The sequence below is a fragment of the Streptomyces sp. NPDC002795 genome, from assembly GCF_042888725.1.
Taxonomy (GTDB): Bacteria; Actinomycetota; Actinomycetes; order Streptomycetales; family Streptomycetaceae; genus Streptomyces.
Genome location: NZ_JBIAQB010000015.1, coordinates 1 through 57,671, shown reverse-complemented (window position 1 = coordinate 57,671; position 57,671 = coordinate 1). Strand labels below are relative to the sequence as shown.

The window sequence follows — 57,671 nt, the reverse complement described above, 5'->3', positions numbered from 1 at the left end:
GAGAGCCGGGCGCGCACGGCCGGGTCGAGCCCGGCGAAGCGGCCGAAGGACACGTCGAGCCGCCCCGCGAGGAGTTCGGCGGCGGCGCCGGTCAGACCGCTCTCGTAGCGGGCCATCAGCTCGTGGTCCGGGGCGAGTTCGCGGGCCCGTGCGAGCACCCGCTCGTGCGCGAGACCCGGACTGTTGACGTCGACGAGCAGCGGCCGGTCGGTGGCGGCGGGCCCGGTGAAGGCCGTGAGCAGCTCGTCCTGCGCCGCGATCACGCGCCGCGCGTGCGGCAGCAGCCGGGCCCCGTCCGTGGTGAGCGTCACCTGACGGGTGGTGCGGCCGAAGAGATCGACGCCCAACTCCCGTTCCAGACGTCGGATGTCGCGGCTGAGCGCCTGCTGAGCGACGTAGAGCCGGGCGGCGGCGCGGGTGAAGTGCAGCTCGTCGGCGACAGCGAGGAAGGCGCGCAGGAGGCGGGGGTCGACGTTCGACGGGGGCGACATCGCGCGAACTTACAACACAAACGTGTGAATCGGCACCGAGCAGGTGTTGGACCCCACACCTGACCTGCGGCGACGCTCTTCACATGTCCACCGCCACGTCCTACACCCGGCTGTTCACCATCCCCGGCGCCCGCGCCTTCACCCTCGGCAACCTCATCGCCCGCTTCCCGCAAGGGATGTTCAGCATCAGCGCCGTCATCATGATCTCCGGGTCGCGCGGCTCGTACGCGCTCGCGGGCGCCGTCACCGCCACCGGACTGGTCGCCAACGCACTCGTCGGACCGTGGACGGCACGCCTCGTGGACCGCCACGGGCAGGCGCGGATCGCGGTACCGGCCACCGTCATATCGGCGTGCGGTTCGCTCGCCCTGCTCCTGTGCGTGCACTTCGGGACGCCCAACTGGACGTTGTTCGCCGCCTACTTGGCGTCCGCGACGACCCCCAACACCGGCGGCCTGTCCCGGGCCCGCTGGGCGCACCTGCTGAAGGAGACCCCGGACGCCCTGCACACGGCGAACTCCTTCGAGCAGGCGGCGGACGAGCTCTGCTACATGCTCGGCCCCGTCGCGGCCGCCTTCCTGTGCGGCTCGCTCTTCCCTGAGGCGGGCACCCTGGTCAGCGCCGTGCTCATGGTGACCGGCGTGCTGATCTTCACCGCTCAACGCGCGACGGAACCGCCGCCCCACGCGCGTACGAAGGCGACGAAAACGCCACTACGCGCGCGTGGCATGCCGCCCCTGCTGCTCGCCTTCCTCGCCACGGGCGCAATCTTCGGCTCGCTCGAAGTCGTCACGGTCGCCTTCGCCGACGCGCAGGGCCACAAGGTGTGGGCGGGCGGCGTCCTGGCGCTCCAGGCGGCGGGCTCCTGCGCGGCGGGGCTGGTCTACGGGGCATGGCGCCCGGCGAGCCCGGCGGCCCGCCGCCATCCGCTCTGCGTGGCGGCGATGGCGGCCCTGATGACGCTGCCCCTGCTCGCGGCCTGGCTCACGGGCTCCCTGTACGTCCTCGGGGGCGCGCTCCTGGTCGCGGGCATGGCCACGGCGCCGACGATGGTGACGGGCATGACCCTGGTTCAACAGCGCACGCCCGAGGGCCAGTTGAACGAGGGCATGACGCTCGCCGTGACCGGCATCCTCACCGGCATCGCCTGCGGCTCCGCGACGGGCGGCGCCGCGGTGGAGCGCTGGGGCCCCACCGCGGCGTACACGGTGCCGGTCACGGCGGCGGTGTGCGCTCTGCTGCTTGCGCTGTACGCCTACGTACGCGCGGCCCGTTGACGGCTCAGCACGTGGCCGGCTTGCGCCACGAGCACTCCAGGCCACCGTCCCGCTCGGCGGCCGGGACGGCGCGCGTGGACTTCGGCACGACGGCCTTCGCCTCCTTGGACGTCGACTTCGCGAGGGTCACGACGACGGCGTCCTCCAGCGGCTTCACGGAGTCGACGAGGTAGTTATTCTGGACGACGCTGTAGACGAGCAGCCGCCCGTCGGCGTCCTTCACGTAGCCCGAGAGCGCGGACGCGCCCGTCAACGACCCGGTCTTCCCACGGGCGTTGAGAGCCGCGGGCGTGTCGCACATCCGGCTCCGCAGCGTCCCGCCGACGAACCGGTCCGGGTCACAGGCCACGGGCAGCGACGCGTACCAGTCGGCGTACCAGGGCTCGTCCTGTACGGAGAGGAGGAGGTCGGCGAGCTGCCGGGCGGCGAAGTTGTCCTTCCTCGACAGACCCGACCCGTCGACCTGCCGCACCTTGGTGGCGTCGACCCCCGCGCCCTTCAGATAGCCGGCGACGGCGTCGGTGCCGTCACCCCAACTCCCGGGCTTTCCGGTCGCCTTGTATCCCATGGCCTTGGTGAGGGACTCGGCGTGCATGTTGTTGGAGAGCTTCATGAAGGGGACCAGCAAGTCCTTCAGGGGCATGGAGTCGTGCGCGGCGAGCCGCTTCGCGCCCTGCGGCGTGGCCCGCCCCAGCTTGGTCGAACCGCCGACCTTCACCCCGTGCGCGGCGAGCGCGTCCCGGAACACGGCGGCCGCGTATCCGGTGGGCTCCCACACGGTCACCCACTCCTTCGTGGTGTCCCCGCCCACCGGCACGGTGCCGCTCACGGTGATCGTGTTGGCCCCGTGCCGCCGCTCGACGGCGACGGTGTCCTCTCCCCCGGCCCCGACGGTCGACGCCTGAACGTCCACGCGCACGTAGTCGTTCTTCGGCGTGACGCTGACGGCGGGCTTGTCCCCGGACTTGGCGCCGGGCTTCACCTCGACGATGACGGTCCCTGTGTCGTAGTCGGTGTCGGGCGCGACGCTCAGCGCGCTGATCTGGGCGGCGTAGTACGCGGACTCGTCGTCGCCGCCCCAGGTGTCCCCGATCCGGTGGTCGTCGAACCGGGTGTCGTCCGCGACGAGCCGCCCGCTCACCCGCTTCACACCGGCCGCGGCGACGTCGGCGGCGAGCTTGTCGTAGTCGGCGGCGAGCGTGGTCGGGTCCCCGGTGCCGCGCAGATACAGGTCCCCGTCGAGCACCCCGCCGCGCACCCGCCCACCGGCGAGCACGTCCGTGCCGAACCGGTAGTCGGGGCCGAGAGTCCCCATGGCGGCGGCGGAGGTGGCGAGCTTCGTGTTGGAGGCGGGCATCAGCCGCCCGGTCGGATTGTGCTGGTACAGGGTCTCCCCGGTCTTCGCGTCGGCCACGACGACGCTCGCGGCGCCGCCCTCCATCCGCGCGTCCCCGAGAATCGTGTCGATCGCCTCCGGCAGCCCACTGGGGGTGGAATCGGCGCCGGCGGGGCCACCACCCCAACTCAGCGTCGCGGCAACGAAGATGACTACGGCGGGCAGGGCCCATCTCGATCCCTTACGTCTCCTCATGCCACAGGAGCATCCCGGAACCGCAGGGCCCCGCCAAGACCGCACCACACACGACAAAGGCCCGACTGTGTGAACAGTCGGGCCTTATCGCATGGGGTGGTGGAGATGGCGGGAATCGAACCCGCGTCCAACGGTGCAGCAGCAGGGCTTCTCCGTGTGCAGTTCGCTTCGATTTTCTCGGCCCCGGTGATCACGCGAACAAGTCGCCGACGGGCCCAGCCACTGTTTGATTTCCTTTTCCGCCCCGTGGCCGGACGGAAAAGTTTAGTCCCCTAGATTATGCCAGGATCCGGGCCGGGAACACTCCCGGGCTGACACCCTTTAGGGTCCCTCACTCACTGCTTATTAGGCAGCGAGGGCGAAGGACTGGGAATCGCTCTTAGAATTGGCGATTATTGGTTGCGACATATGGTTAACGAGATCATTGTCGCTTCCTCGACACGCTTCCCCTGCTTCGACATCCGCTGTCGAAACCGATCATCCCCATGTTGTTTTTTCAAAGGTGGACCTTGCGGTCCGTGTCCCTGCGGTGAGGAACACTGCCATCGTACGTGACCAACGCCCGACGATGCCAGCGTATTCCCGACGGGCGGGCGTCAGCCCATCCGCTCGTTGTTCCGCTGCCGCCGCTTCGCCGACGCGATCGCCCGGTCCGAGTCCCTCCGGTCCTGCTTCTCGCGCAGCGTCTGCCGCTTGTCGTACTCCTTCTTGCCCTTGGCGAGCGCGATCTCGGCCTTCGCCCGGCCGTCCTTGAAGTAGATCGCCAGGGTCACGATCGTGTGACCCGTCTCCTCGGACTTCGACTCCAGCTTGTCGATCTCCTCACGGTGCAGCAGCAGCTTGCGCTTGCGACGCACCGCGTGGTTCGTCCAGGTGCCCTGGTTGTACTCGGGGATGTGGGCGTTGTGCAGCCACGCCTCACCCCCGTCGATCTGGACGAAGGCGTCGGCCAGCGAGGTGCGGCCCTGCCGCAGCGACTTGACCTCCGTGCCGGTCAGCACGATGCCGGCCTCGTAGGTGTCCATGATCAGGTAGTCGTGGCGCGCCTTCTTGTTCTGCGCCACCATCTTGCGTTTGCCGTCCTTCTTCTCGGACGCCGCCCCCTTGCCCTGCTTGGGCTGGGACTCCTTCGGTACATACATTGCCTTGGCCATAGTGCTGGCCATTTTCGCACTACGAGGGGGCCCCGAGGCCAGTCAATACTGTCTCCGCACGCCGCAGGGTGTCCGCCTCGGTCTCCAGATCGGGCGTGATGCCACGGCCGTCGACCGTGCGGCCCGAGGGGGTGCGGTAGTGCCCGACGGTGAGCTCCGCCACGGAGCCGTCGGGCAGTCGGCTCGGCATCTGGACCGAACCCTTGCCGAAGGTCCTGGAGCCCACGACGACCGCGCGGCCGCGGTCCTGGAGGGCGCCGGTGAGCAGCTCGGCCGCGCTCATCGTCCCGCTGTCGACGAGCACGACCACCGGTCTGGCCGTGTCGCCCCCTCGCTGCGCGTGCAGGGCCCGCTGCGCCCCGCGTACGTCGTACGTCGCCACGAGCCCACCGTCGAGGAACGCGGAGGACGCCCTGACCGCCTCGGTGACCAGGCCGCCGGAGTTGCCCCGCAGGTCGAGCACGACGCCCGCGCGCGCGGGTGCCGCGCCGACCGCGGTGCGCACCTGGTCGCCGACGCCCTTGGTGAAGGCGCTGACCTTCACGAGCGTCGCGCCGTCGGGCAGCCGCGCGGAGGTGACGGAGTCGGTCGACAGGTTGGCGCGGCGCAGCGTCTCGCTCCACGCGCGCGTGCCGCGCTGCAGGCCGACGTGGACGGGGGTGCCCGCGTGCTTGCCCCGCAGGAGCGCGAGGACCTCCGTGACGGGGCGACCGGTGACCGGCTCGCCGTCGACGGCCGCGATCCGGTCGCCCTCGCGGATTCCGGCGAGCTGCGCGGGCGATCCCCGGCGGACCTTGGAGACCTGGACCCGGCCGTCGGCGGTGCGGCGGGCCCGCAGGCCGATGCCGGTGTACTCGCCGTCGAGGGACTGCTCGAATTTCTTGTACTCGCTGTGCGAGTAGACGGAGCCCCAGCGGTCGCCGCTGCGGCTGACGGCGTCCTGGGCGGCCTTCGTGGGCGACTTCCCGTCGACCATGGCCTCGGCCGCCGCGTCGCCCGGATCGGTCGGCCCCACGGTCGGCTTCTCGTGCGCGGCGACGAGCGAGCTGTCCGCGCTCTTCGTGGTCTTCTGCTGCTCCCCCGGCCAGGAGCCGGTCGCGGCGCCCGCCGCGAGGACCGTCACGAAGATCAATGTCAGGGTCGCCCCGCGGCCGATACGGCGGGGTCTGGAGTACAGCTCCGGACCTGACATGTCGGTGAGTCTAGGACAACCAGGGGCGTCGTACGGGCCGTTGACCCGCACGACGCCCCGTGGCGCGAAGGACTCTCGTCACACCTTCAGGTACTTGCGCAACGCGACGAACGCGGCAAGCGCCGGCATCAGCACACTCACGGCGAGGATCAGCGGCAGCTTCGTCAACACCGAGTCCCAGCCGATGAAGTTGATGAGCTGCAGCTTGTCGGAGAGGGCCACTCCGTTGTCGATCACGAAGTACTGGCCGGCCGCGAGGAACACACAGGCGATGCCGCCACCGATGAGCCCGGCGACCGCCGCCTCCATGATGAACGGCGCCTGGATGTAGAACCCGGACGCGCCGACGAGCCGCATGATGCCGGTCTCGCGGCGGCGGCTGAACGCGGACACCCGGACGGTGTTCACGATCAGCAGCAGCGCGACCACGAGCATCACCACCATCACCGCGCCCGCCGCGTAGTTGAGGTAGCCGAGCAGCCGGAAGAGGTTGTCGAGCACGCCCTTCTGGTCCTGCACCGACTGCACACCGGGCCGCCCGTTGAACGCGGTCGCGATGACGTTGTACTTCTCCGGGTTCTTCAGCTTGATCCGGTACGACTCCTGGAGCTGGTCCGGCGTGAGGGAGCTGGCCAGCGGGGAGTCGCCGAACTGCTCCTTGTAGTGCTTGTACGCCTGGTCCTGCGACTCGTGCGACACGGAGTCGACGACCGGCAGCTTCTTGAGGTCCCGCTGGATCTCGTTCTTCTGCTCGGTCGTGACCGGGCCCTTGGCGCAGTTCGGGTCGGAGTCGGCATCCCCCTTGTTGCACAGGAAGATCGACACGTTGACCTTGTCGTACCAGTAGCCCTTCATCTGGTTGACCTGGTCGCTCATGAGCAGCGAGCCGCCGAACAGGGCGAGCGAGAGGGCAACCGAGATGATCACGGCGAAGGTCATCGTGAGGTTACGGCGGAGTCCTACGCCGATCTCCGACAGAACGAATTGGGCACGCATAGCGTCACTAACGCCTTTCGCAGCTTTCTTTCTCGGTACTTCTCGCGGTTCTCAGTGCTGGTAGCCGTACACGCCGCGCGACTGGTCGCGGACGAGGCGGCCGTGCTCCAGCTCGATGACGCGCTTGCGCATCTGGTCCACGATGTTCTGGTCGTGGGTCGCCATGATCACGGTGGTGCCCGTCCGGTTGATCCGGTCGAGCAGCTTCATGATGCCGACCGAGGTCTGCGGGTCGAGGTTGCCGGTCGGCTCGTCCGCGATCAGCAGCTTGGGCCGGTTGACGAAGGCCCGCGCGATGGCCACGCGCTGCTGTTCACCACCGGAGAGCTCGCCGGGCATGCGGTCGTCCTTGCCGCCGAGGCCGACGAGGTCGAGGACCTGCGGCACGGACTTGCGGATCTCACCGCGGGACTTGCCGATGACCTCCTGGGCGAAGGCGACGTTCTCACCGACCGTCTTGTTGGGCAGGAGCCGGAAGTCCTGGAAGACCGTGCCGAGCTGGCGGCGGATCTGCGGGACCTTCCAGTTGGATACGCGGCCGAGGTCCTTGCCCAGGACGTGCACCTGGCCGTGGCTGGCCCGCTCCTCGCGCAGCACGAGGCGCAGGAACGTCGACTTGCCGGAGCCGGACGAGCCGACCAGGAAGACGAACTCACCACGCTCGACCTCAAGGGAGACATCCCTGAGGGCGGGCCGGGTCTGCTTGGGGTAGACCTTGGAGACGTTGTCGAATCGGATCACGGGTGCACCACGGGTAGCCGGAGGTAGGTGTGCGTGACCATACGCGAAGCCGCGCACGGAGCGCAGGCGCCGTCCCTCGTTGAGCGTTTTGTCCCGCTGTGATGGCGGGTAGGGCGCCGGAATTGTCCGCCCAGTACCTGGTCAGGGCGGTACTTCCAGGGGGGCGCGCCGAAATTCCGGGAAGCTGGCACAGTGGTAGGGGGAACGGTTGCGTTTCCCGGAGCGTTGAGCGGAGAGAACCCAGGGGTACCCGGTGGCCGGCTCCGCCGCGCGGGAGGAGGAGAAGCGCATGACCTACGACCGATTGGTGTGCGCGAACTGCGCGTCCCCCGTGAGCGAGGGCCGCTGCTCGGTGTGCCGGGCGAATCGCGAGCGGCTTCAGCAGCAGAACCCGCTGGCGGCACTGAGCCCCATGGCGCTGGTCGCCCTGGTGGCGGTGCTCGTGGCAGCGATGGCGCTCCTCGCGCATCAGACGGTGTAGCCGCCGCACTCGGACATGCGAAAGGGCCCGGAGCCGATCGGCTCCGGGCCCTTTGCGTGTGCGTAGTGCTACGCGGCGGCGCCGCCGCGGTTGTTCGCGAGGCGCGGCAGGAGTCGGAAGCCGACACCGCCCGCGATCATCGTGGCCGCACCGATCACCAGGAACGTGGTGCCGGAGGAACCGGTCTCGGCGAGCTCGCCGCTGGCCTTGGCGTTGCCGGAGCCCGTGCCGGTCTGCTCGGTGGGAGCGGAACCGGTGTCCTGCAGGCTGTCCTTGCCCTGGCCCTGCTCGACGGGGCTGTTGTTGCCGTCGGGGTTGGTGTTGTCGCCACCGCCGGTGGACGAGCCACCAGTGCTGGAGCCGCCACCCGTGGAGTCGTCGCCGCCGGTCGTGGAACCGCCGGTGGAGGACGAACCGCCGGTGGAGGAACCACCGGTGGAGTCGTCGCCGCCGGTGGAGGAACCGCCGGTGGAGGACGAACCGCCGGTGGAGGAACCACCGGTGGAGTCGTCGCCGCCGGTGCCGCCGGTGGAGTCGTCCCCGCCGTTGCCACCGCCGTTGTCGTTGCCCTCGGTGACACCCGCGACGCCGCCGTTGGTGTTGCCCTCGGTCACACCGGCGACGCCGCCGTTGGTGTTCCCTTCGGTCACACCGGCGATGCCGTTGCCCGGGTCGTCGCCCTCGTCGCCGTCGGAGATGTCGTCCGCGCCGTCGTCCTTGGTGGGCCAGCAAATAAGGCCGAGCGGGCCGCAGGTCTCGCCGCTCTGCTCGTCGACGGTGGCGGCGGATGCCGCACCCGCGGCGGTCAGCGAGGCGCCGGCCGCAATTACCGCACCGGCCGCTATCCGCGCAAAGCGGATCCGCGTCTTCTTGGTCATCTGTCTGCTACCCCCAGTAGCCAATCGTCAGTGGAGCAGCGCCAGGGACCGCGTTCAACCGGAGGCAGCAGAGGCCTCGTTCACCCCTCCCCCGTTCACACGCGTCCCACTAATACGCATGCCGCGCGCCAGCCTTTCCACTTTTGGGATCAACGTCAAGGGCGTTGCGCACGCTATGTCCACACTTGGGCGAGTTGACCGCCTTACGAACATGTGACTGTGACGTAAATGGCTGGCCAGTCTTCACAAGTGCGGCACATTTGGAATGGAGTGCGGGGCAAAACGAAAGGCAACTGCCGCTCGTCGAACGGCAGTTGCCCTTTGATTCGTTGAATCCCGGAGTTACTTCTCCTGCTGCTTGCGCCAGCGAATTCCGGCCTCGATGAAGCCGTCGATCTCGCCATCGAGAACGGCCTGCGGATTACCGACCTCGAACTCGGTGCGCAGGTCCTTCACCATCTGGTACGGGTGCAGGACGTACGAACGCATCTGGTTGCCCCAGGAGCTGCCGCCGTCGCCCTTGAGGGCGTCCATCTTGGCGCGCTCCTCCTGGCGCTGGCGCTCAAGGAGCTTGGCCTGCAGAACGTTCATGGCCGTGGCCTTGTTCTGGATCTGCGAGCGCTCGTTCTGGCAGGAGACCACGATGCCGGTGGGGAGGTGGGTCAGGCGGACCGCGGAGTCCGTCGTGTTCACGCCCTGGCCGCCGGGGCCCGAGGAGCGGTACACGTCGATGCGCAGGTCCGACTCGTCGATCTCGACGTGGTCGGTCTGCTCGACGACGGGGAGCACCTCGACGCCCGCGAAGGACGTCTGGCGGCGGCCCTGGTTGTCGAACGGCGAGATGCGCACCAGGCGGTGCGTGCCCTGCTCGACGGAGAGCGTCCCGTAGGCGTACGGGACCTGGACGGCGAAGGTGGTCGACTTGATGCCGGCCTCTTCCGCGTACGACGTCTCGTAGACGTCGGTCTTGTAGCCGTGGCGCTCGGCCCAGCGCAGGTACATGCGCTGCAGCTGCTCGGCGAAGTCCGCGGCGTCGACGCCGCCGGCCTCCGCACGGATGTTGACCAGCGCCTCGCGGGAGTCGTACTCGCCGGACAGGAGGGTGCGGACCTCCATCTCGTCCAGCGCCTTCTTCACGCCCTTGAGCTCGGACTCGGCCTCGGCACGGGTGTCCGGGTCGTCCTCCTCCTCGGCCATCTCGAACAGCACGCCGAGATCGTCGAGACGGCTGCGCAGCGCCTCGGCCTTGCGGACCTCCGCCTGGAGGTGGCTCAGGTTGCTGGTGATCTTCTGCGCCGCCTCCGGGTCGTCCCACAGGGACGGCGCGGCCGCCTGCTCCTCGAGCACGGCGATATCTGCCCTCAGCTTGTCGAGGTCCAGGACGGCCTCGATCGACTCCATGGTCGAGGAGAGGGACTTCAGCTCTTCGGATACATCGACGACTGCCACAGGACCAGCCTAACGGCTGGTGCAAGTGATCCGCCCCGGCCGTCCTCGGGCTCCGTGCTACGGCTGTGCGGGCGCGGAATTGTTGCTGTCCGCGGGCGGCGCCTCGTCGGAGCCTGAGGACCCTGAGGATGCCGCCCATACGCCGCCGCCGACCGCCGCCACCAGGACGAGCCCGGCCACCGAGAGCGTGATCCGTCTGCGGCGCGCGGAGTGCCGGTTGCGGGCCGAGCCGGGCCGGGGCGATCCGTGGGCGCGGGGCGCGCGGGCCGTGCCGCGGGCGCCTCCGGCCAGTTCGTCCGGCGCCGGGACCCTCATCGACGTATGGGTGTCGCGGTTGGAGTCCTTCGGCGCGGAGCCGGGGATCAGGGAGACGGCGCCGCGGCGGGGCCGCTCCGGGGGCTCCTCGGGCGTATCGGCCCGCGGCTCCGGCTCGTCGGAGGCGGGCTCCGTCTCCGGCTCGTCCACGTCGAGCGGGGGCAGGCCCGTGAGCATCGGCTGCACTTCGCGCAGGCGCGCGGCCAGCTCGGAGGCCCGCAGGCGGGAGGCCGGGGCCTTGGCGAGGCACTGGATGAGCAGCTGCCACAGCTCGTCGGGGATGCCGGGGAGCGGGACCACCGTCTCCGTGACGTGCCGGCGCAGGATCGCACCGGGGTGGCCGCCCCCGAACGGCGTGAAACCGGCGAGGAGTTCGTACAGGACCGTCGCGAGCGCGTAGATGTCGACGGCCGCGCGCGCGGGCAGGCCCTCGATGACCTCGGGGGCGAGGTAGTCGGGCGTACCGATGATCTTCGTCGCGCGCGTGCGGCGCGGGGTGTCGATCAGCTTGGCGATGCCGAAGTCGGTGAGCAGCGCGGGGTGGGAGCCGCCGGGGCCGAGCTCGCCCTGCATGTCCAGCAGCACGTTCTCCGGCTTGACGTCGCGGTGCACGATGCCCGCGGCGTGCGCGGCGGCGAGGCCCTCGGCGATGTCCGCGGCGACGGCGACCGCGGCCTCGGGCGGCATCCGGCGCTCACGGTCGAGCCGCGTGCGCAGGTCCGTGCCGCGTACGAGGTCCATGACGAGCGCCAGGTCGTTGCCGTCCACCACCAGGTCGCGCACGCCCACCACGCGCGCGTGGTCGAGGCTCAGCAGGGCGGTGCGCTCCTGGACGAAGCGGCCGACCAGTTCCTGGTCGGCGGCGAGGTCCTCGCGCAGCAGTTTGATGGCGACCGGACCCTCGGGTCCCTCGCCCAGCCACACCGTGCCCGCACTGCCGCGCCCCAGGATCTGGTGTGCGGTGTACCGGCTGCCGATCTTCCGTGCCAAGGCTGCTCCTACAGACGCGTGTTGGCGCCCAAGCTACGCGGCTCGGACGCCAACCTACGCATCAGAAGGGGAATTCACCCGCTGGGTGTCGACAAATCGCCAACGCCACCGACTAGTTGCCGGTTTTGCTCCCGAGATCGCCGATCCAGCCGGACACCGTGGAGAACCAGTCGGAGATCTGGGCCCAGTAGCCCTTGCCGGTGCCGATCCAGTCCTGGAGCGGGGTGAACTCCCAGACCAGCCAGCTCACCACGAAGAGCATCACGATCATGAACAGGCAGCCCTTGAGGCAGCCGAGGCCCGGGATCCGCATCCGGTTGGGGCTGCGGCGGCGCGGCTCGCGCGGCTCAGGGGCCGGGCGCGGGTCCTGGCGGGGCGGCGGCTGCTGCGGCGGCGCGTACTGCTGGGGCTGCTGCTGCGGCTGCCGCGGGGCGTACTGCTGCGGCTGTTGGTGCTGCGGTTGCTGTTGCTGCTGCGGGCGGGCGACCTGGCGCTGCGGGCGGCGGCGCAGCGGGTCCTCGTTCGGGTCGAGGTACTGGACCTGCGTCTGCTCGTTGCGGTCGCGGGCCGCGCGCAGCTGGTCGCCCCAGGCGTCGGGCATCTGCTGCGGCGGGCCCTGCGGCATCGGCGGCAGCACAGCCGTCGGGTCGGCCGCGTCGCCGTTCTGGGCGTTGCCCTGCTGCTGCATCACGCTGGTGGCCGCGTTCGGGTCGTACGCGCCCGCCGCCGCGGCGCCGGCCGCCGCTCCTGCCGCTCCCGCGAGGCCCGCGGCCGCCGCGTTGTTCGGCAGTACCTGCGTGGGGTCCGCGTCAGAGGTGCCGGGGCTGCCCGGGACCTGGGCCGGGGCGGGGTCCGGCATCAGGAGCGCGCCGACGCCCTCGGCGGCGGCGATCTGCGCGCTGTTCGCGTGCACGCCGATGCCCTCGGCGACGGTGCGCAGGCCGCGCGCGAGGTTCTCCGCGCTCGGCCGCTCGTCCGGGTTCTTGCGCAGGCAGCGCTCGATGACCGTCCACAGCGGGTCGGGGACCGTGGAGGGACGGCGCGGTTCGGCGCTGAGGTGCTGGTGCAGGACTTCGAGGGCCGAGCCACCGGAGAACGGCGGCCGGCCCGTGACCAGCTCGTACAGCAGGATGCCCGCGCCGTAGACATCGACGGCGCTGGTCTGCGGGCGGCCCTCGGCGGACTCGGGCGCCACGTAGGCGGGCGTGCCGACGAACTCGTGGGTGCGGGTCAGGCCCGGGGAGTCGGCGAGGCGGGCGATGCCGAAGTCGGTGAGCATCGGGTACATCTCACCGCCGTCCTGCTTCAGTAGGACGTTCGCCGGCTTGAGGTCGCGGTGCACCACACCGTCCGCGTGCGAGGCGGCGAGCGCGTCGGCGATCTGGGCCGTCATGAGCGCGGCGCCGACCGGCGAGAACGGGCCGTTCTCGCGCAGGTAGCGGTGCAGGTCCGGGCCCTCGACGAGGTCCATGACGAGGGCGAGCAGCTCCCCCTCGACGACCAGGTCGCGGGTGCGCACGATGTTCGGGTGGGTGAGCCGCAGCAGGACGGAGCGCTCCCGGAGGAAGCGCATCACCACGTCCGCGTCGTTGGCGAGCTCTTCCTTGAGGACCTTGATCGCGACGGTCTCGCCGGGCTGCCCGGCGACCGCCGCCTCGGCGCCCGCCGTCTCGCGCTGGCGGGCTCGCCAGACGGTGCCCGTGGCGCCGCGTCCGAGCGGCTCCTCGAGCAGGTACTTGCTGCCTACCGGCCGCACGTCATGCGCTCCCTGCATCGGTACTTGCTTGGGTCACCTGGTTCCGGGTGTTCCGACCCACTCTAGTGGCGGATCCCCCGGTACCGACTGTCGATCTTCTGTGGCTTTCGGTTCGCACCGGCACTGTCCTGCCCACCCGTGCACGGCCTCGGGCCTACCCGTGTTCGACGGAAAGACGCACGCTTGGGGCCGTTGGTTGCCGAGGGACGACGTGATCGATCTCAAGCAGGCAACGAGCAGGCACTTTTACGGGCAGAGCCGACCAATCAAGATCACTTACGGGTGGCTGGCGGGCGTGTTGTCAGCGGCAAGTGCAAGGATGCCTCCAGCACTGGCTGACGTGCCCGTGGCGGTGGGGGGAATCTGCGGTGGGGGACCGCGGGGCAGCCCCTCTGTTTCCGGGCGCCCGCGCAGAAGGGACCGCAGGCGGCGATGCAGATCCGGCTTACCGTCGTAGACCCCCTGGGCACGCGCCCCGACATGCTCGCACGTGGTGACGACACACTCGCGCGCGGTGTTGACGTACTGGTCACGGCCCCCGTGGGCACGGCACTCGCCGCGGTCGCCTCCGGTCTGGCCACGGCCGTCGCGGGCGGCGAGGCGGGGTCCACGACCTTGTACGCGGGCACACAGCGGCTCGACGCACACCGCTGCGTCATAGGTGAGCCCCCGCTGATCGACGGCGCGGTGATCGCGCTCGGCGCCCCCGTGGACCCGGGGCCCGAGCCGGACGACGCGGCGGCCCAGCTCCATGTGGTGGCGGGCCCCGACGCGGGCGGCGTCCACCTGCTGCACGGCGGCCAGATCCGCGTCGGCCGCTCCGCCGACGCGGACGTCCCCCTCGACGACCCGGACGTGTCCCGCCTGCACTGCGCGGTGACGCTCGGCGGCGACGGCCGGATCTCGGTGGAGGACCTGGAGTCGACGAACGGGACGTCGGTGGACGGCCGCCCCCTCGGCTCCCGCCCCGTCCGCCTGTCCCCCGGCTCACTGGTGCGCCTCGGCGAATCGGCGCTGCGGGTCTCCGTCGCGGGTGACGCCGCCCGCCCCAGACCGCTGCGGACGGCGCCGGACGGGGAGGGGCACGTACGGGTGCTGTTCGCCGAGAAGCCCGAGGACCCGCCCGCGCAGGACCCCGCCACCGACCCCGACCACGAGACCCGGCACGCGTACGGGGACTCCGCCTGGGGCGCGGCCAGCGATGCCGCTCAAGGGGGCGCGCGGCCGCTGGTGCCCGAGCAGGAAGCGGCAGAAGAAGCGCACGGCCCGCGCGTGGGCACCCCCGCGCGCGGCACCTCGCTGCCGTCCGCCCCACGCAAGCGGGGCGGTCTCTCTCGGCTGCTGCGCCGCGGGAAGCGCGACGAGCGCGACGGCTTCGACATGGAGGACCAGCAGCACGAGATCCACGAGCCGCACGTGCTGCGCACCCCACAGCGCTCCGAACCCGCCACCGACCCGGCCACACCCCCTGAGATCCCCGCGTACGAGGAGGAGCCCAGGCCCGTCGCCGCCGAGACCTGGCCCGACGCCGCCGCGCTGCTGCTCACCGCGCTCGGCCCCGGGCCGCGACTGTGGGAGCGCGGCCCCGGTGACGCGGAGGCGCTCGCGGTGCGGCTGGGCAGCGTCGACCGGCCGGGCCCCGGCGGGGTGGGACTGCTGCCCGCGGTGCCGGTCACCGTGGGCCTCGCCGAGGCCGGAGCCCTGGGGCTCGCGGGGCCGCGCGCGCGGCTCGCGGGTCTGGCGCGCTGCGCCGTCGCCCAGCTCACGACGCTGCACGCGCCGGAGCGCCTGGAACTAGTACTGATCTCGACCGACCGGGCGCGCTCCCTGGAGGAGCGGGTCGCCGACTGGTCCTGGCTCGGCTGGCTGCCCCAGGTGCGGCCCGCCCACGGCCAGGACTGCCGGCTGCTGCTCGCGTACGACCGGGAGCAGGCGGCGGCCCGTACGAACGAGCTGCTGCGCCGCCTCGACGACCACGCGGCGGGGCTCAGGCCCTCGGCGCAGGCCCCGGACGAACCCGCCGCCACGGTCGTCGTGATCGACGGCGACCCCGGGAGCGCGGCGCTGCGGGAGGCCACGGTGCGGCTCGCCGCCGAAGGGGCCGCGGCCGGGATCCACGTCGTATGTCTGGCCGAGGCGCCCGCCGCCTCGCCCGCCTCACCGGCCACCCAGAGCTACGAGGCGGCGTGCGCACAGAGCCCGGCGTTTCGCGCGTGCGGGGCGGTGGCGCTGCTCAGCGGTGATGTGGCGACGACGCTGCGGTTGCACCGGGCGGCGCAGGGACAGCTCGTGGGGCACGGGACGGTCGGCACGGCCGACGCGGTGTCGCTCGCCTGGGCGGAGCGGTTCGCGCGGGCGCTCGCCCCGTTGCGTACGGACGCGGTGGGCGGTTCCGCTGACCGGCCGGGCTCGCGCGTGTCGGCGCCGCTGCCGCAAACCTCCCGCCTGCTGGACGAGTTGGGGCTCGCCCGCGCCACCCCGGCGTCCCTCATGGCCCGTTGGGCGGCGGCCGGAGACGATCCGGACTCGCTCGGCGGGCGGGTGTGGGCGGTGCTCGGGTCCGGGCCGCGCGGCCCGCTGACCGTGGACCTGGCCGCCGAAGGTCCGCATCTGCTGGTCGAGGGGCCCGCGGGCAGTGGCCGTACGGAGCTGCTGCGTTCGGTCGCCGCGTCGCTCGCGGCGGCGGAGCGTCCTGACCGGCTCGGGATGGTGCTGGTCGACGGGACGTCGGGCGGGGAGCGCGCGGAGGGGCTGCGGGTCTGCACGGACCTGCCGCACGTCACGACGCATCTGGCCGCCAACGACCCCGTACGGATGCGGGAGTTCGCCCAGGCGCTGAGCACCGAGCTGAAGCGGCGGGCCGAGCTCATAGGGCGTACGCACTTCTCTGAGTGGCACGCGCAGCGGGCCGCGCCGGGCCGGGTGGTGTCCCAGCGCGGCGCGCCGTCCTCCGAGAACGCCGGGGACGTGGACGTGCCGCCCAGTTCGACGATGCGGCTCCGTCCCGGGGCCACGCGGGAGAAGGCGGAGGCCGGGCCCCCGCTGCCGCGGCTCGTGGTGGTCGTGGACGACCTGGACGCGTTGCTCTCGCCGCCGCTCGGTTCGCCGGGCCGGCCGGCCGCCGGGTCGGTCGTGCGGGCGCTGGAAGCCGTGGTGCGGGACGGGGAGCGGCTCGGGGTGCACCTCGTCGCGGCGTTCGCCTCCGGCGGGGCCGGGGGGTGGGCCGCCCGGCCGCGGGTCGTGCTCGACGCGCCGGGGACCGGCAGCGAGGATCCGGCGCCGGGACGCGGGGTGCTGTACGGGGCGGACGGGCGTGACGTGGAGGTGCAGTCGGGGCGGGTGACCGGGCGCATCCCCCGGACCGCGACGCAGCGGCCGACCGTGGTGGCGCTGGAGTGGGCCCGCATGGGCGACCCGCCGGACCGCCGCCCGGTCCGCGAACTGGGCAACGGGCCCACGGACCTGGCCCTCCTGGCCAGCGCCCTGGAACGCGCGGCGCGCTCCGTATCGGCCACCGAGGTTCCGTCGCTCCTCTGAATGCTCAAGCCCCGCCGGTATTTCGAGCCCCTCCGGCGCTTGAGGAGCGGGGTATGGGGCAGAGCCCCAATCCTTGAGACCGCTCCAGGGCGAGAGGCCGCGGGGCTCCGCCCCGGACCCCGCTGCTCAATCGCCGCAGGGGCTTGAAATGCCGTACGGCACCGCAGGGTTGGCGCATCACGACCCCGTCACGATCACCCGGTTTACAGCACTGGCACCCTTGCCGGTTCTCCCTGGCCGGGCGTAGACCAGTGCGCACGGGACAGCGCTCAGTACGTACGTTCAGCGTTCAGGACGAGAACGGGGCAGTGATGGGCAGCACTCGCAGCACTCTTGGTATACGCACCCCCAGGACCCGCACCTTCCGCACGGCCCTCGTGGGCATCGCCATCGGTTCCCTCGCGCTCACGCTCACCGCCTGTGGAGGCGATGACGACAACGGCAAGGAAGGCGGGGACGGCGGCACGAAGCCCGCGTCCTCGCTCAAGCTGCCGAAGCTGAACGGCAAGTCGCTGGAGATCGCCGCCGTGTGGACCGGCGACGAGCAGAAGAACTTCAAGCAGGTGCTCGCGGAGTTCGAGAAGCGGACGGGCGCGAAGGTCACCTTCGTCCCCGCCCAGGACCCGATCATCAACTTCCTCGGCTCGAAGGTGGCCGGCGGCGCCCCGCCGGACATCGCGATGCTGCCGCAGCCCGGCGCCATCAAGCAGGCCGTCGACAAGAAGTGGGCCAAGCCGCTGGGCAAGGAAGTCCAGGCGCAGCTGAGCAAGAACTACGCCCCGGGCTGGCAGGACCTCGGCACGGTCGGCGGCAAGCCGTACGGCGCGTACTACAAGGCGGCCAACAAGTCCCTGGTCTGGTACAACACCAAGGTCTTCGAGAACGCGGCCGCCAAGGAGCCGAAGACCTGGAAGGAACTGCTCGCCACCTCGCAGTCGATCTACGACTCCGGCGTCACGCCGTTCTCCGTCGGCGGCGCCGACGGCTGGCCGCTGACCGACTGGTTCGAGAACATCTATCTGTCGCAGGCGGGGCCCGAGAAGTACGACCAGCTCGCGAAGCACGAGATCAAGTGGACCGACCCGTCCGTGAAGGACGCGCTCACCACGCTCGCCCAGCTGTGGGGCAAGAAGGACTTCCTCGCCGGTGGCAACAAGGGCGCTGTGCAGACCGAGTTCACGAAGTCGGTCGAGCAGACCTTCACCGGCGGCGATCAGCCCAAGGGCGCCATGGTCTACGAGGGCGACTTCGCGCAGGTCAACATCCAGCAGACGAAGGCGAAGGTCGGCACGGACGCGAAGGTGTTCCCGTTCCCCGCGGTCGGCTCCGGTGACAAGCCGGTGGTCAGCGGCGGCGACGCCGCGGTGATCCTGAAGGACTCCGAGGCGGCGCAGGCCCTGGTGACGTGGCTGGCCTCGCCGGACGCGGCGACCATCCAGGCCAAGCTGGGCGGCTACCTCTCCCCCAACAAGAACGTGGACCTCGCCTCGTATCCGAACGATGTGCAGCGCGAGATCGCCAAGGCGCTCGTGGGCGCGGGCGACGACTTCCGCTTCGACATGTCGGACCAGATGCCGCAGGCCTTCGGCGGTACGCCCGGCAAGGGCGAGTGGAAGGCGCTTCAGGACTTCCTGATGAACCCCAAGGACATCGCGGGCACCCAGAAGACCCTGGAGGCCGAAGCGGCCAAGGCGTTCAAGGACTGACGCGGCGATGACATCCGCCACCGGCGGCGGCACCCCGGATCCCGGGGCGGCCGCCGCGACGCCACCACGCAAACGCAAGAGCGTCGCCGGCACCCGCAAGTCCGTCGCCGGGCTCTTCCTGCTGCCGGCGCTGGTCCTGCTCGGCGCCCTGGTCGTGTACCCGATCGGGTACTCGGTCATCCGGAGCTTCTTCAACGCCTCGGGCGGCTCGTTCATCGGGTTCGACAACTACGAGACGCTGTTCACGCGCGAGGACACCAAGGCCGCGATCAACAACAACATCTGGTGGGTGGTGCTGGCCCCGACGGTCGCCACGGCGCTCGGCCTGATCTTCGCCGTGCTCACCGAGCGGATCCGCTGGGCCACCGCGTTCAAGCTGGTCGTCTTCATGCCGATGGCCATCTCGATGCTGGCCGCGGGCATCATCTTCCGGCTCGTCTACGACCAGGACCCGGAGAAGGGCGCGGTGAACGCGGTCGTGACGGGGGTCCACGACACGTTCGCCGAGTCCTCCGCGTTCCCGAAGGCGCATCCGCGGCCGAACGGCTCGCTCGCCGGGAAGAGCGGCGGCCCCTTCCTCACCGAGGAACCCGTGCGGGCCGGAACTCCCGTACTGCTCCCGCTCGTTGGCGTCGCCGCCGACCAGATGCCCAAGGACGCCAAGCCGGCGAAGCAGCCCGCCACCGGGAAGGCCGGGGTCACCGGCACGGTGTGGCAGGACTTCACCCTCGGCAAGGGCGCGGGCGGCCTCAACAAGATCGACGCGACGGAGGACGGCTACCCCGGCATGCGCGTCGAGGCCGTCAAGGACGGCAAGGTCGTCGCCTCCACGACAGCAGAGGCGGACGGCACCTTCGCGCTTCCCGCCGCGGCGGACGGCGCCCAACTCCGGCTGCCCGCAGCGAACTTCAAGGAGCCGTACAACGGCGCCGACTGGCTCGGCGACAAGAAGTTCTTCACGGTCCACCTCGGCGGATTCGATCTGTACCTCAACATCGTGACGACCTCGATCATGGTCGCGTACGTGTGGATGTGGGCCGGGTTCGCGATGGTGCTCATCGGGGCGGGTCTCGCCGGTATCCCCCGCGAGCTCCTCGAAGCCGCCCGCGTGGACGGCGCCTCCGAGTGGCAGGTGTTCCGCCGGGTCACGGTGCCGCTCCTCGCGCCCGTGCTCGCGGTCGTCCTCGTCACGCTGATGATCAACGTACTGAAGGTCTTCGACCTGATCTTCATCATCGCGCCGGGATCCTCGCAGGACGACGCCAACGTGCTGGCCCTGCAGCTGTACCGCTCGGCGTTCAGCGAGGACAACGAGGGCCTGGCCAGCGCGATCGCCGTGCTGCTCCTGCTGCTCGTGATCCCGGTGATGTGGTTCAACATGAGGCGGCTGCGGCGGGAGACAAGGCGATGACCACTCTCGGCGAGACCGTCAAGGCCCCGCGCTCGCTCGCGCGCCGGATCGGCGACAGGCTCAGCGGCGGGTTCGTCCAGTTCGTGCTGCTGCTGGTCGGCGCGCTGTGGCTGGTGCCCACGATCGGCCTGCTGTTCTCCTCGCTGCGCTCTCCGGAGGACATGGCGGACAGCGGCTGGTGGACGGTGTTCAGCAAACCGGCGCAGCTGACCTTCGAGAGCTACAGCAGCCTCCTGGAGAACTCGGACATCACGCGTTCCCTGGTCAACACGGCACTGATCACGGTGCCCGCGACCCTGCTCGTGATCGTGATCGGCTCACTGGCCGGCTACGCGTTCGCGTGGATGGACTTCCCGGGCCGCGACTGGTGGTTCCTGGTCGTGGTCGGGCTGCTCGTGGTTCCCGTGCAGGTCGCGCTCGTGCCGATCGCCCGGCTCTTCGGCGACATCGGCATCTTCGGCTCGATCTTCGGCGTGATCCTCTTCCATGTCGGGTTCGGGCTGCCGTTCGCGGTGTTCCTGCTGCGGAACTTCTTCGCGGAGATCCCGCGCGAACTCCTGGAGGCGGCCCGCCTGGACGGCGCGGGCGAACTGCGCCTGTTCTTGCGGGTCGTGATGCCGCTCGGCGCTCCGGCGATCGCCTCGCTCGGCATCTTCCAGTTCCTGTGGGTGTGGAACGACATGCTGGTCGCGCTGATCTTCACGGACACGGACAGCCAGCCGATCACCGTCGCGCTCCAGACCCAGGTCCGCCAGTTCGGCAACAACGTCGACGTGCTCGGTCCCGGCGCCTTCATCTCGATGGTGGTGCCCCTGGCCGTGTTCTTCGCGTTCCAACGCCAGTTCGTGTCCGGCGTGATGGCGGGCGCCGTCAAGTAACGTCATACGACCCCGGAGGACAGGAACAAGCCACACAACCAGGATTTATCGCGCGAGAGGGCGTCCCGTTCCCTCCCGTCCACCACCAGGACACCCCGCGCACCTACCCAGAGCTGATGGCCTCCCGGTCCCTGCGGACCGAGCGCGTAGCCCGCAGGGACCGCACCCACGTCATCCGTACTGGAGCTGACATGCAGCACGAGTCCCACACCGCACCCGCCGAGCTGCCGCGCCCGGCCGCGCTCGACGACGTCAAAGGCTGGTTCCACAACATCGACCAGGTGCTCTTCGACTGGTTCCTGAGCCGGCAGCGCGCGCTCGGCCAGGGCGGGGACCTCCTCGAACTCGGCGTCTACCTGGGCAAGAGCGCCATCTTCATGGGGCAGTACCTGGAGGAGAAGGAGGCCTTCACGGTCTGCGACCTGTTCGACTCGCCCGCCGACGACGTGGCGAACGACAAGGAGATGAACAAGTCCTACAGCACCCTCACGCGGACCGCCTTCGAGGCCAACTATCTTGCTTTCCATGACGAGTTGCCCGAGGTGGTGCAGGGCCCCTCAAACGTGATCACGTCCCTGGTCGCCCCCGGCAGCTGCCGCTTCGTGCACGTCGACGCCTCGCATCTGTACGAGCACGTGCACGGCGACATCGAGGCGTCCCGCGAACTCCTCGGCGAGGACGGCATCGTCGTGCTCGACGACTTCCGCGCCGAGCACTGCCCGGGTGTCGCGGCCGCGACGTGGGGCGCCGTCGCCACGACTGGGCTGAAGCCGCTGTGCATCACGGCGACCAAGTTCTACGGGACGTGGGGCTCGTTCGAGCCGGTGCGCACCGAGCTGGGCGCGATGCTCTCGGGGCGCGACGACTTCTGGCACGGCGCGGAGGAGGTCGCCGGGCACTCGATGATCCGCATCGACGGCCGGAAGGCGAAGCGCCCGGCCCAGCCGGCGTCGCGCCACAAGCCGACCACGTCGGCCGTGCCCACGCAGCCCCCGCGCCCGAAGAACCTGCTGCGCTCACTGCTGGGCCGCTGACACCCCCGCCCCGCCTTTCGTGGACCGGCGGGCCTCACCCGCACGGCCCACGAAAGGCGGGGCGGACCGCTTTGGCGGGGCACGCATGCCCCATGCCGTACATGACGACCACCGCACTCGCCCGGGGCGTGGCGCGCGGCGCGACGGCGCTGCGCGGCGGCCACTTCTGGCGCCCGACCCCGTTCTTCGTCTTCGGCGGCCTGTTCTGGCTGCTGCTGACGCTCGCGTACTGGTGGGTGCCGATGGCCTACGACTACGGGCTGCACGCGGCGGTGATCGAACGCCTGAAGGTGAGCCTGCCGCACCCGCGCCACCCCCTGGTCGACCTCCCGGGCGCAGGCAGCTGGTACCTCTACTCCCCGTACGCGATGGCGGAGGCCGCCTTCGCGCGGGCGACGGGCCTGACGGGCTGGGAGGTCATGAAACTCGCGGGCCCCGCCAACCTCCTGGTCCTGCTGACAGGCCTGAACCGCCTCCTCCGCACCCTCACGCCCCGCCAATGGGCCCCGGTTTTCGCCCTGTTGACGCTGACACTCCTCTGGGGAACGAGCACGGACTGGCGGACCGAACCGCTCGCGCTGCGCTCCCTGATGATCGACCTCGGCTACCCGTCGACGTTCGCGATCGGGCTCGCCCTGTGGGTGTGGGCGGGCGCGTGGCGGCTGCGACGCGATGGCTCGCGCTGGGCGGTGGCGGGGATCGCGGCGGTGGGACTGGTGTGGCTGTGGCCGGAAACGGACCCCGCGTCGCCCCACGTCCCGTGGCTCGCGCTGATCGGCCTCCCGCCGTTGTGGCTGCGCCTGCGCCGCGACCGCAAGGACCCGCTCGTGCTCCTGTGTTCGGCGGGCATCGCGGCCCTCGCGTACGCCGCGCTGGCCCACCCCTCCGCGTACGGCGCGGCCATGGTGCTCACGGTGGTGCCGCTCCAGCTCGCCCTGGCGATCGCGCTCGCGGCGCCCCGCCCGTGGCCACGGCAACGCCGGGCGCTCGGCGCGCTGGCGGCGACGGGCGCGGCACTCGGCTTCCTGGCCACCGCCCTCGACCCGCCGCCGAGCTGGCCCGCGTACACCTGGGCGGCGCAGCACATTCCGCCCGGCGACACGGTCCTCACCAGCGGCTACCGTCCGACCCGCGCGCTGCCGGGCCACGGGCCGACGCTGGTCGCGCCCGCCCGCCCCGACGCGGTCGTCGACAGGGCCGACTGGAACCGGCGCCGGGCGGCGGTGCGCGCCTACCTCTCCCCCACGGCCACCCGCACCGAACGGCAGACCATCGCCGACCACTACCGCGTCCGCTGGCTGCTGCTCGACCGCGGCGAGCGGCTGCCGTCGGAGGCGGTCCTGGTGGCGTGGAGCCCACGGACGGGCGAGGCACTCGCACGGGTCAACGGGGGCTCGCCCAGGCGGGGTTGACGCCTACTCGACGACGATCTGCACGTCGATGTTGCCGCGGGTCGCGTTCGAGTACGGGCACACCTGGTGCGCCTGCTCGACCAGCTTGCGGCCGGTCTCGGCGTCGACCGATTCGGGCAGCTCGACGCGGAGCACGACGGCGAGCCCGAAGCCCTCGCCCTGCTTGCCGATGGAGACCTCGGCGGTGACGGCGGCGTCGGCGACGTCCACCTTGGCGCCCCGGCCGACGAGCCCGAGCGCGCTGCCGAAGCAGGCCGCGTAACCGGCGGCGAAGAGCTGCTCCGGGTTGGAGCCCTGGCCGTTCCCGCCCATCTCCGTCGGGATGCCGAGCTGAAGGTCGATCACGCCGTCCGAGGAGACGGCACGCCCGTCGCGGCCGTGGGTGGCGGTGGCGACGGCGGTGTAGATGGCGTCCATGGGTGGACCTGCCTCTCGTTTCCGTAAATCTCTTCGCGACTGTCTTCGTCCCTCACCAATAGAGCACACAATTCAATTGCACACAACTCAATCGCGCAACGGTATCCTGACTCCATGGCCAGCACCGACGAGTTCCTCCGGCTCGACCGCCAGATCTGCTTCTCGCTCAACGCGGCGTCACGCGCCTTCGGCGGCGTCTACCGCACGCTGCTCAAGGACCTGGGCCTCACCTACCCGCAGTACCTGGTGATGCTGGTGCTCTGGGAGGCCGCGCCCGAGGAGGGCCCGCTCCCGGTCAAGCGCCTCGGCGAGCGCCTCCGCCTCGACTCCGGCACGCTCTCCCCGCTCCTCAAGCGCCTGGAGGCGAACGGCCTCGTACGCCGCGAGCGCAGCGCCACGGACGAGCGCTCGGTGACCATCGCGCTCACCGACTCCGGCGCGCCCCTGAAGGACCGCGCGGCCGAGGTCCCCCGCAAGATCGCCGCCGCAACGGGCTTCGACCTCCAGGAAATCGAAACCCTCCGCTCCCAACTCGACCGCCTGACAACCGCACTGGACAACGCGGCCCTCTAACGCCGCGGCGGCCGGCTCGGCACAGGCCGAGTGGGCGCATTCACCGTCCGCCGAGCGCGCAAGACCACCATCAAGCCCCGCCGGCGATTGAGGCGCGGGGTCCGGGGCGGAGCCCCGTGACGTGGCCCCCGTCGCGGCGCACGAGACCCCCCGGCCCCCCGAACCCTCCGCCCGAGCTGCGCCGCCTCCCCCGCAAGCCCCACCCCCACCGCGATCGCCAACGTCACCGCTGCCGCATGCACCAGCCCCCCGACCCCCGTCGTGGTCCGCCCGGAGGCAAGCGCGGCCAACGCCACGTACAACGCACTGCCCGGCAGCAACGGGGCGATACCAGGAACGACGAGCGGCAGCGCCGACTCCCGCCTCCGCCGGGCCACGGCATGCGCGGCGCACCCGACACCGGCCGCCACCACCGCCGTACCGACGAGCGAGGGAAGCCCGAGGGCGGCGAACTCGGCCGCCACCACGAACCCGCCGAGCCCGAGCAGCGCGGCAGGCAACCAGTCACGCCGCGGCGTACGCGCCCGCGCCGCCACGGCCACCGAGAACACGGCGGCGCCCACGGCGGGCGCTCCCAGATACCCGGCCCGCGCGGCCGTCGGCACGACCGGCGCCTCGAACCCGACGAGCCGCCCCAGTCCGAGCACCGCCACCACGCCCGTGACGACGGCGGCGAACACCAGCATCGCGTCGACGAGCCGCCCCAGCGCGGTCAGATAGTGCCCGGTGAGCGCGTCCTGCACGGCGCTGACGAAGGTCACGGTCGGCAGCAGCCCCAGCACCCCGGCGACCACGACGGACTGCACGGTCGTCGGCGGCGCGCTGTGACTGATCGCGACGGCCAGCACGGCGGTCGGCATCGCGGCGACGGCCGACCGGTAGAACGCGGGCACGCCGTTGCGCCCCAACCAGCCGCTCAACAGCGCCCCGAGCAGCCCGGCGAGGAACGCGCACACCGAGGTCAGCGCGCCGCCACCGAACGCGATGCCACCGCCGGCCGCCACGAGCCCGGTCTGCACGGGCACCCTCCAGCGCGCCCACCGCCCCCGCTCCGCAGGCGCGTCGAGTATCCGCGCGGTCGCGGCCCGCGCCTCGTCGAGCCCGAGCTGGCGGGCACTGATCCGCTCGACGAGAGCGTGGATGCGCCCCAGGACACGGAAGTCGGTGGCGTGCTTACGGATCACGCGGTTCGCGTGCAGCGGTGTCAGCTCACCGGGCGCGTGCGCGGACAGCGACACGGAGGCGAGCGTGACGCCCGGCTCGCAGTAGCTGAGCCCGTACGTCTCGGCGACGACCAGCATCCCGGCGACCGCCTCCTCGGCGGAGGCCCCGTACGCCAGGAGCGCCTCACCGAGCCGCGTCGTGAGCTCGGCGACGCGGGCGCCGTAGGCCTCCATGTCGACCCGGCCGTCGTCGTGCAACAGTTCCCCGCCGTACCCGTAACTTCTGATCGGCTCGATGCCGCGCAGCCGGGGCAGCGCTTTGGCCAGCCAGGGGTCGGCGCGGTCACGGGCGGGGATGGGGCGAGTCCTCGAAAGCATACAAATCGAGCGTAACGGACATCACACTTAACCGACTTAAGCCTCCCGTGCCAGGATCGAAACGATGGACACAGCCACGGACGGACACCTCGCGCATCTCCGCCGGCTCCGCGCCGCCAAGGACGCCATGGACCGCGACTGGGCCGACGAGACCCTGAACCTGGACACGGTGGCGACCCACGCCGGCTACTCGCGCTCGCACTTCGTCCGGGCGTTCAAGACGGCGTACGGGCAGACACCTGGCGAGTACCGCCGGTCGAAGATCGCCCGCGGCGCCGCACTCATCCCCGGCTGCTACGCCCTGCTGTGGGCAGGCGGCTTCCACCCGACCAGAGACAGCAATTCCGAAGAAGCCGACTGACGCCTCCACTGCCTACGATGGACCGGCCAGGACAAGCACATGGCGGGAGCCCCCAGCTCGGCATGGAGCTCCGCACCGACATGTCCATGGGCGACTCCCGCTGGATCACCGTCGGCGCCAAGGACCAGCCGGAGTTCGAGCTCGCGCTGATGCGCCCCGACGGCCACGGCGTCGACCCCGAGTCCGCCAAGGCCCTCACGGAACTGGTCGCCAAGGGCGTGCTCGGCGGCGGCGCCCTGCGCACGGACGACTGCCGCGGCGACTACGAGACGTTCACGTCACGCGGCGTCGAATTCCTCCAGGAACCGAAGGAGCGCCCGTACGGCATCGAGGCCGTCTTCCGCGACGACAACGGCAACTGGTACTCGCTGACCGAGCGCAACGAGAAGCTCGACCTCACCAAGGAATGGGCATGAGCACGGAACCAACTTCCGCACCGGACAACACGGCGGAGCGCTGCGCCCTGTGGCGGGCGATGCACGTCCAGGTCGACGACGCACCGCACGTGCTGGAGGACGAGGTGGGCCTGCGCCTGCTCGCCCCCGCCTCCGACTGGCGCGAGCGCCCCGACATGGAGCCGATGGCGACCCGCGGCTTCCGGGCCGCGATGGTCTCGCGCGCCCGCTTCGTCGAGGACCTGGTGGAGCGCGAGTCGGAGCGCGGCGTCGACCAGTACGTCATCCTCGGCGCGGGCCTGGACACGCTCGCCCAGCGCCGCCCGGAACTCGCCGCCCGCCTCGACATCTACGAGGTCGACCAGCCGGGCCCGCAGTCCTGGAAGCGCGCCCGCCTCGAAGCGCTCGGCTACGGGGTCCCGCCCCGCCTGCACCTCGTCCCCGTCGACTTCGAGCGGGAGTCCTGGTGGGACGGGCTCACGGCGGCCGGATTCGATCCCCGCCGCCCGGCGGTCGTCGTCTCGACGGGCGTCGCCATGTACCTCACCCGCGAGGCCACGGCCGCGACCCTGGAACAGATCGCGAAGCTGGCGCCCGGCTCCACCCTGGCCCTCTCCTTCATCCTCCCGGCCGACCTCCTCGACGAGGCGGACCGCTCGGGCATGGAGACCAGCAAAAAGGGCGCGAGCGCCTCCGGCACCCCCTTCCTCAGCCTCTACGCCCCCGAGGACATTCTCACGCTGGCCCACGCCGCGGGCTTCGCGACCACCCACCACGTACCGGGCACGGACCTCGCGACCCGCTACTTCGCGGCCCGCGAGGACGCTCTGCGCCCGTCGAGCGGCGAGGACTTCCTCCTGGCCACGACCTGATCCGTACCGAAAGCGCGAGGGGCTGTGACGTAGGACTACGAATGGGCCGTAGTCCTACGTCACAGCCCCCGCGGCACCCCGCTCAGAGCGCCCCCAGCCCCGCCGCCGTCGCCGCCGCCAAGCGCTTCAGGTGGCCCTTCGGGAGCTTGGGCGTGCGGACGACCAGCGTGCGCCAGTACAGGGGGCCCGAGATCAGGTCCAGGGCCAGTTCCTCGTCGAGGCCCGCGCGGAGCTCGCCGCGCTCCACCGCCGCTCGTACGATGCCGCTCGCCACCCCGTGCTGACCCTCGCGCAGCGCCTTCTGCAGGGCCTCGGCGATCTCCGGGTTGCGGGCCGCCTCCGCCTGGAGGTCGGGGATGATCTGGCCGGCCACGGGGTGGCGCAGCGCGCGTGACGTGACCTCGTAGAGGAGGCGGAGGTCGGCCTCCAGGGAGCCCGTGTCCGGGGCGGGCAGGCCCTGCACGGCGATCGCCGAGACCAGGTCGAGGACCAGGTGGAGCTTGGACTTCCAGCGGCGGTAGACCGCCGTCTTGCCGACGCCCGCGCGGCGCGCGATGCCCTCGATGGACATGCGCGCGTAGCCGACCGAGGCCAGCTCCTCGAAGACGGCCGCGCGGATGGCTTCCGTCACGTCCTCGCGCAGGACGGCCGCGCCGGCCGGGGCCCTGCGGCGCGGCGGCTTGGGGGAGTCGGCGTTGGTCGGCATAGGGCGAATCATAAGGGCGCGGCTCCGCGACGACGAAACGGTTGCGTTCCGACGTCGTTCCGCCCTACGCTCACGTCACGACGATACGGACCCGTCCCGACGTGAACGGCGGATGAACAGCCGGAACCGACGGCGGAGCCGAACGAACCCCGACCGAAAGCAGCGGATGTGAGCCAGGTCCTGGACGCGCCTCCCCCTCTCCCGCAGGAGGCACCGCCGTCCACCCCTGAGGATCCGGCGGCCCTCGCCGCCCGGTACGGACTGAGCGTCAGCGGCGCGCGGCCCTCGCTGCCCGCGTACGTACGCCAGTTGTGGCAGCGCAGGCACTTCATCGCGTCCTTCTCGACCGCCAAGCTCACGGCCCAGTACAGCCAGGCGAAGCTGGGGCAGGTCTGGCAGGTGCTGACGCCGTTGCTGAACGCGGCGGTGTACTACCTCATCTTCGGCAAGCTCATGGGCACCAGCCGGGGCGTGCCGGACTACATCCCGTTCCTGGTCACGGGCGTGTTCGTATGGACGTTCACGCAGTCGTCGGTGATGGCGGGGACGAAGGCGATCTCCGGGAACCTCGGACTCGTCCGGGCCCTGCACTTCCCGCGGGCCTCGCTCCCGGTCTCGTTCTGCCTCCAGCAGCTCCAGCAGTTGCTGTTCTCCATGTGCGCGCTCGTGGTCATCCTGCTGGCGACGGGCGTGCCGCCTGCGCCGTCCTGGGTGCTGGTGGTGCCCGCTCTCGCGCTTCAGTTCGTGTTCAACACCGGGCTCGCGATGATCATGGCGCGGCTCGGTTCGAAGACGCCGGACCTCGCGCAGCTGATGCCGTTTTTGCTGCGTACGTGGATGTACATGTCCGGCGTGATGTGGAGCCTGCCGCATCTGACAGCGGGGCGTGACATTCCCCCGCTCGTCACGACGCTGCTCCAGGCCAACCCGGCCTCCGTCTACATCGACCTGATGCGCTTCGCGCTCATCGACAGCTTCACCGCGGATCAACTGCCGCCGCACATCTGGGCCCTGGCGGCCGGCTGGGCGCTGCTCGCCGGGGTCGGCGGGTTCATCTACTTCTGGAAGGCCGAGGAGACGTACGGACGTGGCTGACAACACCACAGGACAGGTACCGACCGTCATCGCCGACAGCGTCGACATCGTCTATCGCGTCAATGGGACCGGCGCGGGGCGTGGCGCCGCTACCGCCGCGCTCAGCCGCATCCTCGGCGGCCGGAAGAAGGCCGAGAAGCGGGCGGGAGTGCGGACCGTGCACGCCGTGAAGGGGGTCTCGTTCACTGCCTACCGCGGTGAGGCCATCGGGCTCATCGGGACCAACGGGTCGGGGAAGTCGACGTTGTTGAAGGCTGTCGCCGGGCTGCTCCCGACCGAGAACGGGGCCATCTACACCGACGGGCAGCCCTCGCTGCTCGGCGTGAACGCGGCCCTCATGAACGACCTCACCGGCGAGCGCAACGTGCGGCTCGGCGGGCTCGCGATGGGGATGTCCCGCGAGCAGGTGCGGGAGCGCTACGAGGAGATCGTCGACTTCTCCGGGATCAATGAGAAGGGCGACTTCGTGACGCTGCCGATGCGGACCTATTCGTCCGGCATGGCCGCCCGGCTGCGGTTCTCCATCGCCGTCGCCAAGGAGCACGACGTGTTGTTGATCGACGAGGCGTTGGCCACGGGTGACCGGGCCTTCCAGAAGCGGTCCGAGCAGCGGATCAAGGAGCTGCGCAAGCGCGCGGGCACCGTCTTCCTCGTCAGCCACAGCAACAAGTCCATCCGCGACACCTGCGACCGGGTGCTGTGGCTGGAGCGCGGCGAGCTGCGGATGGACGGGCCGACCGAGGACGTCCTCAAGGAGTACGAGGCGTTCACCAACGCCGCGACCGGTGCCAGCAAGCCCAAGCCGAAGAAGGCCAAGGCTCCCGTCGCCGCCTGACCGTGCCCCACCAGCGAAAAAGGGGGGCGCCCCGAGCCGGATTCGGCTCGGGGCGCCCCCGTTCGCGTAACCGCGTAACCGCTACGAGTGCGTGCGCAGCAGCGTACGCATCGTGCGCATGGCCACCGAGAGGTTCGCCAGGTCGAACGAGTCCGAGCCCTGGATCTCCTCCAGGGTCGAGCGCGCCCGGCCCAGGATCGCCGCGTTCTTCTCCTCCCACGCCTTGAACCGCTGCTCGGGCGTGGACGTACCGTTGCCCGCCGTCAGCACGTCGGAGGTGAGGGCCGCGTGCGCCGCGAACAGGTCCTCGCGGATCGACGCGCGGGCCATCGACTGCCAGCGGTCGGAACGCGGCAGCTCGATGATGCGGTCCATGAGCTGGGTGATGCCGAGCCGGTCGCCGAGGTCGTAGTACACCTCGGCGACGGACAGCGCCTCCTTGCCCGTACGGTCGGCGATCTGCACGATGTCGAGCGTCGGGAACGCGGACGAGAATCCGGCGACCCGCTCCGCCAGCTTCTCCGGCACACCCGCGCCGGTCAGCTCGTCGACGATGCCCTGGTACCACTCGACGTCGGCGCCGCGCAGCATCTTCGGCATCGCGGCCCAGACCTCGGTGACGCCCTCCTTGAAGAAGTCGATCGTCTCCGCCAACTGCAGCGGCTGCGGGCGGTTGTTGAGCAGCCACCGCGTGCCGCGCTCGACGAGGCGGCGCGAGTGCAGCCGGACCCGGGTCTGGACATCCGCGGCGACGACATTGTCGAGCGCCTCGACCGCGTCCCACACCTCGCTGAGGTTGAAGATCTCGCGCGCGGCGAGCTGCGCCCGCACGATCTCCTCCAGGGACGCGCCCGTCTCCTCACGGAGGCGGTGCAGGAACGTCGAACCGCCGGTGTTCACCGTGTCGTTGACGAGGACCGTCGTGATGATCTCGCGGCGCAGCGCGTGCCCGTCGATCGCCTCGCCGTACTTCTCGCGCAGCGGCTTCGGGAAGTAGGCGTGCAGCAGGCGGCGCAGGTAGGCGTCGTCGGGCAGCGACGTCTGGATCAGCTCGTCGGCCGCCGTGATCTTCGTGTACGCGAAGAGGACGGCGAGCTCCGGCTGGCTCAAGCCACGGCCGGAGTTGAGGAGCTCCCTGATCTGCCGGTCGGTGGGCAGGAACTCCAGGCCCCGGTCGAGGTGGCCCTGCTTGCCGAGGCGACGCATGAACCGCTGGTGGGCGTGGAGCAGGGACGGCGCCTGGGCGCAGGAGTTGGCCAGGGCGGTGTTCTGCGCGTAGTTGTTGCGCAGCACCAGGTGCCCGACCTCGTCCGTCATGGCGGCGAGCAGCTTGTTGCGCTGCTTGACCGTCATGTCGCCGTCGGAGACGAGCCCGTTGAGCAGGATCTTGATGTTCACCTCGACGTCCGAGGTGTTGACGCCCGCGCTGTTGTCGATGGCGTCGGTGTTCACCCGGCCGCCGCCGCGGACGAACTCGATGCGGCCCAGCTGGGTCGCGCCGAGGTTGCCGCCCTCGCCGATCACCTTGGCGCGCACGTCCTGGCCGTCGACGCGGATCGGGTCGTTGGCCTTGTCGCCGACGTCCGCGTTGGACTCGACCGACGACTTGACGTACGTACCGATGCCGCCGTTCCACAGCAGGTCGACCGGCGCCTGGAGGATGGCCTTCATCAGCTCGGCCGGGGTCATCTTCGCCAGGCCGGACTCGATGCCGAGGGCCTCGCGGATGTGGGCGTTGAGCTGGATCGACTTGGCGGAGCGGGGGAAGATGCCGCCGCCCGCCGAGATCAGCTCCTTGTTGTACTCCGCCCAGCTCGACCGCGGCAGCTCGAACATCCGGCGGCGCTCGGCGTAGCCGGTGGCCGCGTCGGGCTTCGGGTCGATGAAGATGTGCCGGTGGTCGAAGGCGGCGACCAGGCGGATGTGCTCGGAGAGCAGCATGCCGTTGCCGAACACGTCACCGGACATGTCGCCGACGCCGACGACCGTGAAGTCCTGGGACTGGCTGTCGACGCCCAGCTCCCGGAAGTGCCGCTTGACGGACTCCCAGGCGCCGCGGGCGGTGATGCCCATGCCCTTGTGGTCGTAGCCGGCCGAGCCGCCGGAGGCGAAGGCGTCACCGAGCCAGAAGTTGTACGACTCGGCGACCTGGTTCGCGATGTCCGAGAAGGACGCCGTGCCCTTGTCGGCCGCGACCACGAGGTACGTGTCGTCCTCGTCGTGCCGCACGACGTCGGACGGCGGCACGACCTCGCCGCCGACCAGGTTGTCGGTGATGTCGAGCAGCGCCGAGATGAAGGTCTTGTAGCTCGCGACGCCCTCGGCCATCCAGGCGTCGCGGTCCACCGACGGATCGGGCAGCTGCTTGGCGACGAAGCCGCCCTTCGCGCCGACCGGCACGATGACGGTGTTCTTCACCATCTGCGCCTTCACCAGGCCGAGGATCTCCGTACGGAAGTCCTCGCGCCGGTCCGACCAGCGCAGACCACCGCGCGCGACCTTGCCGAAGCGCAGGTGCACGCCCTCGACGCGCGGCGAGTACACCCAGATCTCGTACGCCGGGCGCGGCGCGGGCAGGTCGGGGATGGCCTGCGGGTCGAACTTCATGGAGACGTAACTGTGCGGCTTGCCGCCGCCCGCCTCCTGGAAGAAGTTCGTCCGCAGCGTCGCCTTGATGACGGTGAGGAAGGACCGCAGGATGCGGTCCTCGTCGAGGGACGCGACCTGGTCGAGGGCGCCGTCGACCTCTTCGAGCAGCCCGTCGATCAGCTCGGTCCCGGCGCGCTGCCGGTCCGGCGACATCCGCGCCTCGAACAGCGACACCAGCAGGCGCGTGGTGTGCACGTTCGTCCGGAGGGTGTCCTCCATGTAGTCCTGGCTGAACGTGGAGCCCGCCTGGCGCAGGTACTTGGCGTACGCGCGCAGCACCATCGCCTGACGCCAGTTCAGACCGGCGCCCAGGACGAGGGAGTTGAAGCCGTCGTTCTCGGCGAGGCCGGTCCAGGTGGCGGCGAAGGCCTCCTGGAAGCGCTCGCGGCCGTCGGCCCCGAGGTCGTCCCCGTTGCCGTTCGACGGCTTCGGCATGCGCAGGCCGAAGTCGTAGATCCACGCGGTCTTGCGGTCGCTGCACCGCAGCTCGTACGGGCGCTCGTCGGTGACCTCGACGCCCAGGCGCTGGAGCACCGGCAGGACGGCGGAGAGCGAGACGGGCGCGCCGATCCGGTAGATCTTGAAGCGGCGCTCGCCGGGGGCCGCGCCCACCGGCTCGTACAGGGAGAGCTCGAAGTCCTTGTTCTCCTGCGTGAGCTGTTCGAGGTGGACCAGGTCGGCCACGGCGGCGCGCGGCGAGTGGTCGGCCTTGAAGCCCTCGGGGAACGACTGGCCGTAGCGGCGCAGCAGTTCGGCGGCGCGCTCCTCGCCGCACTCGGCGTTCAGCGCCTCCCCGAAGCCGTCGGCCCAGGAGCGGGCGGCCTCGACGAGGCGGGCCTCGATGCGGTCCTTGTCGGCGTCGGAGAGCTCCGGCAGTTCGGTGCCCTGGGGGACGCGGACGACGAAGTGCAGCCGGGAGAGGATCGACTCGGTGTTCCAGGCGGTGAAGTCGACGCTGGTGCCGTCGAGCTCCTCCTTGAGGATGTCGATGATCCGCAGGCGTACGCCCGTGGTGTAGCGGTCGCGCGGCAGGTAGACGAGGGCCGAGTAGTAGCGGCCGTACTCGTCCTGTCGCAGGTAGAGCCGCAGCCGGCGGCGCTCCTGGAGGTAGAGCACGCTCGTGACGATGGACCGCAGCTCGTCGGGCGGCGTCTGGAAGAGCTCGTCGCGCGGGTACGTCTCCATGATCTGCATGAGGTCACGGCCGTCGTGGCTGTTCGGCGTGAACCCGGCGCCCTTGAGGACCTCGGCGACCTTGCGGCGGATGACCGGGACGCGGCGCACGCTCTCGGTGTACGCGGCGGAGGAGAACAGGCCGAGGAAGCGGCGCTCGCCGACGACATTGCCCTCGGCGTCGAACTTCTTCACGCCGACGTAGTCGAGGTAGCTCGGCCGGTGCACCGTGGCGCGGCTGTTGGCCTTGGTGAGGACCAGCAGGCGGTGCTCGCGGGCCTTGGCGCGGGCGTCGGCCGGGAGGCGGTTGAAGGACGGCGAGACCGGGTGGTGCTCGTCGCGCTCGTGGTGCGGGTCGGAGCGCAGGATGCCGAGCCCGGTGCCGGGCACGGCGGCCAGCGAGTCGTCGTCGGAGAGGTCGTACTCGCGGTACCCGAGGAACGTGAAGTGGTCGGCGGCCAGCCAGCGCAGCAGCTCGCGGGCCTCCTCGACCTCCTGGTCGGGCAGATCGCCCGCGGTCGGCTCGCTCGGCAGCTCCTCGGCGATGCGCAGCGCCGAGTCCCGCATCTTCTCCCAGTCCTCGACGCACTCCCGTACGTCGGACAGGACGCGCAGCAGGTCGGAGGTGATCTGCTTGAGGTCGGCGCGGTCGGTCTCGCGGTCCATCTCGACGTGGATCCACGACTCGGTGAGTACGTCGTGGCCCTCGGTGGACGCGCCGGACGGCAGCACCTCGAGGAGCTTGCCCGCGACATCGCGCCGGACGGTGATCTGCGGGTGGATGACGACGTGGATGCCGCGCCCCTGCCGGGACAGCTCGTTCGTGACGGAGTCCACCAGGAACGGCATGTCGTCCGTGACGACCTCGACGACGGAGTGGCTGCAGGTCCAGCCGTTCTCCTCGACGGTCGGCGTGTGGACCTTCACGTTCGCGGTGCCCTGTGGTCGGTTCTCCGCGAGGCGGTAGTGCGAGTGCGCCGCCCCGAAGACATCGACCGGATCACGGTCGCTCAGATCCTCCGGTGCGGTGTGCAGGTAGTAGCGCTGGAGGAACGCGAGCACGCTGTCGGTGTCGGTGGTGGTCCCGGCGGCTTGCGTGTCCTCGCCCGTCGCCCCAGTCGGTAGGTTCCCCCCTACCGGGCTGTTCTCAGCTACCCGGGCGGCCCTCGTGAGCAGCTCGGCTTTGGCTTCGTCCAGCTTGGTCTGCATTGTCCTCTGGCTCCTGTCGCGCGCCGTTGCGAGACGTAGACGTGGCGTAGATGTATCGCTCGGCACAACGTCCCGACGCGGGGTGTCCGGTCTGAGACGACGTTATGCCCGGATGAGAGACGGGTGGACGACAATGCGCCGTTTTCAACGAAGAGGCCATCCGCCCGAAACGATCAGCGGCTGAGCGCCGGGCACGACCGCTGTGGCAGGTCGTGATCTCCCGGCGCGGGCAGGGGGCGACGATGCCCCCGCGAGATATCGCGCTGATCACGGGACCAGGCTATCTCTCCCCGAGGGGGCATCGTCATGAGCCGCTTGTGTACAAATCAGGGGGTGGAACTTTGACAGTCTGCACAGAACCCCTGAAGCCCTTGCGTAGTACGGGCTCTTGCCGGGCGAGCGGCGCGGCGGTACGCCGGGCGCACGACACGGCGGATCCCGGCGCGGAGGAGCGTGTGACCAACGGCACCCGGAATCCCGAACTCGGTCCGGGCCAGTACGCCGCATTGGTGATTCCCGGCGGCCGGGAGGAAAGTGCGGTGGCTGCCCCGCCGACGAAGGCAGCCACCGAAACGTGCCGTGCCCCGGACGCAGCGACGGGGAACCGATGCCACGACAGCCGTGGGGAGTTGACCAATGCCGTCCGGCGCCCCGCCGCGCCGATCCTCCGGAGCACGCCACACCTGTACAGCCTGACGTGCGCGGGAAGCCCCCGGCATCGGTATCGGCCGGGAGCCGTATACGCATCTGCGCACACCGGACCCGGATCCGTATACCTAGGGCCTCCGGCCGGGGACCGCCCGGCCGCTCAGGCCGCCGCGGCCATCCGCTCGGCCTCGCGCACCGCGTCCGCGAGCGTGTCGACGACGGGGGCGCCGACCCCTTCGAGGCTGGCCCGGCTGTGCGAGCCGCCGGTGTAGAGGACGGCCTGCGCGCCCGCGGCGATCGCGGCCACCGCGTCGTCCGCGGCGTCCCCGATGACCACGGTCCGCTCCGGGGCCACTCCGTCGAGGACTCCCAGGTGCCGCACCATGTACTCGGCCTTGCTGCCGCCGGAGGGCCCCGTCCGCCCGTCGACCCGCACGAACCGCTCGGCGATCCCCAACTGGCTGACCAGCGGGACGAGTTCCTCGTGTCCGGCCATGCTGAGGATGGACTGGCTGCGCCCGGCCTCCTGCCAGCCGGCCAGCAGCAGCTCGACACCCTCGGTGAGCCGGCAGTCCACCGCGTACCGCGTGTAGTGCTGGTGGAAGGCGCCGTCCATCGCCGTCCACTCGGCGGCGGTGGGCAGCCGGCCCATCATCCGCTCGTAGAACTTGGGGATGGGTATGCAGTACAGCTCGCGGTATTTCTCCAGCGTGATCGGTTCAAGACCGACCGCGGCGAAGGCCGCGTTGCTGGCGCGGATGACGGCGTCGTTGTCGTGGAACAGCGTGCCGTTCCAGTCCCAGACGATGTGTGTGCCTGTGTGCGTCCCCATGGCAGGAAACTACCCACCTCGGGGCGGTCCGTCAGTGGCCGCCCTCACCCAGGAGGCCCGGGATCTCCTGCGTGGCGAACCACAGCAGGTCGTGGTCCTCGGCGCCGTCCACGACGAACTGCGCGTCACCGTCGCCCCGGTCGGCCGCGGCGAGCGCCTCTGCGGCCGCCGCGACATCGGCGTCGGCATCGCCCGAGTCGACGTGCACGGCGGCGACCTTCGCCAGCGACACGGCCTCACGCACCGTCAGCTCACCGAGCGCGACCGGGTCGAGCCCGCGGTCCGGGTCTGTGACGGCGGCCCGGTCCGGTACGTCCACGGCGACGACGACCCGGCGGCGCGCGGCTCCGGGATCGGCGGCGACGAGCCGCAGCGAGGCGAGCGCGGCCCTGCCCAGCGCCGCGTACTCCAGCTCCTCGATGTCCTCGGACAGGTACCACTCGCGCAGCGCGGGCGTCACGGCGAAGGCGGTGACGGGCGCGGGCCCGATCTCGCCGGCCTTGTACGCCTCTGCGAGTCGAGGCAGGGACAGAGGTACGTACACGCGCATGGTCCGGCTGCTTTCTGCTCTGCGTCGGGGGCTTCAGGATACGTGCGGGCGTCCCCCTTCGGGCCGCCGCCCGCACCCGCCCACACGTCAACGCCCACCCACGGCCGACCCCCGTACGCTCCCGGGGGCCGGGCCCTCCCACCGGTCCGGTCACCCTGATAGGCGAACCCACCGGCGCGCTCCGGCTCCCACCACCGGCGCTTGCCGCCGCGCCCCCGGCCTCGTAAAAGATCTCCACGAGGAGTTACCGGCCGGTATCGGGAGGCGTCATGCAGAAGGTCATGAACAGGCGGGGGCCACGCGGAATCACCCGGCCGCCCACACGCCGCGACAGCCGTCGCCCCGGCGCGGGACCGCGACGCGTCCCACCGCGGATCCCGCCGCACCCCACCGAGCTGTTCACACAGCGCCTGCTCCTGGTGCTCAGCGGCGACAGGCCCCTGCACTGGTTCGCCCGGCACGCCGCGCACCAGGCCTTCGACGACCTGCTGTGGCTGGTGGAACGCCGCGCGCTGCTGCCCGGCGCGGGGCACCGCCCGACCGTGCACGGCATCGGCCACTTCGAACCCGCCCCCGGCAGCTACGAAGTGTTCGCCCGCATCGCGGTCGGCCCCCGGCTGCACGCCCTGGCCTTCCGGCTCGCCCTGGGCGAGGACCAGCGGTGGCGCTGCACGGCGGTGGAACTGGGCGGCCGACCACCTCGCGGGGAGTGAGCTCTGGGGTGTGACCTCTGGGGTCTGGCCTCTGGGTGTACAGCGGTTCGGGCAAAAGGAAGGGGCTGAGCACCTCGTGCCCAGCCCCTTCGCACACACCGCGTCACACGCGCCACGTCACTTCTTGCGACGGCGGCCCTTCTGCTGCTTGCGCCGCTCGGCGCGCGTCATCCCGTCCGCCGAGGAGCGCGTAGGCCCGCCCTCGGTCACGAAGTCGCCCTCGTCGACACCGCCCTCGGCGTTCGGCGCCTGGAAGTGCAGCCGGTCGGGGCGCTGCGGCGCGTCCAGGCCCTTGGCCCGGATCTCCGGACGGCCCCCGGCCTGCGCCGGCACCGCGTCCTGCTTCTCCAGGTTCGCGGCCGGCACCGCGTCCGCCACCGGGACCTCCTCGACCTGCTGCTCGACCTGGACCTCCAGGTTGAACAGGTAGCCGACGGACTCCTCCTTGATGCCCTCCATCATGGCGGTGAACATGTCGAAGCCCTCGCGCTGGTACTCGACCAGCGGGTCCTTCTGCGCCATGGCGCGCAGGCCGATGCCCTCCTGGAGGTAGTCCATCTCGTAGAGGTGCTCACGCCACTTGCGGTCGAGCACGCTCAGCACGACCCGGCGCTCCAGCTCACGCATGATCTCGGAACCGAGCTGCTCCTCGCGCGCCTCGTACTGCGCGTGGATGTCGTCCTTGACGGCCTCGCCGATGAACTCGGCGGTGAGACCGGCCCGGTCCCCGACCTCGTCCTCGAGCTCCTCCACGGTGACCTTGATCGGGTAGAGCTGCTTGAACGCGCCCCACAGCCGGTCGAGGTCCCACTCCTCGGCGAAGCCCTCGGCGGTCTCGGCGCCGATGTACTCGTCGATGGTGTCGTCCATGAAGTGCTGCACCTGCTCGTGCAGGTCCTCGCCCTTCAGGACGCGGCGGCGCTCGCCGTAGATCACCTCGCGCTGCCGGTTGAGCACCTCGTCGTACTTCAGGACGTTCTTACGCGTCTCGAAGTTCTGCTGCTCGACCTGCGACTGCGCGGAGGCGATGGCGCGGGTCACCATCTTGTTCTCGATCGGGACGTCGTCCGGCACGTTGGCCATCGCCATCACGCGCTCGACCATCTGCGCCTTGAAGAGCCGCATGAGGTCGTCACCGAGCGACAGGTAGAAGCGGGACTCACCGGGGTCGCCCTGACGGCCGGAACGTCCGCGCAGCTGGTTGTCGATACGCCGCGACTCGTGCCGCTCCGTACCGAGGACGTAGAGCCCGCCGAGGTCCTTGACCTCCTCGAACTCGGCCCGCACCGCCTGCTCCGCCTTCTCCAGGGCGGCGGGCAGCGCGGCCGCCCACTCCTCGACGTGCTCGACCGGGTCGAGACCGGCCTGGCGCAGCTCGGCCTCTGCGAGGTCGTCCGGGTTGCCGCCGAGCTTGATGTCGGTACCACGACCGGCCATGTTCGTGGCGACGGTGACGGCGCCCTTGCGGCCGGCCTGGGCGACGATCGTCGCCTCACGGTCGTGCTGCTTCGCGTTCAGCACTTCGTGTTGAACCCCGCGCTTGGAGAGCTGCTGCGACAGGTACTCGGACTTCTCGACGGAGGTCGTACCGACGAGGATCGGCTGGCCCTTGCCGTGCTTCTCGGCGATGTCGTCGACCACCGCGTCGAACTTGGCGACCTCGGTGCGGTAGATCAGGTCGGCCTGGTCGGCACGGACCATCGGCCGGTTCGTCGGGATCGGCACGACGCCCAGCTTGTAGATCTGGTGGAACTCGGCGGCCTCGGTCATGGCCGTACCGGTCATGCCGGAGAGGCCGCTGTCGTATCCCTCGCGCTTGTAGAGGCGGAAGAAGTTCTGGAGGGTGATGGTCGCCAAGGTCTGGTTCTCGTCCTTGATGTCCACCCCTTCCTTCGCCTCGATCGCCTGGTGCATGCCCTCGTTGTAGCGGCGGCCGGCGAGGATACGGCCGGTGTGCTCGTCGACGATCATGACTTCGCCGTCGATGACGACGTAGTCCTTGTCCTTCTTGAAGAGTTCCTTGGCCTTGATGGCGTTGTTCAGGTAACCCACGAGCGGCGTGTTGACCGACTCGTAGAGGTTCTCGATCCCGAGCCAGTCCTCGACCTTCGCCACACCCGGCTCGTGGATGGCCACGGTGCGCTTCTTCTCGTCGACCTCGTAGTCGCCGGTCTCCTCGATGCCCTTCAGCGTGTTGCCCGCCTCGCCCTTCTTGAGGCGCGTGACGAGCTTGGCGAAGTCGCCGTACCACTTCGTGGCCTGGTCGGCGGGGCCGGAGATGATCAGCGGCGTACGGGCCTCGTCGACGAGGATGGAGTCGACCTCGTCGACCACCGCGAAGTTGTGGCCGCGCTGGACGAGCTCGTCCTGGGACCACGCCATGTTGTCGCGGAGGTAGTCGAAGCCGAACTCGTTGTTCGTGCCGTACGTGATGTCGCAGTTGTACATCTCGCGGCGCTGCGCCGGGTTCATGTTCGCGAGGATGCAGCCGACGCTCAGGCCGAGGAACTTGTGAACGCGGCCCATCATCTCGGAGTCGCGCTCGGCCAGGTAGTCGTTCACCGTGATCAGGTGGACGCCCTTGCCGGACAGCGCGTTCAGATACGTCGGCAGCGTGCCGACCAGGGTCTTGCCCTCACCGGTCTTCATCTCCGCCACGTAACCGAAGTGCAGCGCGGCGCCGCCCATCAGCTGCACGTCGTAGGGGCGCTGGCCCAGCACGCGCCGGGCGGCCTCACGGACGGTGGCGAACGCCTCGGGCAGCAGGTCGTCGAGGGTCTCGCCGTCCTCGAACCGCTGCTTGTACTCGTCCGTGAGTGCGCGCAGCTCGGCGTCGGAGAGACTCTCGAAGTCCTCTTCGATGGAGTTGACCTGGTCCGCGATGCGGTGCAGCTTGCGCAGGATCTTGCCTTCGCCTGCACGCATGATCTTCTGGAGGACGGACACGGGGGTTGGTCTCCTTGCCGGTCGGGCCTGGCACGGTCGGTTTTCTCTGAAACTTCTAGGTATTACTGGGGACTACCAAGGACTACTTGGAGCAACGGCCATCGTATGCGAGGACCCCACCGTGCCGGGAGGTCTGCCATCAGGTCCAACGCTCGGGCCGCCGCGAAGGTGCCGGTACGACCCATGAAAAGTCATGGCGCCCCCGCCGCGTGCCGAGCAGAATCGGGCGATGGACCCCGTGACGCTGACCACCGATCGCCTGCAGCTGCGCACGTTCGTGCCCGCCGACATCGACGAGGTGTACGTCGCGGCCCAGGATCCCGACATCCAGCGCTGGACCACGATTCCCTCGCCCTACGCGCGCGTGGACGCCGAGTACTTCATCAACCGTGTCGTCGCGGACGGCTGGCGCGGTGACACGGAGTACACGTTCGCGATACGCGCCGAGGACTCCGGCCCTGTGGTCGGTGCCGTCTCCCTCCACCACCCGCGCGTGGGTACCTGGGAGATCGGCTTCTGGACGGCCAAACGGTTCCGCGGCCGCGGCTATATGACGGAGGCCGTCCTGGGCGTGTCCCGCTGGGCCTTCACCGACCTCTCCTGTACGCGCGTGGAGTGGCGCGCGGAGGTCGGCAACGTAGGCTCCCTCACGGTGGCGGAACGCGCGGGCTTCACCCTGGAGGCCACCCTCCGGGCGGCCCTGCCCAACAAGGGCGTCCTACGGGACTGCTGGCTCGCCTCCCTCCTCCCCACGGACCTCGGCCTCCCGACCCCGCTGCCGTACCTGCCGGCCCGGGGGTGACCCGAGCGCGGTCCCCGTTGTCAGACCCGCCCTCTATCGTTTTGGGGATGACGACCTCGCCGCGTCCCACCGCCGCCTTGTCCGCCGACGAAGCCCGCCGTATCGCCCTCCGCGCCCAAGGCTTCCTCGGCGCCCCCGACCGCAAGGCCGGCGTGCGTGGCGTGCTCCGCCACCTCGGCGCGGTCCAGCTCGACACGATCTCCGTACTCGCCCGTTCGCACGAGCTGATCCCCTACGCCCGCCTGGGCGCGGTGCCCCGGACCAAGGTCGAGTCGGCGTACTGGACGGGCTCCAGCAGCCCCCACGCCTTCGAATACTGGTCGCACGCCGCCTGCGTGCTCCCCATAGAGGAATGGCCGCACTTCGCCTTCCGCCGCCGCGCCTACCGCGCCCGCCCCCACTGGCACCACCATCTCCCCGACGGCGCCTACGACCAGGTGATCAAGCAACTCCGCGCGGAAGGCCCACTCACCGCCACGGAACTGGGCGGCGCGAAGAACAAGGGCGAGTGGTGGGACTGGTCCGAGTCGAAGATCGCCGTCGAGCGCGCGCTGATGTACGGCGAGGTGGTCTGCGTGGAGCGCCGCGGCTGGAAGCGGATCTACGACTTGGCGGAGCGCGCGATCCCGTCGGCCCTCCTGCACGACGACCTCGACGACCTCGAGTGCGTCCGCCGCCTGGTCCGCCAGGCCGGCGACGCCCTCGGCGTCGGCACGCGCGCGGACATCGCGGACTACCACCGGCTGAAGAACGAACAGTTCGACGCGGTGATCGAGGACACCGGCCTCGTCCCGGTCACGGTGGAGGGCTGGGGCGGCAAACCGGCCTGGGCCGCCCCAGAGGCCCTCGAATCAGCGCCCCGCGGCCGCCACCGCACGACGCTCCTGTCCCCCTTCGACTCCCTGATCTGGGAGCGCGCCCGTACGGAGCGGATCTTCGGCTTCACGCACCGCCTGGAGGCGTACGTCCCCAAGCCGAAGCGGATCCACGGCTACTTCGCGATGCCGGTCCTGTCCGGCGGCCGCCTGGTGGGCCGCGTGGACCCCGCGCGTGCGGGCAGCACACTGGTCGCCAAGCAGGTCTCCCTGGACGGCCCGAAGGCCGTACCGGCGGTGGCGGCGGCGCTCCACGAAGCGGCGAGCTGGGTCGGCTGCGACAGCGTCAGAGTGGAGCACATGGACTCGGCCCCCCTGAAGCGTTCCCTCGTCGCGGCCCTCGCCTAGGGCCCTTCTGACGGATCTTGCTGGAGTCGCGGGCCCTGGCACGCGCCGGAACCGGCCATTGCGGCCACCCGGTTCCAGCCTGATCCGTCAGAAGGGCCCTAGCGGATCTCCAGGATCTTCTCCCGCATCGCGTAGACCACGGCTTCCATCCTGGAGTGCAGCTGCAGCTTCTCCAGGATGTTGCGCACATGGTTCTTCACGGTGTTCTCGGAGATGAACAGCTCCTTGGCGATGTCCCGGTTGTTCATGCCCGTGGCCACCAGCTTGAGCACCTCGAGCTCCCGGTCGGTCAGCCGGGGCGCGGGCACGAGCCGCCGCTCGTCCGTGCGCTGGATCATCGACTTGAACTCGGTGAGCAGCTTCGACGCCATGGACGGGCTGATCTGCGACTGCCCGTCGGCCACGGCGCGAATGGCCGTGGCCACCTCGTCGGTCGAGATCTCCTTCAACAGATATCCCGTCGCGCCCGCCTTGATCGCGTCGTAGAGATCGGCTTCCTCATCGCTGATCGTCAGCATGATGATCTTGGCGCTGGGGGCCACCTCCTTGATGGAGGTGCACGCCTCGATGCCGCCTCTCTTGGGCATCCGTACGTCCATGAGGACGATGTCCGGCAGCAGATCGGCCGCCTTGTCCACGGCCTCCGCCCCGTCGCCCGCCTCACCGACGACCTGGATGTCCTCCTCGGCCTTGAGGACGATCTCCAGGCCGCGCCGGAACAGGGCATGGTCGTCCACCACAAGCACCCGGATGGGTTCCTCGCGCGAGGAACCGGCATCCGGCCCCATGTCGGCGCCGTCCTCGCCGGCACCGGCGTCCTCGCCCCGCATCAGTCCGAAGCTGTCCGCCATCGTTCCCCCCTGAAGGCCGCGGCCCGTCTTCCTGTGCCGCGCCAACCCGAGGCACCAGCACGCCGGTTGACCCGGCCCGGCCATGATTTCATGCCGCGGCCTCGGCGCGATGGCCGTGCGGTGCACCAGGGGGTCGCACAAGGGTGCCCCTGGGGGCGCACGCGCACCTCAGGGGCACCCGATGAGTGGGTGTCAGTTGTGGTCAGCCGCCGATGGCGTCGCCCGCGTCCGCTCCCCTGACCTCGGAGACCATGGGGTCGGTGCTGAGGTGGATGACGCCGTAGTCGTAGGCGTGCCGCCGGTAGACGACGCTGGGTTCCTTGGTCTCGGAGTCGACGAACAGATAGAAGTCGTGCCCGACCAGCTCCATCTCGTAGAGCGCCTGATCGAGCGTCATGGGAGCCGCCACGTGGCTCTTCTCACGGACGACGAGTGGGCCCTCGCCCTTGACCTCGAGCGAGCCCATCTTGGTGGTCGGTACGCCGTCGGTCTCGGCCTCCTCGCCCGTGGCGATCGTGCCGTCCCCGTTGAGCAGGGCGGCGTCCGGCACGTGCTCGGCGACCTCCGCCGCCGGGATCCGCTTGCCGCGCCGCGACGACCGCTTGTCGTGCTGCTTGCGCAGGCGTGCGTCGAGCTTGTCCGTGGCCAGGTCCAGCGCCGCGTACGGGTCGCTTGCCGCGGCCTCCGCCCTGATCACCGGGCCTCGCGTACGCAGCGTGATCTCCACGCGCTCGCACCGGTCCGCCTGCCGGGGGTTCGGCTCCTTGGACACCTCGACGTCGAGGCTGATCACCTTGCCGTCGAGCTTCTGGATCTTCTCCAGCTTCAGCTTCTCGGCCACGTGCTTACGGAACCGCTCTGGTACTTCGGTCTTGCGGCCCTTGACGACGATGTCCACGCAGAACTCCGTTCCCGGATAGCCCCGCTCCTTGGGCGGAGCATCTCCCTCTTGCACCAGACTCCGGCCACTCCCGAAGTCTCGGACTCGGTGACTTCCACCTCCTCCTCCCCCGTGGACAAGATCTCCACCCCACCCATGCCGGGTGATTGCGAAAATGCCTGTGCAATGTCCTGACAGGGCAATCCAATGGTGAGGGGCGGCGCCCGCCTTTCCTGCCGAGTTCCTCACAACCGAACATATCTCGCCCGGACGGTTGTCGGCACCCTCTACTGACGCGTACCTCCAACCGAGCGAATGAACCCTGTCTCTACCTGCAACGATGCAGATTCCCAACTAGTTCCGGTTTATTTCGAAGGAATCCGGTGACGCAGCCACGACGGCCGCCCGGAACGGGATCCTGTTGATCTCGTCCGCCTTTCCCGGACCTGCCCCGGAGGCGTTCCCCTCCGTCCCGTGTTCCCTCTCGATCTTCGCGTAACCCGTCGCGACCGCTATTGCGCGCGCCGCCTCCGCCAAAGAAGCACCCGTCGTGATCAGGTCGTCGACCAGCACGATCCGGCCATTTCCGCTGAGCAACCCGCTGCCACCGCCCACCACCTCCAGCGCGCCCGTCACATTCACCCGCCGCTGCCGGGCGTCCAGGCCCGACTGGTCGGCCACCGCGCGCCGCTGCCTCAGCACGGCGAGCACCCGCGCCGCGACCCCCGCACGGCGCAGCTCGGCCGCCGCCGCGTACGCGATCCGCCGCGTCGGGTCGTGCCCACGCGCCCGCACGGCCCGCGGCGCGGACGGCACAGGAACCAGCGTCACGGCGCCCAGGACGCCACCAGGAGCCCTCCCACCCGCGCCGCGCCCACCGACCCCACCGTCCACGAGACCGGCCCGCACCGCCCCGGCGAGCGCCTCGCCCAGCGGCCGGGCGAGGCCGAGCGCACCACGCTCCTTGTGGGCGAGGAGCACGGCCCGCACCGCGTTCCGGTACGGGACGGCGCCGAACACGACCGGCAACCCCGGCGGAGCCGGTCGCGGCCGCACCCTGCTGGGCACGGCGCCGCGCAACGCCGCCGAGCACCGCGCGCACAGCGTCGTACGAGACCTGCCACAACCGGCACACTCCGCCGGCAGCACCAGATCGGAGAGGTCCTGCCACCACCCCCGCATACCCACCACTGTGCCGATCCGCGGGCCGCCCCACCAGCCCTGTGGACAACGCCCTGTGGACAACTCGACGGTTGTGACCAGGGGTTGAACTCGTGTGGGTGACACCCGGGCCATCGGCCCGCGCCGCTACCCCGGATAGACCGGAGCCGTCCCGTCCTTCAGCACCGACTGCCACGCCGCCCCGGAGGGCAGGCGGACGATCCCGTCGTCGGAGTGCGCGAGCAGCGGCAACTCGTCGTTGTCCGACGCCGCGATCTCGCTGACCCTGGTCAGACCCGGCAGCGCCTGCCCGGTCGGCGTCGATCCGTCGCTCAGTACGTACTGCATCTGCTGCAGCCCGCCGGGCTCCCGGCCGACGACGACGAGCCTGCTGTCGCCCGCCCACGACACGGCCGTGACCTCTTCCATCTTCGGTGCGGCCCGGCGCAGTTCGGTCACCGAGACCTCCGTGTCGCCGTTCGCGTCGGCGTGTCGCTCGACCCGCCCGATCCACAGCGACGTCGTGTCCTTGTCCGCCACGAGAAGCCCGATCCGCGCTCCGTCGGCGGACGCCTTCACCGTCTCGATGGTGACGTCGTCGCCGAGGCCCTCGACCCGGACCTTCTGCACCTTGTCCGCCTGGCCCTGCCCGAACATCAGCAGCCGCCGGTGCTTGGGATCACGGTCGGCCGCCCACAGGTCGCCGTTCCCGTCCCAACTGGGTGTCGTGAAGCCGTTCTTCTCCGCCTTGGCCTGGCTGCGCGCGACCGGGTCCCCCAACGAGGCACCCGAGATCAACGACGCCACGTACAGCGAGCGCCCGTCGTTCGAGACCCCCGCCGCGCGCTCCTGGTCGCGCGACACCGCCACGGAACGCAGCACCTGCTCGCCCTCGCCCAGCGGCCCCGGCACCTCCTCGGGGCTCTTGTCGGACCTGCTCTTGCCCGGCATCCGCACCAAGCGGCCCTTGGCGTCGAGGAAGTACTGGTCCGGGACGCGCCCGGTGGAGCGCGGCGCCGCGAGAGCGTCCGCCCCGTCCTCGGTCATCGCACACATGAACCGGCCGTCGGAACGCTTCAGTTCGACCTCGTTCACGCTCGACGACGACAGGGCCCGCAGCGAGAACAACAGTTGGGCCGCCATCTCCTTGCACTTGGCCTGACCGGCCCTGCTGCCCGCCTCGTTCAGCGGCACCGTCAGCTTGTTGGCGTCGTCGGGCGCCAGCGAATCGGTGCCCTTCTTCAGCGCGGCATGCGTCGGGAACGCCGTCCGCACCACCGGATTCAGCCAGCGCGTCGGCCCCCGCAACAGCTCCTTGACGGTCTCCGTCAGCGGGTCGGTCCACTGTCGTACGAAGACGGGGTCCGCGACCAGACGCCGCTGCCCGGCCTCGCCGCCCGACGTCGAATCCACCGCGTAGTAGTACTTGTTGACGGAGCTGTAGATCCGCTGGAAGTCGGACTCGCCGAGGACGACCCCCTCCGGGAGGGCGTCGATCCGCCACTGCTTGCCCTTGGAGGTGTTCACCTGCGTCAGGTGCAGATCCCCCTGGTACGACCCGCCCTCCGGCTGGTACGCCTGCTGCTGGTCGACCGTGGCGACCTGATGCCCGGTCAATTCGTAGGAGCGGCCGTCGTTCCCCGAATTCGGCCGGCCCGTCGGGCGCGTGCTGGGGCCCTCGTCGAGCACCACGGTCTGCCGCTTGGGCTCCCAGTTCTTCGCCGCCTTCGGCGTCAGGTACTTGCGCGCCATCGTGTACGAGGGGTCGTCACTGGTCAGCGCCTCCAGGAAGCCCTCGACGATGGAGGAGGGCCCGACGTTGTCCTTCGGCGGCAGGGCGAAGACGCGCACCTGCGAATCCGGACGCTGCGAGGCCTCGACCGATTCGAGGCCTCCGTTGTCCGGCATCGACGCACAGCCGGCGAGCACGAGCGCACCACACCCGGCCAGCATTCCGGCCCGCATCCCGCGCCGCTGTCGCGGCACCCGCTGCTCATCCACGACCGCCGTCGCTCCCCTCACCGCGCGATGTCGCCGCGGTCCGCTCCGTACGCGCCCGCGCGGGCGCCCCGGGTTCCGACGCCTCGTCGTCCGCCGCCCGCGACCCGTCGCGCCCACTGTGACCATCCGGGTCACCGTGCCCCGCGCCGTCGTCGGCCTGCCGCGGCTCGCTCGTCGCCCCGCCACGAGCCACCACGCGCGCGACGCTGCCGGGCAGCGCCGTGGGGTCCGCGGACACCGCCGCCTGCGCGTGGTGCGCGGCGATCGGGGCCTTGTCCGGCGCGGGCAGTGCCTGGGCCGGCACCGTGGCCAGCTTCTTGCCGTCGGCGCCCGGAAGACCGGAGTCACCGAGTCCCCGGTTGCGCCGCGAGTCCTCCGGCTCCAGCGGTATCGGCGAACCGCGCAGCGCCTCGTCCACCGTCCTCGGCAACGTCAGCCGGAACTGCGAGCCGCCGCCCGGCTCGCCCCACGCCTGCAACCACCCTCCGTGCAGCCGCGCGTCCTCCAGGGCGATCGACAGGCCGAGCCCGGTTCCGCCCGTGGTACGCGCGCGTGCCGGGTCGGCCCGCCAGAAGCGGCTGAACACGCGGGTCGCCTCTCCGGGCTTGAGCCCCACTCCGTAGTCGCGCACCGCGACGGCGACCGCGCCTCCCGCGGTCGCGAGCCGCACCACGACGTCCTGGCCGTCGCCGTGCTCCACGGCGTTCACCACCAGGTTGCGCAGCACGCGCTCCACACGCCGCGCGTCCGCCTCGGCGACCACCGGCTGATCGTCGCCGACGATCCGGATGTGCGTGCCCTTGCGCTCCGCGAGCGGCTCGGCGCCACCCACCACGCGCCGTACGACCTCCCGCAGATCTATCGGCTCGGCCTCCAGCGCGGCGGCCCCGGCATCGAACCGGCTGATCTCCAACAGATCGGCCAGCAGCGACTCGAAGCGGTCCAGCTGGTCGGCCAGCAGCTCCGCGGACCGCGCGGTCACCGGATCGAAGTCGACCCGCGCCTCATGGATGACATCGGCGGCCATCCGTACCGTCGTCAGCGGCGTTCGCAGCTCATGACTCACGTCCGAGACGAACCGCCGCTGCATCCGCGACAGGTCCTCGAGCTGCTGGATCTTCAGATAGAGGTTCTGCGCCATCTTGTTGAAGGCCTCGCCCAGGCGCGCGATGTCGTCCTCGCCGGTGACCTTCATACGCTCCTGGAGGCGGCCCGCGGAGAGCCGCTCCGCGACCCCTGCCGCCATCCGGACCGGCGTGACGACCTGCCGCACGACGAGCCAGGCGATGGCCCCGAGCAGCACCACGACGAAGAGCCCCGCCGTCGCGAGCGTTCCCTTGACCAGGCCGAGGGACTTCTCCTCCTGCGTCAGCGGGAAGAGGTAGTACAGCTGATAGGCGTTCCCCTGCGGATCGTTGAGCCGCTTGCCGACGACGAGACCCGGCTGCGAGTCCTTGCCACCGTCGTAGACGATCTTCGTGTACTGCTGCGAAGCGCCGGCGATCCGGTCGACCTGTCCCCGCAGGTCGTCGGGCACACTGCGGTTCGGGTCCACAGGACCGGAGCCACGCGGCGCCCGCCCGTTGCCACTGTCGGCGTCGTTCGAGCTGAGGGTCACGACGTCGAACGCGCCCTTGCCACCACTCGCGAGCTGCGTGACGAGCTCGCTCATCCAGTTGTTGGGGTTCAACGTGGTGCGACTGTCACCGGACGCGCCGTCCCGCACCCCGGCCGCCGCGGAGTCCGCCTTGTCCTTCGCCGCGCGGAAGCCGCCCTCGGCCTGGCTCTGCGAGGCCTTCACCTTGGCGTCGAGCAGCCCGTTGCGCACCGAGCCGATGACGACGATGCCGAGCAGCAGCACGACACCGAGCGACATCAGCAGCGTCGTGACGACGACCTTCAGCTGGATGTTCCGCCGCCACAACCGCATCGCGGGCAGCAACGGACGCCGCACCCAGCGCGCGAACAGGCGCAGCACAGGGCTGCCCTTCATCCCGCCCTGGAGCAGCAGACTCCTGTCGACGACCCGGCGCAGCCGTGAGCCGCGAGCGGCGGTCGGACCCGCCGCGGGTCCCACAGGCCGCTCCGGGCGGGACCCCGGGGCCCCGGGCGCCGAAGCGGCACTGTTTCGGGACACGTCAGCTCGGTCCTGCCTTGTAACCGACACCTCGGACGGTCACCACGATCTCCGGCCGCTCCGGGTCCTTCTCGACCTTGGAGCGCAGCCGCTGCACATGCACATTGACCAGACGCGTGTCCGCCGCGTGCCGGTAGCCCCACACCTGCTCCAGGAGCACCTCACGCGTGAACACCTGCCAGGGCTTGCGCGCGAGCGCGACCAGCAGATCGAACTCCAGCGGCGTCAGCGCGATCGGCTGTCCTTCCCGCTTCACCGAATGCCCCGCCACATCGATGACCAGGTCACCGATGGCGAGCTGCTCCGGCGCAGGCTCCTCCGATCTCCGCAGCCGCGCCCGGATCCGGGCGACCAGCTCCTTCGGCTTGAACGGCTTGACGATGTAGTCGTCGGCCCCCGATTCGAGGCCCACCACCACATCCACGGTGTCGCTCTTCGCCGTGAGCATCACGATCGGCACCCCGGACTCCGCCCTGATCAGGCGGCACACCTCGATACCGTCCCTACCGGGCAGCATCAGGTCGAGGAGAACCAGATCGGGCTTGGTCTCACGGAAAGCGGCCAGCGCCTTGTCGCCGTCAGCTACGAACGACGGCTCAAAACCTTCACCACGCAGCACAATGCCGAGCATCTCGGCCAGTGCGGTGTCGTCGTCGACGACAAGGACTCGTCCCTTCATGGACCACATCATCCCATTAGCTCATCGTTGCCTGGAGTGAACTGTCACACAGTTCGCCCAAGCCATCACTTGTCACAGGCGACACAACGCCCCGCTCCGTGACGATCGCCGTCACCAAGTCCGGAGGCGTCACATCGAACGCGGGGTTGTACGCCTGCGTCCCCAGTGGTGCCACCGGAATCCCGCCACCTGCCTCCACTCCGGCCAGCGGCGCCCGCGGCGCCGTGACCTCCGTCACCTCATGCCCTGCCCGCTGCTCCACCTCGATGGAAGCCCCGTCCGCGGTCTCCGGGTCGATCGTCGTCACCGGCGCGACCACGATGAACGGCACATGGTGATAGCGCGCCAGCACCGCGAGCGGATAGCTCCCCACCTTGTTCGCCACCGAACCGTCGGCCGCGATCCGGTCCGCGCCGATGAGCACGGCGTCCACCTCACCCGCGGCGAACAGCGACCCCGCCGCATTGTCCGTAAGCAATGTGTACGCCATCCCGCTCCGCGCGGCCTCATAGGCGGTCAGACGAGCACCCTGCAACAGCGGCCGCGTCTCGTCCACCCACAGCCGGCGCAGCCGCCCCGCCCGATGCGCGGCGAGCGCGACCGCGAAAGCCGTGCCCTCACCGCCGGAGACCAGCGCCCCGGTGTTGCAGTGCGTCAGGATGCGGTGATTGCCACCGGGCAGCAGCTCGTCCAGCAGCCGTAGCCCCTGCTCGGCCATCCTGGCGCTGGCTTCCGCGTCCTCCGCGTGCAGCGCCCGCGCCGAGGAGAGCGCCGCCGCGGCGGCCCGCGCCTGCGCCTGCGCCTCGTCACCCGTCCCACTCCCGAACGCGGATCGGTACGCCTCCTGCGCCCTGCGCACCCCGGACGCCAGATTGACCGCGGTGGGCCGCGCATCCGCCAGCGCCCCCGCCGCCTCCTCGACGTCGAAGCCGCGGGCGGCCGCGAGCGCCACCCCGTACGCCCCCGCGATCCCGAGCAGCGGCGCCCCGCGCACGGCCAGGGAACGGATCGCCTGCACCAGGGCCTGCGGATCCGTGCACACCAGCTCGACCTCTTCCGCGGGCAGCCGCGTCTGGTCGAGCAGCACCAGAACGGGCCCCTCCGCCGGCTCCTCCCACCGGATCGCCGCGATGTCGACGGTCTGGGACCGTGTGCCGTGGATGGGCCGTATGTCCTCGCCGGATTGCGCGTACTGATCAGCCATCCGCCCAGTCTGCCCCGTACCGACCCGACAATTGAAGGCGTGCAGCCCTCCCGGGGCCAGGTCATCCGGCACCCACCCCATGGCACGATGGCAGCCAACCTGCTGCCGCGACCGCGGTCGGGCACTGTGAAGGAGCGACGATGAACGACACTCCGGGCTGGGCATCGCCCGGATCTGCCCCCTCCGACGGCCCGGACGGCAACCGCGAGGACGGCCCCGGCCAGAACGGCGACGCACAGGGCAGCGGTCCGCAGGACGCCACCCCGCAGGACGCCGCAGGCCAGGGCCCGAAGTGGTCCAAGGAGCAGCCGCCACCCGCCCAGTGGTCCGCGCCCTCCGGCCCCGCCCAGACCCCTCCCCCGCCCCCGCCGGCTCCCGGCCAGGGCCAGGGCTGGGGCGGTCAGGGCTGGGGCGGCCAGGGCGGACACGGTGGCTACGGCCAGGGTCCGGGCGGCCCCGGAGGCGGCGGCTACCCCGGCTGGGGCGGCGGCTGGCAGGGCAAGCCCTCGGCAGCCAAACCCGGCGTCATCCCGCTGCGCCCGCTCGGCGTCGGCGAGATCCTCGACGGCGCGGTGTCGACGATGCGCAGCTACTGGCGCACCGTCCTCGGCATCTCGCTGACGGTCGCCGTGGTGACCCAGCTCCTGGCGGTCCTCCTCCAGGGCTTCGCCCTCAACGACGCGGCGACCACCACGGCCCTCGACAACCCCGACGCCACCCCGCGCGAGATCTTCAGCGCCCTGGGCACGCTCCTGATCGGCTCCGCGCTCGTCGCGGTCGTCACGCTGCTCGGCACGATCGTCGCGACGGCCCTGCTGACGACCGTCACCAGCCGCGCCGTGCTCGGCCGCCCCGTCACCACAGGAGAGGCCTGGCGCGACGCCCGGCCGCAGATCCTCAGGCTGCTCGGCCTGACGCTGCTGCTCCCGCTGATCGCCGCGGCGATCATGCTCGTGAGCGTCGCGCCCGGCATCCTCGTCGGCGCACTCGGCTCGCCCGAGGGCGGCCTCGCCCTCGGGGTCGTCGGCGGTCTCGCCGGCCTCGCCGTGACGATCTGGCTGATGGTCCGCCTGTCGCTGGCCTCGCCCGTGCTGATGCTGGAGAAGCAGACCGTCCGCAAGGCCATGGGCCGCTCCACCAAGCTCGTCCGCGGCTCCTGGTGGCGGGTCTTCGGCATCACGATCCTGGCGTCCCTGATCGCCGCGATCGTCTCGGAGATCATCCTCTTCCCGTTCACCGCCATCGCCGGGGTGGTCAGCGGAGACGGCTTCACCGGACTCCTGGAGAGCGGCGGGAACTTCGGCTGGGCCTTCCTCATCATCACCGGCATCGGCTCGGTCGTCGGCTCCACGATCACCTTCCCGATCACGGCCGGCGTCACCGTGCTCCTCTACATCGACCAGCGGATCCGCCGCGAGGCCCTCGACCTCGAACTCGCCCGCGCCGCAGGCCTGCACGACTACGGGTCCGCCTCCGGCGCCACTCCGGGGAGTTGATGGGGTGAGCGCACTTGGGGGAGTGCTCCACACGACGATCTCGTCGGTCCTCACCGGCGGCGACGAGCCGCCGGTGAGGATCCCGCGCGACCCCGCGCGGGAAGCGGCGAAACGCGAGCTGTCCAAGCCCGCGTACCACCAGGACGACCCGAACTGGTTCATGCGCGCCCTGAACAAGTTCTGGGACTGGATCGACGAGCTCTTCTCCGCCGCGTCCGGCGCCACCCCCGGCGGCGCCGTCGGCCTGATCGTGATCCTGCTGGCCGTCGTCGCCGTGGCGGCCGCCCTGTGGTGGCGCCTCGGCACCCCGCGCCGCTCCCCCACCTCCGCGCCCCCGCTCTTCGACGACCGCCCGCGCAGCGCCGCCGAGCACCGCGCGGCCGCCGCGGCACACGCCGCCCAGGGCCACTGGAACCAGGCCGTCCAGGAACGGATGCGCGCCCTGGTCCGCTCTCTGGAAGAGCGCGCCCTCCTCGACCCGCGCCCCGGCCGGACCGCCGACGAGGCCGCCTCCGAAGCGGCCCGCCCGCTGCCCCAGCACGCGGACCGCCTCCGCGCGGCAGCCCGCGACTTCGACGACATCGCGTACGGCGGCCGCACCGCGGCCCCGGAGACGTACGAGCGCCTGTCCACCCTGGACACCGAGGTGGAGCGCACCACCCCCGTCCTCGCCCCCACCGCGGGAGCGCCCCGGTGACCGAACCGACCGATCCCCACGTCCCGACCCCGGGCCACCCACCAGGAGCCGAACCGGGAAACACGACCTCGGCGACGCTCACCGCGCCCCCATCGCCACCGGCACCCGACGGCACCACCTCCACCACCCCCACCGCCCGCCAGATCTGGACCCGCACCCGCGGCATCGCCCTGGCCCTGGTCCTCCTCCTGGTCGCGGCCGTGGCCATCGCGGTGGTCCGCTCCGGTGACCAGCACGGCGCCCTCGATCCGCGCTCCGCCGACCAGCGCGGCAGCCGCGCCGTCGCCGAACTCCTCGCCGCCCGCGGCGTCGACACGCGCGTGGTCACCACGACCGACGAGGCCCGCGCGGCGACAGGTCCCGACACGACCCTCCTGGTCGCCTCGCCCGACCGGCTCACGGCCCGCCAGCAGTCCCGGCTCCGGGCCACCACCGCCGACTCCGGCGGCCGCACCGTCCTCGTCTCCCCCGGCGCCGCCGCGGTCGAGACGCTGGCCCCCGGCGTCTCCGACCCCGAGCCCGCCGCCGACCAGCCCCTCGCGCCCCGCTGCGCGCTGCCCGAGGCCCGCCGCGCCGGCCCCGCGAACACCGGCGGCCACCGCTACAGCACGACGCTCACCGGCGCCGACTCCTGCTACCCGAGCCACGGCTCCCCCACGCTGCTGCGCCTGCCGTCCCCCACCGACGAAGGCGACACGGTCGTCCTCGGTGCCCCCGACATCCTCCTCAACGACCGCCTCGACGAACAGGGCAACGCCTCGCTCGCCCTTCAACTCCTCGGTTCGCGCCCTCATCTGGTCTGGTACCTCCCCTCCCTCTCCGACGACTCGGCGGCGGACGACGCACAGAACGACCGCAGCTTCGTCGACCTGATCCCCCAGGGCTGGCTCTGGGGCACACTTCAGCTCTTCATCGCGGCAGCACTGGCCGCCCTGTGGCGCGCACGCCGTCTGGGCCCCCTCGTCCAAGAGCGCCTGCCTGTCGCGATCCGCGCCTCCGAAACCGTCGAAGGCCGCGCCCGCCTCTACCGCAAGGCGAACGCCCGCGATCGCGCCGCCACAGCTCTACGTATCTCCACCCGCACGCGCCTCGCCCCCCTCATCGGCGTCCCCGTCTCCCAGGCCCACTCGCCCGAGACCTTCCTCCCGGCCCTGGCACACCAACTCCCCACGCCCGCCCGGGACCCGCACGCCCTCCTCTTCGGCCCGCCCCCCGCGACCGACGCAGCACTCATCGCACTCGCCGACCACCTCGACGCCCTCGAAAGAGAGGTACGGAACTCATGATGGACCCGACCACTGACAACGCCGGGCCCACGACGGATCCCCGCAGCTCAAGGGCGTCTTTGGAAGCCCTGCGCACGGAGATCGCCAAGGCCGTGGTCGGCCAGGACTCCACCGTCACGGGCCTCGTCGTGGCCCTGCTCTGCCGGGGCCACGTCCTGCTCGAGGGAGTGCCCGGCGTGGCCAAGACCCTCCTCGTACGCGCCCTCGCCGCGTCCCTCGAACTCGACACGAAGCGCGTGCAGTTCACCCCCGACCTGATGCCGAGCGACGTGACGGGCTCGCTGGTCTACGACACCAACACCGCCCGCTTCTCCTTCCAGCCGGGCCCGGTCTTCACCAACCTCGTCCTCGCGGACGAAATCAACCGCACCCCGCCCAAGACCCAGTCCTCCCTCCTCGAAGCGATGGAGGAGCGCCAGGTGACGGTGGACGGCACGCCCCGGCTACTCCCGGACCCGTTCATGGTGGTCGCGACCCAGAACCCGGTCGAGTACGAGGGCACCTACCCTCTCCCCGAGGCCCAACTGGACCGCTTCCTCCTCAAGTTGAACGTTCCCCTGCCCACCCGACAGGACGAGATCGACGTCCTCACCCGCCACGCCTCCGGCTTCAACCCCCGCGACCTACAGGCAGCTGGTATCCGCCCGGTCGCCACGGCAGCCGACCTAGAAGCAGCCCGCGCGGCCGTCTCCAAGACAACGATCTCCCCCGAAATCACCGCCTACGTAGTGGACATCTGCCGAGCGACCCGCGAATCCCCGTCGCTCACCCTCGGCGTCTCCCCGCGAGGAGCCACGGCCCTCCTCGCCACAGCCCGCGCCTGGGCCTGGCTTACCGGCCGCGACTACGTCACCCCCGACGACGTCAAAGCCCTGGCCCTGCCCACCCTCCGCCACCGCGTCCAACTACGCCCGGAGGCCGAAATGGAGGGCGTCACCCCGGATTCCGTCATCAACGCGATCCTGACCCACGTCCCCGTCCCCCGCTGACTCGACGCACAACGGAGGACGACACAACGATGGCACTGACCGGACGTACGGCCCTTCTCGCGGCCCTGGGCTCCCTCCCCGTCGGCATCTGGGACCCCAGCTGGACCGGCATCCTGGCCGTCAACACCCCGCTCGCCCTGGCCTGCGCCTGCGACTTCGCCCTGGCCGCCCCCGTACGCCGCCTGCGCCTTACCCGCTCGGGCGACACCTCAGTACGTCTCGGAGAACCGGCCGACGTCACCCTCACGATCACCAACCCCGCACGCCGCCCCTTGCGCGCCGCCCTCCGCGACGCCTGGCCCCCCAGCAGCTGGCGCTCAGGCATGGAGTACGACTCGTCCCGCCACCGCGTGAACATCCCCGCAGGCGAAAGGCGCCGCGTCACGACGCGCCTCCAGCCCACCCGCAGAGGCGACCGCACGGCCGACCGCGTCACCATCCGCTCCTACGGCCCCCTCGGCCTGTTCACCCGCCAGGGCACGCACAGGGTCCCCTGGACGGTCCGTGTCCTGCCGCCCTTCCACAGCCGCAAGCACCTCCCCTCCAAACTGGCCCGCCTCCGCGAACTCGACGGCCGCACCAGCGTGTTGACGAGGGGCGAGGGCACAGAATTCGACAGCCTCCGCGAGTACGTTCCCGGGGACGACACCCGCTCCATCGACTGGCGCGCAACGGCCCGCCACTCCGCGGTGGCCGTACGCACCTGGCGCCCGGAACGCGACCGCCGCATCCTCCTGGTCCTCGACACCGGCCGCACCTCCGCCGGCCGAGTCGGCGACGCCCCGCGCCTCGACGCCTCCATGGACGCCGCACTCCTCCTGGGCGCCCTGGCCTCCCGGGCCGGCGACCACGTGGACCTTCTGGCCTACGACCGCCGCACCCGCGCCCTGGTCCAGGGCCGAACCGCAGGCGACGTCCTTCCTGCCCTGGTCAACGCCATGGCTCCCCTGGAACCAGAACTGATCGAAACTGACGCCCGAGGCCTCACGGCAACAGCCCTGCACACGGCACACCGCCGGTCCCTGATCGTCCTTCTTACGTCCCTGGACGCGGCCCCCATCGAAGAGGGCCTCCTCCCCGTACTCTCGCGTCTCACAAAACGCCACACGGTTGTCCTGGCATCGGTGGCCGACCCGAGAATCGAATCAATGGCGTCGGCCCGGGGCACTACCGAAGCTGTCTACGATGCCGCGTCAGCGGCCCAGGCAAAGGCCGAGCGCCTGCGCACCGCCGAACAACTCACCCGCCACGGCGTCACCGTCGTGGACGCCACCCCATCCGAATTGGCTCCAGCCCTTGCGGACGCCTACCTGGCTCTGAAATCCGCCGGCCGCCTTTGAGTGAATGGGCGCGTGACGCGCCCATAGAACGCAGAAAAGCCCGGACCGTATCCCGGTCCGGGCTTTTCTATAAAATTAGTTCGGCGGCGTCCTACTCTCCCACAGGGTCCCCCCTGCAGTA

General features: G+C 70.8%; 45 protein-coding genes, 1 other RNA gene and 1 pseudogene (1 of these 47 running past the window's edge). 22 read left to right on the top strand and 25 right to left on the bottom strand.

What is annotated here, in order from left to right:
• Nucleotides 1–491: the 5' portion of a LysR family transcriptional regulator gene (locus ACFYWS_RS35165; RefSeq protein ID WP_389283229.1), read on the bottom strand. 490 nt of this gene lie to the left of the window's left edge; the window shows 491 of its 981 coding nt (coding positions 1–491); it begins with the start codon at nt 489–491; its stop codon lies off the left edge, out of view.
• 83 nt (nt 492–574) lie between these two features.
• Here ACFYWS_RS35165 and ACFYWS_RS35160 point away from each other — a divergent pair, with 83 nt between their 5' ends.
• Nucleotides 575–1,768, top strand: coding sequence for an MFS transporter (locus ACFYWS_RS35160; protein ID WP_389283227.1), 1,194 nt, complete (start codon nt 575–577; stop codon nt 1,766–1,768).
• 4 nt (nt 1,769–1,772) lie between these two features.
• Here the strand turns inward: ACFYWS_RS35160 and dacB are convergent, their stop codons facing one another.
• The 6 genes from dacB to ftsE form a co-directional block, all read right to left on the bottom strand.
• Complete coding sequence (gene dacB / locus ACFYWS_RS35155) at nt 1,773–3,359, bottom strand: D-alanyl-D-alanine carboxypeptidase/D-alanyl-D-alanine-endopeptidase (protein ID WP_389283225.1); 1,587 nt, start codon at nt 3,357–3,359, stop codon at nt 1,773–1,775.
• A 97-nt stretch (nt 3,360–3,456) separates the two neighbouring features.
• Nucleotides 3,457–3,844, bottom strand: a transfer-messenger RNA (tmRNA) gene (gene ssrA, locus ACFYWS_RS35150).
• Nucleotides 3,845–3,955: 111 nt separating this feature from the next.
• Entirely contained in the window at nt 3,956–4,513 is a 558-nt protein-coding gene (smpB, locus tag ACFYWS_RS35145) for an SsrA-binding protein SmpB (RefSeq protein ID WP_389283223.1), read from the bottom strand.
• Between the two features lie 19 nt (nt 4,514–4,532).
• A complete protein-coding gene (locus tag ACFYWS_RS35140) occupies nt 4,533–5,705 on the bottom strand; it encodes a S41 family peptidase (RefSeq protein ID WP_389283221.1) in 1,173 nt (390 codons plus the stop codon).
• 78 nt (nt 5,706–5,783) lie between these two features.
• Nucleotides 5,784–6,701 carry a permease-like cell division protein FtsX gene (gene ftsX / locus ACFYWS_RS35135; protein WP_389283220.1) on the bottom strand — a complete coding sequence of 306 codons (918 nt, stop codon included), beginning with the start codon at nt 6,699–6,701 and terminating at the stop codon, nt 5,784–5,786.
• 51 nt (nt 6,702–6,752) lie between these two features.
• The gene (ftsE, locus tag ACFYWS_RS35130) at nt 6,753–7,442 is read right to left on the bottom strand and encodes a cell division ATP-binding protein FtsE (protein WP_266710884.1); all 690 of its coding nucleotides are present in this window, start codon (nt 7,440–7,442) and stop codon (nt 6,753–6,755) included.
• A 289-nt stretch (nt 7,443–7,731) separates the two neighbouring features.
• Between ftsE and ACFYWS_RS35125 the strand changes: the two genes are divergently transcribed.
• Complete coding sequence (locus ACFYWS_RS35125) at nt 7,732–7,923, top strand: hypothetical protein (protein WP_389283218.1); 192 nt, start codon at nt 7,732–7,734, stop codon at nt 7,921–7,923.
• A 68-nt stretch (nt 7,924–7,991) separates the two neighbouring features.
• Here ACFYWS_RS35125 and ACFYWS_RS35120 read toward each other — a convergent pair whose 3' ends face one another.
• From ACFYWS_RS35120 to ACFYWS_RS35105, 4 genes are all read right to left on the bottom strand, one after another.
• Complete coding sequence (locus ACFYWS_RS35120; protein WP_389283217.1) at nt 7,992–8,801, bottom strand: hypothetical protein; 810 nt, start codon at nt 8,799–8,801, stop codon at nt 7,992–7,994.
• Between the two features lie 342 nt (nt 8,802–9,143).
• Nucleotides 9,144–10,250 carry a peptide chain release factor 2 gene (prfB, locus tag ACFYWS_RS35115; protein ID WP_389283216.1) on the bottom strand — a complete coding sequence of 369 codons (1,107 nt, stop codon included), beginning with the start codon at nt 10,248–10,250 and terminating at the stop codon, nt 9,144–9,146.
• A 57-nt stretch (nt 10,251–10,307) separates the two neighbouring features.
• On the bottom strand, nt 10,308–11,555 hold the full coding sequence (locus ACFYWS_RS35110; protein ID WP_389283214.1) for a serine/threonine-protein kinase: 1,248 nt from the start codon (nt 11,553–11,555) through the stop codon (nt 10,308–10,310).
• Nucleotides 11,556–11,667: 112 nt separating this feature from the next.
• Nucleotides 11,668–13,311, bottom strand: coding sequence for a serine/threonine-protein kinase (locus ACFYWS_RS35105; RefSeq protein ID WP_389283213.1), 1,644 nt, complete (start codon nt 13,309–13,311; stop codon nt 11,668–11,670).
• Nucleotides 13,312–13,743: 432 nt separating this feature from the next.
• Here ACFYWS_RS35105 and ACFYWS_RS35100 point away from each other — a divergent pair, with 432 nt between their 5' ends.
• From ACFYWS_RS35100 to ACFYWS_RS35075, 6 genes are all read left to right on the top strand, one after another.
• The gene (locus ACFYWS_RS35100) at nt 13,744–16,848 is read left to right on the top strand and encodes an FHA domain-containing protein (protein ID WP_389283211.1); all 3,105 of its coding nucleotides are present in this window, start codon (nt 13,744–13,746) and stop codon (nt 16,846–16,848) included.
• A gap of 311 nt (nt 16,849–17,159) precedes the next feature.
• Nucleotides 17,160–18,554: an ABC transporter substrate-binding protein gene (locus ACFYWS_RS35095; RefSeq protein WP_389283209.1), complete on the top strand. Its 1,395-nt coding sequence runs from the start codon at nt 17,160–17,162 to the stop codon at nt 18,552–18,554.
• 7 nt (nt 18,555–18,561) lie between these two features.
• On the top strand, nt 18,562–19,965 hold the full coding sequence (locus ACFYWS_RS35090; protein ID WP_389283207.1) for a carbohydrate ABC transporter permease: 1,404 nt from the start codon (nt 18,562–18,564) through the stop codon (nt 19,963–19,965).
• The gene (locus ACFYWS_RS35085; RefSeq protein ID WP_389283205.1) at nt 19,962–20,843 is read left to right on the top strand and encodes a carbohydrate ABC transporter permease; all 882 of its coding nucleotides are present in this window, start codon (nt 19,962–19,964) and stop codon (nt 20,841–20,843) included. The genes ACFYWS_RS35090 and ACFYWS_RS35085 overlap by 4 nt, the downstream gene beginning before the upstream one ends.
• Nucleotides 20,844–21,034: 191 nt before the next feature.
• A complete protein-coding gene (locus ACFYWS_RS35080; RefSeq protein ID WP_389283204.1) occupies nt 21,035–21,877 on the top strand; it encodes a class I SAM-dependent methyltransferase in 843 nt (280 codons plus the stop codon).
• A gap of 101 nt (nt 21,878–21,978) precedes the next feature.
• Complete coding sequence (locus ACFYWS_RS35075) at nt 21,979–23,289, top strand: hypothetical protein (RefSeq protein ID WP_389283203.1); 1,311 nt, start codon at nt 21,979–21,981, stop codon at nt 23,287–23,289.
• Between the two features lie 3 nt (nt 23,290–23,292).
• On the opposite strand, the gene ACFYWS_RS35070 is transcribed toward ACFYWS_RS35075, so the two are convergent.
• Nucleotides 23,293–23,706 (bottom strand): organic hydroperoxide resistance protein, encoded by a 414-nt coding sequence (locus ACFYWS_RS35070; RefSeq protein ID WP_389283201.1) that lies wholly within the window; start codon nt 23,704–23,706, stop codon nt 23,293–23,295.
• 114 nt (nt 23,707–23,820) lie between these two features.
• On the opposite strand from ACFYWS_RS35070, the gene ACFYWS_RS35065 reads away from it, so the two are divergent.
• Nucleotides 23,821–24,279 carry a MarR family winged helix-turn-helix transcriptional regulator gene (locus ACFYWS_RS35065; RefSeq protein ID WP_389283199.1) on the top strand — a complete coding sequence of 153 codons (459 nt, stop codon included), beginning with the start codon at nt 23,821–23,823 and terminating at the stop codon, nt 24,277–24,279.
• Here ACFYWS_RS35065 and ACFYWS_RS35060 read toward each other — a convergent pair.
• Nucleotides 24,276–25,820 (bottom strand): threonine/serine exporter ThrE family protein, encoded by a 1,545-nt coding sequence (locus ACFYWS_RS35060; RefSeq protein ID WP_389283197.1) that lies wholly within the window; start codon nt 25,818–25,820, stop codon nt 24,276–24,278. The genes ACFYWS_RS35065 and ACFYWS_RS35060 overlap by 4 nt on opposite strands.
• Before the next feature lie 64 nt (nt 25,821–25,884).
• Here ACFYWS_RS35060 and ACFYWS_RS35055 point away from each other — a divergent pair, with 64 nt between their 5' ends.
• The 3 genes and pseudogenes from ACFYWS_RS35055 (at nt 25,885) to ACFYWS_RS35045 (ending at nt 27,448) form a co-directional block, all read left to right on the top strand.
• Nucleotides 25,885–26,181 carry a helix-turn-helix transcriptional regulator gene (locus ACFYWS_RS35055; RefSeq protein ID WP_389283195.1) on the top strand — a complete coding sequence of 99 codons (297 nt, stop codon included), beginning with the start codon at nt 25,885–25,887 and terminating at the stop codon, nt 26,179–26,181.
• Nucleotides 26,182–26,234: 53 nt separating this feature from the next.
• Nucleotides 26,235–26,597: pseudogene (locus ACFYWS_RS35050) on the top strand (VOC family protein); the annotation flags it as partial.
• Complete coding sequence (locus tag ACFYWS_RS35045) at nt 26,594–27,448, top strand: class I SAM-dependent methyltransferase (RefSeq protein ID WP_389283193.1); 855 nt, start codon at nt 26,594–26,596, stop codon at nt 27,446–27,448. The pseudogene ACFYWS_RS35050 and the gene ACFYWS_RS35045, both read left to right, overlap by 4 nt.
• A gap of 82 nt (nt 27,449–27,530) precedes the next feature.
• Here ACFYWS_RS35045 and ACFYWS_RS35040 read toward each other — a convergent pair whose 3' ends face one another.
• A complete protein-coding gene (locus ACFYWS_RS35040; RefSeq protein WP_389283192.1) occupies nt 27,531–28,154 on the bottom strand; it encodes a TetR/AcrR family transcriptional regulator in 624 nt (207 codons plus the stop codon).
• Nucleotides 28,155–28,322: 168 nt separating this feature from the next.
• Here ACFYWS_RS35040 and ACFYWS_RS35035 point away from each other — a divergent pair, with 168 nt between their 5' ends.
• Nucleotides 28,323–29,249 (top strand): ABC transporter permease, encoded by a 927-nt coding sequence (locus ACFYWS_RS35035; protein WP_389283190.1) that lies wholly within the window; start codon nt 28,323–28,325, stop codon nt 29,247–29,249.
• On the top strand, nt 29,242–30,084 hold the full coding sequence (locus tag ACFYWS_RS35030) for an ABC transporter ATP-binding protein (RefSeq protein ID WP_389283189.1): 843 nt from the start codon (nt 29,242–29,244) through the stop codon (nt 30,082–30,084). The genes ACFYWS_RS35035 and ACFYWS_RS35030 overlap by 8 nt, the downstream gene beginning before the upstream one ends.
• Nucleotides 30,085–30,165: 81 nt before the next feature.
• Here ACFYWS_RS35030 and ACFYWS_RS35025 read toward each other — a convergent pair whose 3' ends face one another.
• The 3 genes from ACFYWS_RS35025 to ACFYWS_RS35015 form a co-directional block, all read right to left on the bottom strand.
• Nucleotides 30,166–35,115 (bottom strand): NAD-glutamate dehydrogenase, encoded by a 4,950-nt coding sequence (locus tag ACFYWS_RS35025; protein WP_389283187.1) that lies wholly within the window; start codon nt 35,113–35,115, stop codon nt 30,166–30,168.
• A gap of 808 nt (nt 35,116–35,923) precedes the next feature.
• The gene (locus tag ACFYWS_RS35020; protein ID WP_389283186.1) at nt 35,924–36,595 is read right to left on the bottom strand and encodes an HAD family hydrolase; all 672 of its coding nucleotides are present in this window, start codon (nt 36,593–36,595) and stop codon (nt 35,924–35,926) included.
• A 31-nt stretch (nt 36,596–36,626) separates the two neighbouring features.
• Nucleotides 36,627–37,145, bottom strand: coding sequence for a DUF6912 family protein (locus ACFYWS_RS35015; RefSeq protein ID WP_389283184.1), 519 nt, complete (start codon nt 37,143–37,145; stop codon nt 36,627–36,629).
• Nucleotides 37,146–37,414: 269 nt separating this feature from the next.
• Between ACFYWS_RS35015 and ACFYWS_RS35010 the strand changes: the two genes are divergently transcribed.
• Nucleotides 37,415–37,858: an Rv3235 family protein gene (locus tag ACFYWS_RS35010; RefSeq protein ID WP_389283182.1), complete on the top strand. Its 444-nt coding sequence runs from the start codon at nt 37,415–37,417 to the stop codon at nt 37,856–37,858.
• A gap of 117 nt (nt 37,859–37,975) precedes the next feature.
• On the opposite strand, the gene secA is transcribed toward ACFYWS_RS35010, so the two are convergent.
• Nucleotides 37,976–40,804: a preprotein translocase subunit SecA gene (gene secA, locus ACFYWS_RS35005; RefSeq protein ID WP_389283180.1), complete on the bottom strand. Its 2,829-nt coding sequence runs from the start codon at nt 40,802–40,804 to the stop codon at nt 37,976–37,978.
• Nucleotides 40,805–41,033: 229 nt separating this feature from the next.
• Between secA and ACFYWS_RS35000 the strand changes: the two genes are divergently transcribed.
• Complete coding sequence (locus ACFYWS_RS35000) at nt 41,034–41,606, top strand: GNAT family N-acetyltransferase (RefSeq protein ID WP_389283178.1); 573 nt, start codon at nt 41,034–41,036, stop codon at nt 41,604–41,606.
• 47 nt (nt 41,607–41,653) lie between these two features.
• Nucleotides 41,654–42,829 carry a winged helix-turn-helix domain-containing protein gene (locus ACFYWS_RS34995; protein WP_389283177.1) on the top strand — a complete coding sequence of 392 codons (1,176 nt, stop codon included), beginning with the start codon at nt 41,654–41,656 and terminating at the stop codon, nt 42,827–42,829.
• Nucleotides 42,830–42,927: 98 nt separating this feature from the next.
• Here ACFYWS_RS34995 and ACFYWS_RS34990 read toward each other — a convergent pair whose 3' ends face one another.
• From ACFYWS_RS34990 to mtnA, 7 genes are all read right to left on the bottom strand, one after another.
• On the bottom strand, nt 42,928–43,680 hold the full coding sequence (locus tag ACFYWS_RS34990) for a response regulator transcription factor (protein WP_326014127.1): 753 nt from the start codon (nt 43,678–43,680) through the stop codon (nt 42,928–42,930).
• Between the two features lie 202 nt (nt 43,681–43,882).
• On the bottom strand, nt 43,883–44,578 hold the full coding sequence (gene hpf, locus ACFYWS_RS34985) for a ribosome hibernation-promoting factor, HPF/YfiA family (protein WP_389283175.1): 696 nt from the start codon (nt 44,576–44,578) through the stop codon (nt 43,883–43,885).
• A gap of 336 nt (nt 44,579–44,914) precedes the next feature.
• On the bottom strand, nt 44,915–45,742 hold the full coding sequence (locus tag ACFYWS_RS34980; RefSeq protein ID WP_389283174.1) for a ComF family protein: 828 nt from the start codon (nt 45,740–45,742) through the stop codon (nt 44,915–44,917).
• Between the two features lie 126 nt (nt 45,743–45,868).
• The gene (locus ACFYWS_RS34975; protein WP_389283463.1) at nt 45,869–47,686 is read right to left on the bottom strand and encodes an LpqB family beta-propeller domain-containing protein; all 1,818 of its coding nucleotides are present in this window, start codon (nt 47,684–47,686) and stop codon (nt 45,869–45,871) included.
• Nucleotides 47,687–47,714: 28 nt separating this feature from the next.
• The gene (gene mtrB / locus ACFYWS_RS34970) at nt 47,715–49,859 is read right to left on the bottom strand and encodes an MtrAB system histidine kinase MtrB (protein ID WP_389283172.1); all 2,145 of its coding nucleotides are present in this window, start codon (nt 49,857–49,859) and stop codon (nt 47,715–47,717) included.
• 1 nt (nt 49,860) lies between these two features.
• Nucleotides 49,861–50,550, bottom strand: coding sequence for a two-component system response regulator MtrA (gene mtrA, locus ACFYWS_RS34965; protein ID WP_323179534.1), 690 nt, complete (start codon nt 50,548–50,550; stop codon nt 49,861–49,863).
• A 4-nt stretch (nt 50,551–50,554) separates the two neighbouring features.
• The gene (mtnA, locus tag ACFYWS_RS34960; protein WP_389283170.1) at nt 50,555–51,742 is read right to left on the bottom strand and encodes an S-methyl-5-thioribose-1-phosphate isomerase; all 1,188 of its coding nucleotides are present in this window, start codon (nt 51,740–51,742) and stop codon (nt 50,555–50,557) included.
• 140 nt (nt 51,743–51,882) lie between these two features.
• On the opposite strand from mtnA, the gene ACFYWS_RS34955 reads away from it, so the two are divergent.
• The 5 genes from ACFYWS_RS34955 (at nt 51,883) to ACFYWS_RS34935 (ending at nt 57,550) form a co-directional block, all read left to right on the top strand.
• Entirely contained in the window at nt 51,883–53,238 is a 1,356-nt protein-coding gene (locus ACFYWS_RS34955) for a glycerophosphoryl diester phosphodiesterase membrane domain-containing protein (RefSeq protein WP_389283168.1), read from the top strand.
• Between the two features lie 4 nt (nt 53,239–53,242).
• A complete protein-coding gene (locus ACFYWS_RS34950) occupies nt 53,243–53,935 on the top strand; it encodes a DUF4129 domain-containing protein (RefSeq protein WP_389283167.1) in 693 nt (230 codons plus the stop codon).
• Nucleotides 53,936–54,078: 143 nt separating this feature from the next.
• On the top strand, nt 54,079–55,221 hold the full coding sequence (locus ACFYWS_RS34945) for a DUF4350 domain-containing protein (protein WP_389283461.1): 1,143 nt from the start codon (nt 54,079–54,081) through the stop codon (nt 55,219–55,221).
• Nucleotides 55,221–56,210, top strand: a complete 990-nt coding sequence (locus ACFYWS_RS34940; RefSeq protein ID WP_389283165.1) for an AAA family ATPase — start codon at nt 55,221–55,223, stop codon at nt 56,208–56,210. The genes ACFYWS_RS34945 and ACFYWS_RS34940 overlap by 1 nt, the downstream gene beginning before the upstream one ends.
• A gap of 29 nt (nt 56,211–56,239) precedes the next feature.
• Nucleotides 56,240–57,550, top strand: coding sequence for a DUF58 domain-containing protein (locus ACFYWS_RS34935; RefSeq protein ID WP_389283163.1), 1,311 nt, complete (start codon nt 56,240–56,242; stop codon nt 57,548–57,550).
• Nucleotides 57,551–57,671: the final 121 nt, after the last annotated feature.

What these genes read in the sequence shown, in the direction of transcription:
- ACFYWS_RS35020 (WP_389283186.1), bottom strand. Translation starts at nt 36,595, where the DNA reads ATGGGGACGCACACAGGCACACACATCGTCTGGGACTGGAACGGCACG.
- ACFYWS_RS35160 (WP_389283227.1), top strand. Translation starts at nt 575, where the DNA reads ATGTCCACCGCCACGTCCTACACCCGGCTGTTCACCATCCCCGGCGCC.
- ACFYWS_RS34955 (WP_389283168.1), top strand. Translation starts at nt 51,883, where the DNA reads ATGAACGACACTCCGGGCTGGGCATCGCCCGGATCTGCCCCCTCCGAC.
- ACFYWS_RS35125 (WP_389283218.1), top strand. Translation starts at nt 7,732, where the DNA reads ATGACCTACGACCGATTGGTGTGCGCGAACTGCGCGTCCCCCGTGAGC.
- ACFYWS_RS35055 (WP_389283195.1), top strand. Translation starts at nt 25,885, where the DNA reads ATGGACACAGCCACGGACGGACACCTCGCGCATCTCCGCCGGCTCCGC.
- ACFYWS_RS35040 (WP_389283192.1), bottom strand. Translation starts at nt 28,154, where the DNA reads ATGCCGACCAACGCCGACTCCCCCAAGCCGCCGCGCCGCAGGGCCCCG.
- mtrA (WP_323179534.1), bottom strand. Translation starts at nt 50,550, where the DNA reads ATGATGTGGTCCATGAAGGGACGAGTCCTTGTCGTCGACGACGACACC.
- ACFYWS_RS35120 (WP_389283217.1), bottom strand. Translation starts at nt 8,801, where the DNA reads ATGACCAAGAAGACGCGGATCCGCTTTGCGCGGATAGCGGCCGGTGCG.
- ACFYWS_RS35075 (WP_389283203.1), top strand. Translation starts at nt 21,979, where the DNA reads ATGACGACCACCGCACTCGCCCGGGGCGTGGCGCGCGGCGCGACGGCG.
- ACFYWS_RS35010 (WP_389283182.1), top strand. Translation starts at nt 37,415, where the DNA reads ATGCAGAAGGTCATGAACAGGCGGGGGCCACGCGGAATCACCCGGCCG.
- ACFYWS_RS34995 (WP_389283177.1), top strand. Translation starts at nt 41,654, where the DNA reads ATGACGACCTCGCCGCGTCCCACCGCCGCCTTGTCCGCCGACGAAGCC.
- smpB (WP_389283223.1), bottom strand. Translation starts at nt 4,513, where the DNA reads ATGGCCAAGGCAATGTATGTACCGAAGGAGTCCCAGCCCAAGCAGGGC.
- mtnA (WP_389283170.1), bottom strand. Translation starts at nt 51,742, where the DNA reads ATGGCTGATCAGTACGCGCAATCCGGCGAGGACATACGGCCCATCCAC.
- ftsX (WP_389283220.1), bottom strand. Translation starts at nt 6,701, where the DNA reads ATGCGTGCCCAATTCGTTCTGTCGGAGATCGGCGTAGGACTCCGCCGT.
- ACFYWS_RS35060 (WP_389283197.1), bottom strand. Translation starts at nt 25,820, where the DNA reads ATGCTTTCGAGGACTCGCCCCATCCCCGCCCGTGACCGCGCCGACCCC.
- ACFYWS_RS35025 (WP_389283187.1), bottom strand. Translation starts at nt 35,115, where the DNA reads ATGCAGACCAAGCTGGACGAAGCCAAAGCCGAGCTGCTCACGAGGGCC.
- ACFYWS_RS34990 (WP_326014127.1), bottom strand. Translation starts at nt 43,680, where the DNA reads ATGGCGGACAGCTTCGGACTGATGCGGGGCGAGGACGCCGGTGCCGGC.
- ACFYWS_RS35015 (WP_389283184.1), bottom strand. Translation starts at nt 37,145, where the DNA reads ATGCGCGTGTACGTACCTCTGTCCCTGCCTCGACTCGCAGAGGCGTAC.
- ACFYWS_RS35000 (WP_389283178.1), top strand. Translation starts at nt 41,034, where the DNA reads ATGGACCCCGTGACGCTGACCACCGATCGCCTGCAGCTGCGCACGTTC.
- ACFYWS_RS34980 (WP_389283174.1), bottom strand. Translation starts at nt 45,742, where the DNA reads ATGCGGGGGTGGTGGCAGGACCTCTCCGATCTGGTGCTGCCGGCGGAG.
- ACFYWS_RS35140 (WP_389283221.1), bottom strand. Translation starts at nt 5,705, where the DNA reads ATGTCAGGTCCGGAGCTGTACTCCAGACCCCGCCGTATCGGCCGCGGG.
- ACFYWS_RS35095 (WP_389283209.1), top strand. Translation starts at nt 17,160, where the DNA reads ATGGGCAGCACTCGCAGCACTCTTGGTATACGCACCCCCAGGACCCGC.
- ACFYWS_RS35085 (WP_389283205.1), top strand. Translation starts at nt 19,962, where the DNA reads ATGACCACTCTCGGCGAGACCGTCAAGGCCCCGCGCTCGCTCGCGCGC.
- ACFYWS_RS35070 (WP_389283201.1), bottom strand. Translation starts at nt 23,706, where the DNA reads ATGGACGCCATCTACACCGCCGTCGCCACCGCCACCCACGGCCGCGAC.
- ACFYWS_RS34940 (WP_389283165.1), top strand. Translation starts at nt 55,221, where the DNA reads ATGGACCCGACCACTGACAACGCCGGGCCCACGACGGATCCCCGCAGC.
- ACFYWS_RS34935 (WP_389283163.1), top strand. Translation starts at nt 56,240, where the DNA reads ATGGCACTGACCGGACGTACGGCCCTTCTCGCGGCCCTGGGCTCCCTC.
- ACFYWS_RS35100 (WP_389283211.1), top strand. Translation starts at nt 13,744, where the DNA reads ATGCAGATCCGGCTTACCGTCGTAGACCCCCTGGGCACGCGCCCCGAC.
- ACFYWS_RS35045 (WP_389283193.1), top strand. Translation starts at nt 26,594, where the DNA reads ATGAGCACGGAACCAACTTCCGCACCGGACAACACGGCGGAGCGCTGC.
- ACFYWS_RS34975 (WP_389283463.1), bottom strand. Translation starts at nt 47,686, where the DNA reads ATGCGGGCCGGAATGCTGGCCGGGTGTGGTGCGCTCGTGCTCGCCGGC.
- ACFYWS_RS35090 (WP_389283207.1), top strand. Translation starts at nt 18,562, where the DNA reads ATGACATCCGCCACCGGCGGCGGCACCCCGGATCCCGGGGCGGCCGCC.
- ACFYWS_RS35065 (WP_389283199.1), top strand. Translation starts at nt 23,821, where the DNA reads ATGGCCAGCACCGACGAGTTCCTCCGGCTCGACCGCCAGATCTGCTTC.
- dacB (WP_389283225.1), bottom strand. Translation starts at nt 3,359, where the DNA reads ATGAGGAGACGTAAGGGATCGAGATGGGCCCTGCCCGCCGTAGTCATC.
- ACFYWS_RS35080 (WP_389283204.1), top strand. Translation starts at nt 21,035, where the DNA reads ATGCAGCACGAGTCCCACACCGCACCCGCCGAGCTGCCGCGCCCGGCC.